Source organism: Delftia sp. ASV31 (assembly GCF_016428765.1).
Lineage (GTDB): Bacteria > Pseudomonadota > Gammaproteobacteria > Burkholderiales > Burkholderiaceae_C > Comamonas > Comamonas acidovorans.
The window spans coordinates 1-56,680 of sequence record NZ_JAELTK010000010.1; the positions used below are offsets into that span (position 1 = coordinate 1).

General features: G+C 69.2%; 47 protein-coding genes. 19 read left to right on the top strand and 28 right to left on the bottom strand.

Annotated elements, in window-relative coordinates; translation table 11 throughout:
* Positions 1–113 precede the first annotated feature (113 nt).
* The 12 genes from JHD82_RS05575 to JHD82_RS05630 form a co-directional block, all read right to left on the bottom strand.
* Positions 114–1,514, bottom strand: coding sequence for a formimidoylglutamate deiminase (locus JHD82_RS05575; protein WP_199135666.1), 1,401 nt, complete (start codon positions 1,512–1,514; stop codon positions 114–116).
* A complete protein-coding gene (locus tag JHD82_RS05580) occupies positions 1,511–2,656 on the bottom strand; it encodes a histidinol-phosphate transaminase (protein WP_199135667.1) in 1,146 nt (381 codons plus the stop codon). The genes JHD82_RS05575 and JHD82_RS05580 overlap by 4 nt, the downstream gene beginning before the upstream one ends.
* Entirely contained in the window at positions 2,653–4,041 is a 1,389-nt protein-coding gene (locus JHD82_RS05585) for an FAD-binding oxidoreductase (RefSeq protein ID WP_013800048.1), read from the bottom strand. The genes JHD82_RS05580 and JHD82_RS05585 overlap by 4 nt, the downstream gene beginning before the upstream one ends.
* A gap of 10 nt (positions 4,042–4,051) precedes the next feature.
* Positions 4,052–5,347 (bottom strand): imidazolonepropionase, encoded by a 1,296-nt coding sequence (gene hutI, locus JHD82_RS05590; RefSeq protein ID WP_199135668.1) that lies wholly within the window; start codon positions 5,345–5,347, stop codon positions 4,052–4,054.
* Positions 5,348–5,373: 26 nt separating this feature from the next.
* Positions 5,374–5,934 (bottom strand): HutD family protein, encoded by a 561-nt coding sequence (locus JHD82_RS05595; RefSeq protein ID WP_063328066.1) that lies wholly within the window; start codon positions 5,932–5,934, stop codon positions 5,374–5,376.
* A 23-nt stretch (positions 5,935–5,957) separates the two neighbouring features.
* Positions 5,958–7,682, bottom strand: a complete 1,725-nt coding sequence (gene hutU / locus JHD82_RS05600; protein WP_199135669.1) for a urocanate hydratase — start codon at positions 7,680–7,682, stop codon at positions 5,958–5,960.
* A gap of 39 nt (positions 7,683–7,721) precedes the next feature.
* The gene (hutH, locus tag JHD82_RS05605) at positions 7,722–9,293 is read right to left on the bottom strand and encodes a histidine ammonia-lyase (RefSeq protein WP_013800045.1); all 1,572 of its coding nucleotides are present in this window, start codon (positions 9,291–9,293) and stop codon (positions 7,722–7,724) included.
* Between the two features lie 113 nt (positions 9,294–9,406).
* The gene (gene hutC / locus JHD82_RS05610; RefSeq protein ID WP_049801468.1) at positions 9,407–10,177 is read right to left on the bottom strand and encodes a histidine utilization repressor; all 771 of its coding nucleotides are present in this window, start codon (positions 10,175–10,177) and stop codon (positions 9,407–9,409) included.
* A 27-nt stretch (positions 10,178–10,204) separates the two neighbouring features.
* Positions 10,205–10,984: an ABC transporter ATP-binding protein gene (locus tag JHD82_RS05615; protein WP_012202086.1), complete on the bottom strand. Its 780-nt coding sequence runs from the start codon at positions 10,982–10,984 to the stop codon at positions 10,205–10,207.
* Positions 10,985–11,133: 149 nt separating this feature from the next.
* Positions 11,134–12,018, bottom strand: a complete 885-nt coding sequence (locus JHD82_RS05620; RefSeq protein ID WP_016447378.1) for an ABC transporter permease — start codon at positions 12,016–12,018, stop codon at positions 11,134–11,136.
* Positions 12,019–12,036: 18 nt separating this feature from the next.
* Positions 12,037–13,011 (bottom strand): ABC transporter substrate-binding protein, encoded by a 975-nt coding sequence (locus JHD82_RS05625; protein WP_012202084.1) that lies wholly within the window; start codon positions 13,009–13,011, stop codon positions 12,037–12,039.
* A gap of 274 nt (positions 13,012–13,285) precedes the next feature.
* Entirely contained in the window at positions 13,286–14,176 is an 891-nt protein-coding gene (locus tag JHD82_RS05630) for a LysR substrate-binding domain-containing protein (protein WP_123694916.1), read from the bottom strand.
* A 94-nt stretch (positions 14,177–14,270) separates the two neighbouring features.
* Here JHD82_RS05630 and JHD82_RS05635 point away from each other — a divergent pair, with 94 nt between their 5' ends.
* From JHD82_RS05635 to JHD82_RS05645, 3 genes are all read left to right on the top strand, one after another.
* Entirely contained in the window at positions 14,271–15,512 is a 1,242-nt protein-coding gene (locus JHD82_RS05635; protein WP_199135670.1) for a CaiB/BaiF CoA-transferase family protein, read from the top strand.
* Between the two features lie 10 nt (positions 15,513–15,522).
* Positions 15,523–16,674, top strand: a complete 1,152-nt coding sequence (locus tag JHD82_RS05640) for an acyl-CoA dehydrogenase family protein (RefSeq protein WP_199135671.1) — start codon at positions 15,523–15,525, stop codon at positions 16,672–16,674.
* A 220-nt stretch (positions 16,675–16,894) separates the two neighbouring features.
* Positions 16,895–18,826, top strand: a complete 1,932-nt coding sequence (locus JHD82_RS05645; protein ID WP_043780224.1) for a RecQ family ATP-dependent DNA helicase — start codon at positions 16,895–16,897, stop codon at positions 18,824–18,826.
* A gap of 99 nt (positions 18,827–18,925) precedes the next feature.
* Here JHD82_RS05645 and JHD82_RS05650 read toward each other — a convergent pair whose 3' ends face one another.
* The 3 genes from JHD82_RS05650 to JHD82_RS05660 all read right to left on the bottom strand — a co-directional run bounded on the left by JHD82_RS05650 (position 18,926) and on the right by JHD82_RS05660 (position 22,841).
* On the bottom strand, positions 18,926–19,735 hold the full coding sequence (locus JHD82_RS05650; RefSeq protein WP_199135672.1) for a DUF4198 domain-containing protein: 810 nt from the start codon (positions 19,733–19,735) through the stop codon (positions 18,926–18,928).
* Between the two features lie 6 nt (positions 19,736–19,741).
* Positions 19,742–20,230 (bottom strand): hypothetical protein, encoded by a 489-nt coding sequence (locus JHD82_RS05655; protein WP_199135673.1) that lies wholly within the window; start codon positions 20,228–20,230, stop codon positions 19,742–19,744.
* 172 nt (positions 20,231–20,402) lie between these two features.
* On the bottom strand, positions 20,403–22,841 hold the full coding sequence (locus JHD82_RS05660) for a TonB-dependent hemoglobin/transferrin/lactoferrin family receptor (protein WP_199135674.1): 2,439 nt from the start codon (positions 22,839–22,841) through the stop codon (positions 20,403–20,405).
* 277 nt (positions 22,842–23,118) lie between these two features.
* Between JHD82_RS05660 and JHD82_RS05665 the strand changes: the two genes are divergently transcribed.
* From JHD82_RS05665 to JHD82_RS05680, 4 genes are all read left to right on the top strand, one after another.
* The gene (locus JHD82_RS05665) at positions 23,119–24,492 is read left to right on the top strand and encodes an aspartate aminotransferase family protein (protein ID WP_034397609.1); all 1,374 of its coding nucleotides are present in this window, start codon (positions 23,119–23,121) and stop codon (positions 24,490–24,492) included.
* A gap of 7 nt (positions 24,493–24,499) precedes the next feature.
* Positions 24,500–25,573 (top strand): GNAT family N-acetyltransferase, encoded by a 1,074-nt coding sequence (locus tag JHD82_RS05670; protein WP_199135675.1) that lies wholly within the window; start codon positions 24,500–24,502, stop codon positions 25,571–25,573.
* Positions 25,555–26,466 (top strand): hypothetical protein, encoded by a 912-nt coding sequence (locus JHD82_RS05675; protein ID WP_199135676.1) that lies wholly within the window; start codon positions 25,555–25,557, stop codon positions 26,464–26,466. Before JHD82_RS05670 ends, JHD82_RS05675 begins: the two co-directional genes overlap by 19 nt.
* A 69-nt stretch (positions 26,467–26,535) precedes the next feature.
* Complete coding sequence (locus tag JHD82_RS05680) at positions 26,536–27,858, top strand: cyclopropane-fatty-acyl-phospholipid synthase family protein (protein ID WP_199135677.1); 1,323 nt, start codon at positions 26,536–26,538, stop codon at positions 27,856–27,858.
* Here JHD82_RS05680 and JHD82_RS05685 read toward each other — a convergent pair.
* From JHD82_RS05685 to JHD82_RS05725, 9 genes are all read right to left on the bottom strand, one after another.
* A complete protein-coding gene (locus tag JHD82_RS05685) occupies positions 27,821–29,047 on the bottom strand; it encodes a DegT/DnrJ/EryC1/StrS family aminotransferase (protein ID WP_199135678.1) in 1,227 nt (408 codons plus the stop codon). The genes JHD82_RS05680 and JHD82_RS05685 overlap by 38 nt on opposite strands.
* The gene (locus tag JHD82_RS05690) at positions 29,040–29,534 is read right to left on the bottom strand and encodes a multidrug efflux SMR transporter (RefSeq protein ID WP_012202071.1); all 495 of its coding nucleotides are present in this window, start codon (positions 29,532–29,534) and stop codon (positions 29,040–29,042) included. Before JHD82_RS05690 ends, JHD82_RS05685 begins: the two co-directional genes overlap by 8 nt.
* A 164-nt stretch (positions 29,535–29,698) precedes the next feature.
* Positions 29,699–30,067: an EamA family transporter gene (locus tag JHD82_RS05695; protein WP_012202070.1), complete on the bottom strand. Its 369-nt coding sequence runs from the start codon at positions 30,065–30,067 to the stop codon at positions 29,699–29,701.
* Positions 30,057–30,998 (bottom strand): carboxylesterase, encoded by a 942-nt coding sequence (locus JHD82_RS05700; protein WP_199135679.1) that lies wholly within the window; start codon positions 30,996–30,998, stop codon positions 30,057–30,059. The genes JHD82_RS05695 and JHD82_RS05700 overlap by 11 nt, the downstream gene beginning before the upstream one ends.
* Entirely contained in the window at positions 30,995–31,699 is a 705-nt protein-coding gene (locus JHD82_RS05705; protein ID WP_199135680.1) for an MtnX-like HAD-IB family phosphatase, read from the bottom strand. The genes JHD82_RS05700 and JHD82_RS05705 overlap by 4 nt, the downstream gene beginning before the upstream one ends.
* Complete coding sequence (locus JHD82_RS05710) at positions 31,692–32,636, bottom strand: HlyD family secretion protein (protein WP_199135681.1); 945 nt, start codon at positions 32,634–32,636, stop codon at positions 31,692–31,694. The genes JHD82_RS05705 and JHD82_RS05710 overlap by 8 nt, the downstream gene beginning before the upstream one ends.
* Positions 32,633–33,391, bottom strand: coding sequence for an ABC transporter ATP-binding protein (locus JHD82_RS05715; protein WP_199135682.1), 759 nt, complete (start codon positions 33,389–33,391; stop codon positions 32,633–32,635). Before JHD82_RS05715 ends, JHD82_RS05710 begins: the two co-directional genes overlap by 4 nt.
* Positions 33,392–33,406: 15 nt before the next feature.
* On the bottom strand, positions 33,407–34,561 hold the full coding sequence (locus JHD82_RS05720) for an ABC transporter permease (RefSeq protein ID WP_199135683.1): 1,155 nt from the start codon (positions 34,559–34,561) through the stop codon (positions 33,407–33,409).
* Positions 34,558–36,030 carry an efflux transporter outer membrane subunit gene (locus JHD82_RS05725; RefSeq protein WP_199135684.1) on the bottom strand — a complete coding sequence of 491 codons (1,473 nt, stop codon included), beginning with the start codon at positions 36,028–36,030 and terminating at the stop codon, positions 34,558–34,560. Before JHD82_RS05725 ends, JHD82_RS05720 begins: the two co-directional genes overlap by 4 nt.
* A gap of 344 nt (positions 36,031–36,374) precedes the next feature.
* On the opposite strand from JHD82_RS05725, the gene JHD82_RS05730 reads away from it, so the two are divergent.
* From JHD82_RS05730 to JHD82_RS05740, 3 genes are all read left to right on the top strand, one after another.
* Positions 36,375–37,379, top strand: a complete 1,005-nt coding sequence (locus JHD82_RS05730; RefSeq protein ID WP_199135685.1) for a fimbrial protein — start codon at positions 36,375–36,377, stop codon at positions 37,377–37,379.
* 133 nt (positions 37,380–37,512) lie between these two features.
* Positions 37,513–38,238 (top strand): response regulator, encoded by a 726-nt coding sequence (locus JHD82_RS05735; protein ID WP_012202062.1) that lies wholly within the window; start codon positions 37,513–37,515, stop codon positions 38,236–38,238.
* Complete coding sequence (locus tag JHD82_RS05740) at positions 38,223–39,401, top strand: cell wall metabolism sensor histidine kinase WalK (protein ID WP_199135686.1); 1,179 nt, start codon at positions 38,223–38,225, stop codon at positions 39,399–39,401. The genes JHD82_RS05735 and JHD82_RS05740 overlap by 16 nt, the downstream gene beginning before the upstream one ends.
* 42 nt (positions 39,402–39,443) lie before the next feature.
* Here the strand turns inward: JHD82_RS05740 and JHD82_RS05745 are convergent, their stop codons facing one another.
* A complete protein-coding gene (locus JHD82_RS05745; protein ID WP_043780208.1) occupies positions 39,444–40,103 on the bottom strand; it encodes a TetR/AcrR family transcriptional regulator in 660 nt (219 codons plus the stop codon).
* Positions 40,104–40,148: 45 nt separating this feature from the next.
* Here JHD82_RS05745 and JHD82_RS05750 point away from each other — a divergent pair, with 45 nt between their 5' ends.
* Both JHD82_RS05750 and JHD82_RS05755 read left to right on the top strand, forming a co-directional pair.
* The gene (locus JHD82_RS05750) at positions 40,149–41,843 is read left to right on the top strand and encodes an acyl-CoA dehydrogenase family protein (protein ID WP_199135687.1); all 1,695 of its coding nucleotides are present in this window, start codon (positions 40,149–40,151) and stop codon (positions 41,841–41,843) included.
* A gap of 45 nt (positions 41,844–41,888) precedes the next feature.
* Positions 41,889–43,409, top strand: coding sequence for a class I adenylate-forming enzyme family protein (locus JHD82_RS05755; protein WP_199135688.1), 1,521 nt, complete (start codon positions 41,889–41,891; stop codon positions 43,407–43,409).
* A 41-nt stretch (positions 43,410–43,450) separates the two neighbouring features.
* Here JHD82_RS05755 and JHD82_RS05760 read toward each other — a convergent pair whose 3' ends face one another.
* Together JHD82_RS05760 and JHD82_RS05765 are read right to left on the bottom strand one after the other, a co-directional pair.
* Positions 43,451–44,566 (bottom strand): siderophore-interacting protein, encoded by a 1,116-nt coding sequence (locus tag JHD82_RS05760; protein WP_199135689.1) that lies wholly within the window; start codon positions 44,564–44,566, stop codon positions 43,451–43,453.
* A gap of 138 nt (positions 44,567–44,704) precedes the next feature.
* Positions 44,705–45,733 carry an AraC family transcriptional regulator gene (locus JHD82_RS05765; RefSeq protein ID WP_199135690.1) on the bottom strand — a complete coding sequence of 343 codons (1,029 nt, stop codon included), beginning with the start codon at positions 45,731–45,733 and terminating at the stop codon, positions 44,705–44,707.
* Positions 45,734–45,868: 135 nt separating this feature from the next.
* Here JHD82_RS05765 and JHD82_RS05770 point away from each other — a divergent pair, with 135 nt between their 5' ends.
* From JHD82_RS05770 to JHD82_RS05780, 3 genes are all read left to right on the top strand, one after another.
* Positions 45,869–47,068 carry a threonine ammonia-lyase gene (locus tag JHD82_RS05770; protein ID WP_043780198.1) on the top strand — a complete coding sequence of 400 codons (1,200 nt, stop codon included), beginning with the start codon at positions 45,869–45,871 and terminating at the stop codon, positions 47,066–47,068.
* Positions 47,069–47,158: 90 nt separating this feature from the next.
* Positions 47,159–47,311 carry a hypothetical protein gene (locus JHD82_RS05775; protein WP_012202054.1) on the top strand — a complete coding sequence of 51 codons (153 nt, stop codon included), beginning with the start codon at positions 47,159–47,161 and terminating at the stop codon, positions 47,309–47,311.
* 325 nt (positions 47,312–47,636) lie between these two features.
* Entirely contained in the window at positions 47,637–49,502 is a 1,866-nt protein-coding gene (locus JHD82_RS05780) for a phosphoenolpyruvate carboxykinase (GTP) (RefSeq protein WP_063327825.1), read from the top strand.
* A 294-nt stretch (positions 49,503–49,796) separates the two neighbouring features.
* Here the strand turns inward: JHD82_RS05780 and JHD82_RS05785 are convergent, their stop codons facing one another.
* A complete protein-coding gene (locus JHD82_RS05785; protein WP_012202052.1) occupies positions 49,797–50,216 on the bottom strand; it encodes a hypothetical protein in 420 nt (139 codons plus the stop codon).
* Positions 50,217–50,357: 141 nt separating this feature from the next.
* Between JHD82_RS05785 and JHD82_RS05790 the strand changes: the two genes are divergently transcribed.
* The 4 genes from JHD82_RS05790 (at position 50,358) to JHD82_RS05805 (ending at position 56,632) form a co-directional block, all read left to right on the top strand.
* Positions 50,358–51,317 (top strand): LysR family transcriptional regulator, encoded by a 960-nt coding sequence (locus JHD82_RS05790; RefSeq protein WP_013800015.1) that lies wholly within the window; start codon positions 50,358–50,360, stop codon positions 51,315–51,317.
* A 48-nt stretch (positions 51,318–51,365) separates the two neighbouring features.
* Positions 51,366–52,265: a metallophosphoesterase gene (locus JHD82_RS05795; protein WP_199135691.1), complete on the top strand. Its 900-nt coding sequence runs from the start codon at positions 51,366–51,368 to the stop codon at positions 52,263–52,265.
* 63 nt (positions 52,266–52,328) lie between these two features.
* Positions 52,329–52,751 carry a universal stress protein gene (locus JHD82_RS05800; protein WP_012202049.1) on the top strand — a complete coding sequence of 141 codons (423 nt, stop codon included), beginning with the start codon at positions 52,329–52,331 and terminating at the stop codon, positions 52,749–52,751.
* 209 nt (positions 52,752–52,960) lie between these two features.
* The gene (locus tag JHD82_RS05805) at positions 52,961–56,632 is read left to right on the top strand and encodes a fibronectin type III domain-containing protein (protein WP_233174636.1); all 3,672 of its coding nucleotides are present in this window, start codon (positions 52,961–52,963) and stop codon (positions 56,630–56,632) included.
* Positions 56,633–56,680 lie beyond the last annotated feature (48 nt).

The following is a 56,680-nucleotide window of genomic DNA, read 5'->3' on the forward strand; positions in this document are numbered from 1 at the left end:
CAGCAGCGGCGCCGTGCCCTGGTGGAAGACGAAGGGAGGGGGAGCGGTATCGGTCATGGTGTGATTCTGGAACGTTTCTGGCGGATTTTGCGGGCCCATGGCATGCGGGTGCCTCAGGATTGCAGGGTGGCCGCGCGCGCCGCGACAAAGCCGCGGGCTGCCGCTTCGTGCAGCGCATGCCGTCCCGCCTGCACGCGGCGCTCGCCGCCCACCCACAGGCTGAGCAGGGCGCTGCTGCGGTGGCTGCCGAAGACATGGGCCGAGACCATGGCCTGCACCGGCAGGCCGGCCAGCGCCACATGGTCTGCGTCCAGCGCCAGGAAGTCGGCCTGCTGGCCCACGGCCAGCCCGGCCACGGGGCGGCCTGCGGCCTGGGCACCGCCCTGCACGGCGGCGGTCCACAGCGCTGTGCCCACCTGCGGGTCGGGGCCTGCCAGCACGTTGCGCTGGCGCAGCGACAGGCGCTGGCTGTATTCGAGCATCAGCAGTTCCTCGGCCGCGTTGACGCAGGCATGGCTGTCCGAGCCCACGCCCCAGGCGCCGCCGTGGCCCAGCCATTGCGGCATGTCGAAGATGCCATCGCCCAGGTTGGCCTCGGTGGTGGGGCAGATGCCGGCCACGGCGCCGCTGCGCGCGGCGCCCGCGTATTCGCCGGGCGTCATGTGGGTGGCGTGGACCAGGCACCAGCGTGCGTCCACGGGGGCATGCTCCAGCAGCCATTGCACGGGGCGCTGGCCGCTCCAGGCCAGGCAGTCGTCCACCTCCTGTGTCTGCTCGGCAATGTGGATGTGGATGGGCGCGCGCGCGTCCAGCGCCGTCAGGCCCTCCACGGCTACGCGCAGGCTGTCGGGCGGCACGGCGCGCAGCGAGTGCGGCGCCAGGCCCAGGGCCGCGCCCTGGGCACGGGCCTCGGGCAGCAGGCGCTGCAGCAGGGCCAGCATGTTGTCGGTGCTGCGGATGAAGCGCGCCTGGTCGGCGCGCGGCGGCTTGCCGCCGAAGCCGCTGGTCTGGTAGAGCACGGGCAGCAGGGTGATGCCCATGCCGGCCTTGCGCGCGGCGCGCAGCAGGGCCAGGGACAGCGTGGCGTCGTCGGCATAGGGCCGGCCATCCCGGTCGTGGTGCACGTAGTGGAATTCGCAGACCGAGGTGTAGCCGGCCTCCAGCATCTCCACGTACAGCCAGGTGGCGATGGCCTCCAGCGACTCGGGCGTGATGCGCGCGGCAAAGCGGTACATGAGGTCGCGCCAGCTCCAGAAGCTGTCCTGGGCCTCGGCGCGGTATTCGGTCAGGCCCGCAAAGGCGCGCTGGAAGGCATGCGAGTGCAGGTTGGGCATGCCGGGCAGCACGGGGCCGGGCGCGCGCGGCGCGCTGCCGGGTGGGGCGTCGGCCTGTACGGCCAGCAGGCGCCCTGCGCCATCCCAGCGCAGCAGCACATTGCGCGCCCAGCCCGTGGGCAGCAGCGCGTGCTCGGCGAACAGCGTGCGGCTGTCGGGTGTCGGGTCGATGCCGCTCATTGCACGGCCTCCAGGATGTCGGCCAGCGCGCGGACGAAGCGCGCGTTGTCGGCCTCCGTGCCCACGGAGACGCGGATGAAGTGCTCGAAGCCCGGCTCCTTCCAGGGCTTGACGATCAGGCCCCGGGCCAGCAGCGCCTCGTTCACGGGGCCGTTGGGACGGCCGATGTCGATGAACAGGAAGTTGGCGGCCGAAGGCGCCATCCGAAGCGCGGGCAGTGCAGGCAGGGCGGCCAGCCGCTGCGCCAGCACATCGCGCAGGCGCACGGTCTCGGCCACGCCGCGCTGCATGAAGCCCTCATCGCCCCAGGCCGCCAGCGCCGCCGCCTGGGCGGCCTGGTTGACGTTGAAGGGCGTGCGCACGCGGTCCAGCAGTTGCACCAGGGCCGCGTCGCTGGCCAGGCCGTAGCCCACGCGCAGGCCCGCCAGTCCCCAGGCCTTGGAGAAGGTGCGCAGCACGATCCAGGGCATGGCGCGGCCGCGCAGCAGGGCCAGCACGTCGGGATAGCCGTCTGCGTGCAGGGCGTACTCGTAGTAGGCCTCGTCCACCACCAGCAGGGTCTGCGGTGGCGTGGCGTCCAGCAGGCGCGCGAAATCGCCGGCACCGAACATGCAGCCCACGGGATTGGAGGGATTGGCCAGCATGGCGATCTTGGGGCCGCGCGCCAGCGCCTGGCACCAGGCATCGACGTCGAAGCCCAGCGCGGGCGTCAGCTCCAGCAGCTCGACACGGGCGCCCATCATGCGCGGGTAGATCTCGTGCAGGCCGAAGGCCGGGCGCTGGGTGAGCACGCGGTCGCCGGGCGAGAGAAACGCCTGGCACAGCATCTGCAGGATGTCCTCGGAGCCATTGCCCACGGCAATGGCCTCGGCCGGCACGCCGGTGCGCGCCGCGATGGCCGCGCGCAGCGCCGTGCATTGCGCATCGGGATAGGTGCCCACATGCAGGGCCAGGTCGGCCAGGGCGCGGGCCACGGCAGGGCTGGCGCCAAAGGGGTTCTCGTTGCTCGCCAGCCGCGCGATCTCGGTGACGCCGTAGCGCGCCCGCACGGCCTCGGAGGACAGGCCTGCGTTGTACGGCGGCAGCGGCGGCACTTCGGGGCGTGCCAGGGTGTGGATCGCGTGGAGGGCGGGAGCGTTCATAGGTCGAATACCTTGCCGGGGTTGAACAGATGCAGGGGGTCCAGCGCCTGCTTGATGGCGCGCATCACGGCCAGTTCGGCCGGCGTGCGGCTGGCGCCGAGATAGGGCTTCTTGTGCAGGCCGATGCCGTGCTCGGCCGAGACGCTGCCGCCGAACTCGCCGACCAGGTGGTACAGCGCGGCCTCGACGCCTTCGCAGTCGCCGTTGGCGGTGGCACCGTCCACCGAGACATGCAGGTTGCCGTCGCCCACATGGCCGAAGAACAGCGAGTGGTGGCCGGGCCAGCGCGCGTCGAACGCGGCGCGGCAGGCATCGGCGAAGCGGCCGATGTCGGCCTGGGGCAGGCTGACGTCGAAGTTGACGGGCGGATGCATGTTCGTGTTGAGCTCGGCCGGCGCCTCGCGCAGCTTCCACAGCTGGCGCGCCTGTGCCACGGACTGGGCGATGACGGCATCGGCCACCTCGCCGGCCTCCATGGCCTCGCCCAGGGCCTCTTCCACGTCGGCGCGCAGCGTGGCCTCGTCCTTGCCGTCCACATCGATCAGGGCCAGCAGCGCATGCGCCTGGCCAAAGGGCGGCTGCAGCTTCTGCCAGCGGATGGAGGCCTGGATGAAGCTGTCCCACATCAGCTCGAACGCCGCCACGCCGTTGCCGAAGCGCGACTGCATGCGCGAGAGCACGGACAGCGCCGCATCGAAGTCCGGCACGGCCACCAGGGCCGTGGCGCGGGCCTGGGGCGCGGGGCGCAGGCGCAACAGCACGCGCGTGACGATGCCCAGCGTGCCCTCCGAGCCGATGAAGAACTGCTTGAGGTCGTAGCCCGTGTTGTTCTTGAGCATGGGGCGCAGCATGGGCAGCACCGTGCCGTCGGCCAGCACCACCTCCAGGCCCAGCACCTGCTCGCGCATCATGCCGTGCTGCAGCACGCCGTTGCCGCCCGCATTGGTGGCCACGTTGCCGCCGATCTGGCAGCTGCCGCGCGCGCCCAGGTCCACGCCGAAGACCATGCCTGCGGCCACGGCCGCCTCCTGCACGGCCTGCAGCGTGGCGCCGGCCTGCACGGTCATCAGCGCGGTGCGCGCGTTCACGTCCTCGATGGCGTTCATGCGCTCCATGGAGACGGCCACGGCGCCCGCCACGGGCACGGCCGCCCCGGCCAGGCCCGTGAGCCCGCCCTGGGGCACGACAGGCACGCGGTGGGCCGTGCACAGGCGCATGAGCGCGCTGACCTCGTCGGTGCTGCGCGGGCGCACCAGGGCCAGCGGGCGCTGGGGCGGCGTGCCGCTCCAGTCGGTGTGGTAGCGCGCGGGCACATCGTCGCCGCGCTGCGCCACTTCGGCGCCCAGGGTGGAAATCAATTCATCGAGAAACAGTGCATGGGACATGAGCAGGCTTTCAGTGGCTCCCCTGCCTGCGGGTCCGCACGATGCGGCCCTGGCGCACGATGGTGCAGTCCGGCTTGCTGCCGAACCAGTAGGCCAGCTCGGCCGCATGGCGCACGGGCCAGAGCACGAAGTGGGCAGGACGGCCGGCCGCGATCAGGCCATGCTCGTCCTGCAGGCCCAGGGCGCGCGCGGCATGGCGGGTGATGCCCGCCAGCGCCTCGGGCACGGTGAGCCGGAACAGGGTGCAGGCCATGTTGGCCATGAGCAAAAGGCTCAGGCAGGGGGAGGTGCCCGGATTGTGATCGGTAGAGACGGCCATGGGAACGCCCGCGGCGCGCAGGCCCGCGATGGGCGGCATGTGGGTGTCACGCAGCGTGTAGTAGGCGCCGGGCAGCAGCACGGCCACGGAACCCGCGTCGCGCATGGCGGCAATGCCGGATTCGGACAGGTGCTCGATGTGGTCGCACGACAGCGCGCCATAGCGGGCCGCGAGGGCCGCCCCCTCCATGTTCGACAGCTGCTCGGCATGCAGCTTGACGGGCAGGCCCAGGCGGCGTGCGGCCTGGAAGACCTGCTCGGTCTCGGCCAGCGAGAAGGCGATGCGCTCGCAGAACACATCGACCGCATCGACCAGGCCCTCGGCCGCCAGCGCGGGCAGCATGGTGCCGGCGACCAGGTCGATGTAGTCCTGGCTGCGCCCTGCGTACTCGGGCGGCAGCGCATGCGCGCCCAGGAAGGTGGTGCGTACGGTCACGCCCAGGGCCTGGCCCAGGCGCCGCGCCACGCGCAGCTGCTTGCGCTCGTGCTCCAGGGCCAGGCCGTAGCCCGACTTGATCTCGATGGCGCAGACGCCTTCGTCCAGCAGCTGCTGCAGGCGCGGCAGGGCCTGGGCGAACAGCTCGTCCTCGCTGGCCTCGCGCGTGGCACGCACGCTGGAGACGATGCCGCCGCCGGCGCGTGCCACTTCCTCGTAGCTGGCGCCGTCCAGGCGCATGGCGAATTCGTTGGCGCGCTCGCCGCCATAGACCAGGTGGGTGTGGCAATCGACCAGGCCCGGCGTGGCCAGCATGCCCTGGCCGTCATGGCGCGGCAGGGCCGCATATGCGGGCGGCAGGGCCTGCTGCGGCCCCACCCAGGCCACGCGGCCCTGCTGCACCACGATGCAGGCATCCTCCCCGTCACCCACGGCCTGGCCGGCCTCGAACATGTCAGGCGCCAGGCGCAGGTTCTGCCAGCAGCCGTCGGCCGAAGAGGATGGAGCGAGTGCGCAAGCGGATGCAGAAGCGGGTGCGTGGGGCTCGGTCATGGAGGTGATTCCTTGGATGTCGTGGGTCAGCAGGCTTGCAGCAGCACCTGCACCAGCCGCGCGTCGTCGGTCTGCGGCACCAGATGCTGCGGGTCGGGCTGCTGCGCGCTCCACCACAGGCCCTGGCCGGGGATGAGCGCAGCGCCATCCGCCTGCCAGTTGCCCTGCAGCACCATGCACAGGCCGGCGTCGGCGCGGCCGGCGTCGGCAGCGCTGTCCAGCACCTGGACCTGCGCCCGCCACCGGCCGCGCCGCGCCATCACGTTGAAGTCGGTGGAAGTGCCGCCCAGCAGCGAGCAGCCCAGCGCCACATCGCCGGAGAAGGCAAACGGCTGCCAGCGCGCGTCCAGCACATGGTCGATGCCTTCGCCGCGCAGGTGCACGCCGTCGCCATCGAGCAGCATGATCTGCCGGTCCACGCCCGCAAAGGCCGAGAACGGGCCGGGCTGGTCAATGGTGGCCACGCTGATGCGCCAGCCGAAAGCCTCCATGCCCGCCCCGGGCGGCCAGCAGGCGATCTCGCGCGTGCTGCCGCCCCCGTTCTTCCAGGGGCTGGCGGCGATCTGGTTCAGGTCGAAACGCTGCATGGCCGTGGTGTCCTGCAAGCGGCTCACTTGACCATGGGCAGGTTCAGCTGATGGCGCTTGGCCGCAGCCACGGCAATGTCGTAGCCCGCATCCGCATGGCGCATCACGCCGGTGGCCGGATCGTTCCAGAGCACGCGGCCCAGGCGGGCGGCGGCCTCGTCCGTGCCGTCGGCCACGATGACCACGCCCGCATGCTGGGAGTAGCCCATGCCCACGCCGCCGCCGTGGTGCAGGCTGACCCAGGTGGCGCCGCCTGCGGTGTTGAGCAGGGCATTGAGCAGCGGCCAGTCGCTGACGGCGTCCGTGCCGTCCTTCATGGATTCGGTCTCGCGGTTGGGGCTGGCCACCGAGCCGCAGTCCAGGTGGTCGCGGCCGATCACGATGGGGGCCTTGAGTTCGCCGTTCTTCACCATCTCGTTGAAGGCCAGGGCCGCCTTGTGGCGCTCGCCCAGTCCCAACCAGCAGATGCGCGCGGGCAGGCCCTGGAAGCTGATGCGCTCGCGCGCCATGTCCAGCCAGCGGTGGGTGTGCTTGTTGTCGGGGAACAGTTCCTTGATCTTGGCGTCGGTCTTGTAGATGTCCTCGGGGTCGCCGGACAGGGCCACCCAGCGGAACGGGCCCTTGCCTTCGCAAAACAGCGGGCGGATGTAGGCGGGCACGAAGCCGGGGAAGTCGAAGGCGTTCTTCACGCCCTGGTCCAGGGCCACCTGGCGGATGTTGTTGCCGTAGTCCACCGTGGGAATGCCCATGGCCTGGAAGTCCAGCATGGCCTGCACGTGCTGGGCGCAGCCCTGGGCGGCGGCGGCCTTGAGCTGGGCATGGCGCGACGGGTCGGCGGCGGCGGCACGCCACTCGTCCACGGTCCAGCCCACGGGCAGGTAGCCGTTGATCAGGTCATGGGCCGAGGTCTGGTCGGTCACGATGTCGGGGCGGGCGCCGCCGGCCTTTGCGCGGCGCACCAGCTCGGGCAGGATTTCGGCGGCATTGCCCAGCAGGCCGATGGAGATGGCTTCGCCCGCGGCCGTGTGCTGGGCGATGAGCTCCAGCGCGTGGTCGATGTCGCGCGCCTGCTTGTCCAGGTAGCGCGTGCGCAGGCGGAAGTCGATGCTGCTTTGCTGGCATTCGATGGCCAGCACGCAGGCGCCGGCCAGCACGCCGGCCAGGGGCTGGGCACCGCCCATGCCGCCCAGGCCCGCCGTGAGGATCCACTTGCCCGTGAGGTCGTTGTTGTAGTGCTGGCGGCCGGCCTCGACGAAGGTCTCGAACGTGCCCTGCACGATGCCCTGGGCGCCGATGTAGATCCAGCTGCCGGCCGTCATCTGGCCGTACATGAACAGGCCCTTCTGGTCGAGCTCGTTGAAGTGCTCCCAGTTGGCCCACTGGGGCACGAGGTTGGAGTTGGCCAGCAGCACGCGCGGTGCGTTCTCGTGCGTCTTGAACACGCCCACGGGCTTGCCCGACTGGATCAGCAGGGACTCGTCGGCCTCCAGCTTTTTCAGCGACTCCAGGATCTGGTCATAGCACTCCCAGTTGCGCGCCGCGCGGCCGATGCCGCCGTAGACCACCAGGGCCTTGGGGTTCTCGGCCACGTCGGGGTCCAGGTTGTTCTGCAGCATGCGGTAGGCGGCCTCGGCCAGCCAGTTCTTGCAGTGCAGTTCGCTGCCGCGCGGGGCGCGGATGACGCGGCTGGCGTCATAGCGGGGATTGGTGGCAGCGTTGGCGTTGAGGATGGCGTCGTTGGCGTTCATGGCGATCTCCTGGATGCGGGGGGTGAGCGGTTGCGGGGTTCAGGCAGCCTGGTGGCTGGGCAGGTGGCGGACGATGGCCTGGGGCCAGTCCGTGGCAAGCGCCCACTGGCGCATGGTTTCGATGTCGGGTGCCAGGTAGCGGTCACGGTCCAGGTGCGGAACCTGGCTGCGGATCAGCGCGTACTGCGCCTCGATCAGCTCGGAGCTGTTCAGGCTGCGGTCGAAGTCCATGCCCTGGGCGGCGGCCATGGCCTCCACGCCCACGATGACGGCGGTGTTGCGCGCCATCTCGCCCAGGCGCCGCGCGCCGTAGGTGGCCATGGAGACATGGTCTTCCTGGTTGGCCGAGGTGGGCAGGCTGGTGACGCTGCTGGGATGGGCCAGGCACTGGTTCTCGGCAGCCAGGGCGGCGGCCGTGACCTGGGCGATCATGAAGCCCGAGTTCACGCCGCTGTCGGCGATCAGGAAGGCCGGCAGGCCCGACAGGCCGGTGTCCAGCAGCAGGGCCATGCGGCGCTCGGAGATGGCGCCGATCTCGGCCAGGGCCAGGGCGATGATGTCGGCCGCGAAGGCCACGGGCTCGGCGTGGAAGTTGCCGCCCGAGATCACGTCGCCGTTGTCGAAGACAAGCGGGTTGTCCGAGGCGGCGTTGGCCTCGATCACCAGCACGCGGGCCGCATGGCTGAGGTTGTCCAGGCAGGCGCCCATGACCTGGGGCACGCAGCGGATGGAGTACGGGTCCTGCACGCGGCCGCAGTGGGGGTGGGAGGTGTCGATGGCGCTGCCGTCCAGCAGCTCGCGCACGGCGGCGGCCACGGCGATCTGGCCGAGCTGGCCGCGCGCCTCGTGGATGCGCGCGTCGAACGGCTTGACCGAGCCCTTGATGGCCTCCAGCGTCAGGCAGCCTGCCACCAGGCCGGCGGCGAACACGCTCTCGCCCTGGAAAAGGCCCACCAGGGCCAGCGCCGTGGATACCTGGGTGCCGTTGAGCAGGGCCAGCCCTTCCTTGGGGCCGAGCACGAAGGGCTCCAGGCCCACGTGGCGCATGGCCTCGGTGCCGGACACCACCTGTCCATCGATCTTGGCCTGGCCTTCGCCGATCAGCACGCAGGCCAGGTGCGACAGCGGCGCCAGGTCGCCCGAGGCACCCACCGAGCCCTTGGCGGGAATCACGGGCAGCACGTCGGCGTTGGCCAGGGCCAGCAGCGCATCGACCAGCTCGGGGCGCACGCCCGAGTGGCCGCGCGCCAGGCTCACGGCCTTGGTGGCCAGCACCAGGCGCACCACGGCGTCGGGCAGTGGATCGCCCGTGCCCACGCTGTGCGACAGCACCAGGTTGCGCTGCAGTTCTGCCAGGCGGTCATGGGCGATCTTGGTGGAGGCCAGCTTGCCGAAGCCGGTGTTGATGCCATAGACGACCTGGTCCTCATCCACGATGTGCTGCACATGGGCCTGGGCGGCGCGCATGCGCTCGTAGGCGGACGCCGCCATGGACAGGCGCACGCCGCCCTGCTGGATGGCCCGCAGCTGGGCCAGGCTGACCTGGCCGGGCTGCAGCGTCAGCGCGGTGCCGGGACGGGAGGTGAGGCCGGGAGTCGTGATGGTGTTCATGGTGATGCCCTGTCGGTGTCTGGGAGGGTGTGCCGGGATGGATGTCTATGCCTGTCTATACAATATCAATCGAAGCGGAACAGCGCAAGAGCGGGAACCCCGCCTTTCAGGCCTCAGCCGTCGTGCGATCCGCCGTCGGTGCGAAAGCGGCTGCCCAGCCGGTAGCGCATGCCCGGATGCACGCAGTGCACCCAGGTCACGGGCGTGCCCAGGTACCAGGTGCGGCGCGTCAGCGTCAGGCAGGGCTGGTCGGCGTCCATCTGCAGCCAGCGCGCCTGCTCGGGCGTGGGCAGCATGGCGTCCACCACATGCTCGATCTGGTCGAAGGGCACGTTGCGCACCAGATACACCGAAGGCTGGATCAGCGAGAAGTCCTGCTCCATGAAGTCCGGCGCCATGCGCGGGTTCACATGGCGGTCTTCCAGCTGCACGGGCACGTCGTTCTCGAAATGCACGCCCTGCAGGTGGAACACCGAGCTGCCCGCAGACAGCTGCAGCGAAGCGGCCGCCTCGGGCGAGGCCGACTCGCGGCGCACGCTGATCAGCTCGAAGCGGTGGTCATGCCCGCGCTGGCGGATCTCTTCGGCAATGTTGGCGATGCGCAGCAGCGTGGACTGCGGCTTTTCCTCGGCCACGAAGGAGCCCACGCCGGCCACGCGCACGATCACGCCCTGCTCGGCCAGCTCGCGCAGCGCGCGGTTGGCCGTCATGCGGGCCACGCCGAACTCCTGCACCAGCTCCTGCTCGGACGGCACGCGCTCGCCGGCCGACAGCGAGCCATCGGCGATCTTGCGCAGCACATGGTCCTTGACCTGCTGGTACAGGGCCATGGGCACCTCCGCCGTCGTTGCGGAAAGTCGGGAAGCCGTGGAACGCGAAGACATGGTGTGGGCAGTGGTCATGGAAAAGCGTCAGTGTGCAGCAGCGGCCAGCGACTCTGCGCGAATCTCTTCGGTCAGCCGGGCTTTCAGCTCCATGAACTCGGGCGATGTCTTGACCGTGTAGTGGCGCGGATGCGGCAGGTTCACGGGAATATCGGCCTTGATGCGGCCCGGGCGCGCGCTGAACACGGCCACGCGGTTGGCCATGAAGATGGCCTCGTCGATGTCGTGGGTGACGAACATCACGGTCTTGCGCTCGGCCTCCCAGATGCCCAGCAGCAGCTCCTGCATGAGCACGCGGGTCTGGTTGTCGAGGGCGCCGAAGGGCTCGTCCATGAGCAGGATCTTGGGATCGTTGGCCAGCGCGCGCGCAATGGCCGTGCGCTGCTGCATGCCGCCCGACAGCTGCTTGGGAAAGTGGTTCTCGAAGCCGCGCAGCCCCACCTTGGCGATGAAGTAGTCGCTGCGCTCCTTTTGCAGCGCCTCGCTCACGCCCTTCTCGCGCAGGCCGAAGCGGATGTTCTGGGCCACCGTCAGCCACGGAAACAGCGTGTAGCTCTGGAACACCATGCCCCGGTCGGCGCCCGGCCCGTCCACGGCGCGGCCGTCCAGCAGCACCTGGCCCGTGGTCGGGAAATCCAGCCCTGCCGCAATGCGCAGCATGGTGGACTTGCCGCAGCCCGAAGGGCCGAGGATGGTGACGAAGTCGTTCTCGCGGACCTCGAAATCCACAGGCAGCAAGGCCTGCGTGCTCGTGCCCTTGTGGCTGGTGAAGGTGCGCGAAACACCTTGAATAGACAAAAGATTCATCACGATTCTCCAGGGCGCTTGTCAATATTCACGGCGGCTGCAACCGGCGCGACTCACCTCAGAGACACCGAGGAAGGGCCGCCCCGCACCGAGGGTGTCGTCCCCCTTCAAGGGGGAAGCGGCGCAGCCGCTCAGGGGGTAGATCCTTTTCACAGGGTGCTCCACTCGAACATGCGACGGTTCAGAGATTTGAAGATGAAATCGGACACCAGGCCGATGAGGCCGATCACGATGATGCCGAAGATGATCTGGCCCGTGTTCAGCAGCGCCTGGCTGTCGGTGATCATGTGGCCGATGCCCGAGGACGAGCCGATCAGCTCGGCCACGATCACATAGGTCCAGGCCCAGCCCAGCACCAGGCGCAGCGTCTCGGCAATGCCGGGCGCGGCGCCCGGAATCAGCACGCGGCGCACCACGCCGGTGTTGGAGGCGCCCAGCGTATAGGCGGCCTCCACCAGGTCCTTGCGCGCGCCGCCCACGGTGACGGCCACCATCAGCGTGATCTGGAACACCGAGCCGATGAAGATGACCAGCAGCTTCTGCGTCTCGCCCACGCCGGCCCACAGGATCAGCAGCGGGATGAAGGCCGAGGCCGGCAGGTAGCGGCAGAACGAGACAAAGGGCTCGAAGAAGGCCTCGACCGGCTTCCAGGCGCCCATGGCGATGCCCAGCGGCACGGCCACGACCGAGGCCAGGATGAAGCCGCCCATCACGCGCCATACCGTCATGCCGATGTCGTGCAGGAAGCCGTACTCGGTGAACAGCAGCACGCCCTCGCGCGCCATGGTCATGGGGCTGGCCAGGAAGGTCGGGGAGACGAAGCCGCCCAGCGTCACAGCCGCCCAGACGAGAAAGAACAGCACGAAGAAGGCCACACCCAGCACCCACTTGGCCGTGGGGCTGACGGGCTCCAGCGGCGCCATGCGGCGGCGGCGGACGGGGGCTGGCGCCGCGGCGGGCGCGGGAGCGTGCGGTGTGGCGTGGGTCATGGGCTTGTTAGCCGGCTGGACTGCGGAAGTGGATGCGGCTTGCATGGTCATCCCCTGGCGGGCTTACTGGATGAAGCTGGCGTCGTACATCACGCCATAGTTCTCGGGGATGGAGCGGATGATGCCGGCCTCCTTGAGGATCACGGCCGACTCCTTCATGAAGGGCACCAGCTCGTTGGCGAAGAATTTCTGGTTGGCTTCCTTGTCGGACCACTTCAGGTAGGAGGCCGACTTGCCGAACTGCTCGCCACCCTGCTTGACGGCCGCGCCCATGATCTCGAAGGACTTGGTCTTGTCGGCCTCGATCATGGCCACCGCATCGAAATACGACTGGGCCAGGGCCTTGGCGGCGGCCGCGTTGGCCTTGAGCCACTTGGGATCGCAGCCCACGGTGTCCATGACCATGGGGTAGTCGATGGTGGTGGCCAGGATCTTGCCCGCCGCCGGGTTGGCGCGGATGGTGGACAGGTAGGGCTCGTAGCTCATGGCCGCATCGTTCTGGCCGGCCACGAAGGCCTGGGCCGCGGGCTGGGGCTCCAGCGAGACGGTCTTCACATCCTTCATGGTCATGCCGTTCTTGTGCAGCATCCAGGCCAGGCCGAAGTACGGCGCCGTGCCCGGCGCGCTCACGGCCACCGTCTTGCCCTTGAGGTCGGCAAAGCCCTTGACGTCATTGCGCACGGCGATGCCGTCGGCGCCATAGGACTTGTCCATCTGGAAGATCTGCACGATGGGCACGCCGTTCGTGTTCCAGGCCACATGCGTCTCGATGGTGGTGGCCGCGCACTGGATGGCGCCCGAGGCCAGGGCCAGGTGGCGGTCCTTCTGCGGAATCATCTTCAGGTCCACCGCCAGGCCGTTCTTCTTGAAGATGCCGGCCTTGTCGGCCAGGGTCAGCGGCGCGAAGCCGGTCCAGCCCGACATGCCCAGGGTGATCTTGGTCTCCTGCGCGGCAGCGGGCTGCAGTGCGGCGGCAAGGCAGAGGGCGGCGGCCAGCGGCCCCAGGGGCAGGCGGCGGAACGTGGGGATCGAACTCATGTGGCACTCCTCGGTCGGGAAAGCAAGTTGGCGATGGCAGTTTCGGGGTCCGCAGGCAGACCTGTGCGGGAGCCCGAAGTGTGTTTTTGCCGACCGGACATGTATATACAGGATTACCCGGCAAACCGGTGATGGAGCGAGCATCCTGCATCTACCTGCGATCAACACGGAGAGCAACAGCAAATGCCGTGCCAACCAAGCTTGTCCATACAACCTGGGGAAAATCCCGGGTAGCACCTCACCACCGTGGTGCATGCCACGGGCCTGCGCGCCGCTACGGTGCAATCACGGCACGCGCCACCTTCAAGAACGGTGCAATCAGCGGCGAGGCATTGCCCGCCGGCACGGCCAGCACCACGCCCTGGGGGGCCACGCGGCCCCGGATGCGGCGGCAGGCCAGGCGCTGGCCATCGTGGGCGCGGTCCACCACCGGCCGCGTGGTCAGCACGCTCAGGCCGTGGCCGTTGGCCACCATGGAGCGCAGCATCTCGATGGAGGCGAACTCATGGGCCACCAGCGGCGTCACGCCGGCCTCGCGGAACAGCGACAGGAAATACTCGCGGCTGTGCGGCAGGTTGATCAGGACCAGCGGGTAGCGGGCCACCTCGGCCAGCCCCACGCTGGTCCTGGCCGCCAGCGCATGGCGCTGCGGCAGCAGCACATAGGGCGGCAGCGCCGCCACGGGCAGCAGCTCCATGCGGGGACGCGCCAGGCCCGTGTCGTACTGCAGGGCCGCATCGAGCTCGCCGCGCTCCACCTGCTGCGTGAGCGAGGCGATGTCGCCCTCCACCAGCTCCAGCGCAATGCCGGGGTGCAGGCGCTGCATCTGCGCCAGCAGGGCCGGCACCCAGCGCGCGCCCAGCGTGCTCAGAAAACCCAGGCGCAGCACGCCCGCCATCGCCACCGTGCGCGGCCCCTGCAGGCTGCGTGCGCCGTCCAGCAGCGCCTGGGCCTCGCGGCTGCGCACCGCGCCGGCCGCCGTGAGATCCAGCCCCCTGGCATGGCGGCGCACGAACAGCGCCTCGCCCCACAGCGCCTCCAGGTCGGCAATCGCCTTGGAGATGGACGGCTGGGACACGCCGATGGCCTCGGCCGCGCGCGCCGTGCTGCCATGGCGTGCGGCGGCCACGAAATACTCCAGCTGGCGCAGGCTGATCTGGATCATCTTTTTGAATGCAGTGAATCAAGAATGAATATTTTCCATTGATTCAATCACGCGCCAGCATGCAGCCATAGACCACCCGTCCAAGGCTGCCCCCATGACCGAGTCCACCCCCCTCACTGCCCGCCCGCTGGACGGCGTGCGCATTCTCGACTTCACGCGCGTGCTGGCCGGGCCGCTGTCCACGGCCCTGCTGGCCGACCTGGGCGCCGAGGTCGTCAAGATCGAGCCGCCGCAGGGCGACGACTACCGCGCCATCGGCCCCATGAACAACGGAGAAAGCGCGCTGTTCACGGTGATGAACCGCAACAAGCAAAGCCTGGTGCTGGACCTCAAGCATCCCGAGGCCGTGGCCCTGGTCCACGAGATGGCCGCCCAGGCCGACGTGGTGGTGGAGAACTTCCGGCCCGGCGTGGCCGAGCGCCTGGGCATAGGCCCCGCGCAGCTGCGCGCACTCAATCCGCGCCTGGTCTACGTCAGCGTCTCGGGCTTCGGCCAGACCGGGCCGCTGGCCCACCGGCCGGCCTACGACATCATCGTGCAGGCCATGAGCGGCCTCATGGAGGCCACGGGCGAGCCCGATGGCGCGCCCACCGTGGTGGGCGAGGCCGTCAGCGACGTGGTGGCCGGCCTGTTCGCCTCCTGGGCCACGCTGGCCGCGCTGCTGCAGGCGCGCGCCACGGGACAGGGCCAGCAGGTGGACGTGGCCATGTTCGACACCACGCTGAGCTTTCTGGCCACCTCGGTGGCGCGCTACCTGTTCACGGGCCGGCCCGCGCGCCGCGTGGGCAACCGCCATCCGCTGTCGGCCCCCTTCGGCGTGTACCGCGCAGGCGACGGCCACTTCGCGCTGGCCGTGCTCAACAACAAGCTGTTCGCCGCCGCCCTGCAGGCCATGGAGCTGGGCGGGCTGGCCGGCGACCCGCGCTTTGCCAGCGACGAATCACGCTCGGCCCACGAACCCGCGCTGCGCGAGGCCATCGAGACCTGGGCCGGCAGGCATGAAGTGGCGCAGGTGGTGGCCGCGCTGGATGCGGCCGGCGTGCCCGCCGCCCCCATCTGGAACATTGCCCAGGCGCTGGAGTCGCCCCAGAGCCAGGCACGCGGCCTGCTCGGCGCGGTGCAGGACCCTCGCCTGCCCGGCCTGCGCCTGCCCACCCAGCCCGTGCATTTCAGCGGCGCCGCACCCAACCGCGCCGAGCGCGCACCGGCCCTGGGCGAGCACACCGACGCCCTGCTCTCGCAGTGGCTGGGCCGGGGCGCCGAAGCCATAGCCGCGCTGCGCGCATCCGGTGCCCTGGGCACTGCAGGCGCGGCCCCCTCTTCCCCATCACATTGAGCGAACCTCCATGAACTTCCAACGACTGGGCACCACCGCCGACGACCACGCCATTGCCGATGCCGTGGCCCGATTTGCCGACGACGCGCTGGCGCCCTTGGCGCAGCGCATGGACGAGGAAGCGCTGTCCGCCACCTGCCATGTGCCGGGCCTGTCGGCCCTGGGCGTGATGGGCATGAACCTGCCCGAGGCCCTGGGCGGCCCGGGCGTCACGCCCACGGCCATGCTGCTGTCCCTGGTGGCCATCTCGCGCGCCTGCGCGGCCACCTCGTCCATGATCGGCGCCCACTACCTGGGCACGGACGCCGTGCTCATCGGCGGCGACGATGCCCAGCGCCAGCAGTGGCTGCCGCGCTGCGCCAGCGGCCAATGGCTGGCCGCCTTTGCGCTGACCGAGCCGCGCGGCGGCTCCCACCCGGCCGACATGCGCACGCGCGCCGTGCGCGATGGGGACGACTATCTGATCACGGGCGTCAAGCACTTCATCTCCAACGCCGCCGAGGCACGCTTCATGGTGGTCTTCGCCAAGACCGACATGGAGGCCGGCGCGCGCGGCGTCAGCGCCTTCATCGTGCCGCATGACCTGCCCGGCATCCAGGTCTCGGCCCCAGAAAAACTCATGGGCATCCGCGGCGGCCATGCCTTCGAGGTCTCGCTGGACGGCGTGCGCGTGCCTGCCAGCCACCGGCTGGGCGCCGAGGGCACAGGCTTCAAGACAGCCATGAAGGTGCTGGACAACAGCCGCCTGGACGTGGCGGCCACCGCCCTGGGCGTGGCCGAGGCCGCCCTGGCCGCCGCAGCGCAATGGGCCAATCAGCGCCTGGTCGGCGGCGAGCCGCTGGCCACGAAACAGGGCATCCAGTGGAAGCTGGCAGACATGAAGCTGCGCCTGGAGGCATCGTGGGCACTGACCATGCAGGCCCTGGCCTTGCGCCAGGCCGGCCAGCCCTTCACCCAGCACTCGGCCATGGCCAAGCTGCATGCGTCCGAAATGGTGGGCTTCGTCACCGACGAAGCCCTGCAGATCCACGGCGGCTACGGCTACACGCGCGAAATGCCGCTGGAGCGCCTGGTGCGCGATGCGCGCATTTTGCGCATCTACGAAGGTTCGTCCGAAGTGCAGCGCAGCATCATTGCGCGTGGGGTGCTGGGCGGCAGCTGAATGCAGCAGCGGGTGGCTAGGAGAAATCTGAAAATGGCACCCTCGCGCCCGCAAAAGGCCGTTGATGCAGAGCGGTTCAAACCCCAGGTCTTCCCTGGACCTTGCGAGGGGGCGCAAAATGGCGGCTGTTGCGGCCTTCGGGCCGCAGCGCATTTTTTGCGGGAAGCGCCCGCATCCCGCTCCCTCCCGCGCCAGCCGCCTCTGCCGAAAGAAGTCTCCGTTGTCCGCCGCGCATTCCGTCCTGCAAGCCGTGTTCGGCTACGAACAATTCCGCGGTCCGCAGGAAGCCATCGTCTCGCACGTGGTCGCCGGCGGCGATGCGCTGGTGCTCATGCCCACGGGTGGCGGCAAGAGCCTGTGCTACCAGGTGCCGGCCATCGTGCGCCAGCAGCAGGGCCACGGCGTGGCGGTGGTGGTGTCGCCGCTGATCGCGCTCATGCACGACCAGGTGGGCGCGCTGCACGAGGCAGGCGTGAGCGCCGCCTACCTGAACTCCACGCTGTCCTATGACGAGACGCAGGAAGTCGAATGGCGCCTGCAAAGCGGCGACATCACCCTGCTGTATGCCGCGCCCGAGCGCCTGAACACGCCGCGCTTCCTGGGCCTGCTCGACGACCTGCATGCCCAGGGCAAGCTGTCGCTGTTCGCCATCGACGAGGCCCACTGCGTGAGCCAGTGGGGCCATGACTTCCGCCCCGAGTACCGCGCGCTGAGCGTGCTGCACGAGCGCTATGCGGGCGTGCCGCGCATTGCGCTCACGGCCACGGCCGATGCGCTGACGCGCGCCGACATCGTCGAGCGGCTGCAGCTGGAGAGCGCACGGCACTTCGTCAGCAGCTTCGACCGCCCCAACATCCGCTACCGCATCGCCGAGAAGAAGGACGTCAGCAACCAGCTGCTGCGCTTCATCGAGCGCGAGCACGAGGGCGAGGCCGGCGTGGTCTATTGCCAGTCGCGCAAGCGCGTGGAGGAGCTGGCCCAGACGCTGAGCCAGGCCGGCGTGCCCGCCCTGCCCTACCACGCGGGCCTGCCCTTCGAGACGCGCCAGCTGCACCAGGACCGCTTTCTGCGCGAGGACGGCATCGTCATCGTCGCCACCATCGCCTTCGGCATGGGCATCAACAAGCCCGATGTGCGCTTCGTGGCCCATGTGGACATGCCCAAGAACATCGAGGGCTACTACCAGGAAACCGGCCGCGCAGGCCGCGACGGGCTGCCCGCCGATGCCTGGATGGCCTACGGCCTGTCCGACGTGGTCAACCAGCGCCGCATGATCGACGAAAGCCCTGCCGAGGACACCTTCAAGCAGGTCATGCGCGGCAAGCTCGATGCCCTGCTGGGCCTGGCCGAGGCCACGGACTGCCGCCGCGTGCGGCTGCTGGCCTACTTCGGCGAGCAGTACGGCCTGGGCGCACCGGGAGAAGACGCAGAGACGGACCTTGAAGGCCGGCCGCTGCAGCGCGTGGCAAAGACCGCCTGCGGCAACTGCGACAACTGCATGGAGCCCCCGGCCCTGTGGGATGGCACGGACGCCGCGCGCAAGCTGCTGTCCACCATCTACCGCGTGCACGAGGCCAGCCAGCTGACCTTTGGCGCGGGCCACATCATGGACGTGCTGCGCGGCAAGGACACCGAGAAGGTGCGCCAGTATGGGCACGACAAGATCTCCACCTTCGGCCTGGGCAAGGACTACAGCGAGCCACAGCTGCGCGGCGTGATGCGCCAGCTGCTGGCCACGGGCGCCCTGGGCCTGCACAAGATCACCAGCGAGAACAGCGGCCACAGCTTCGACACGCTGTGCCTGGCCGATGGCTCGCGCGACGTGCTGCGCGGCAATGTCCCCGTGCAGCTGCGCGAGGCCGTGGCCGCGCCGCGCACGCGCACCTCCAAGCGCGCCACCCAGCCCAACGCGGCCGCCGCCAGCCTGGGCCCCGACGCCCAGGTGCGCTTCATCAATCTCAAGGCCTGGCGCGCCGAGGTCGCGCGCGAACACAACCTGCCGGCCTATGTGATCTTCCACGACGCCACGCTGGCCGCCATTGCCGAACGCAACCCGGCTTCGCTGGACGACCTGCAGGGCATCAGCGGCATGGGCGCCAAGAAGCTCGACGCCTATGGCGCCGAGGTGCTGCGGGTGGTGGCCACGGGTTGAGGCGCATAGCCCTCATGCACATCGCTTGGGGCTGGCTCCACCATGAGAAAAGGCCTGCACCTCCATGGCGTCAGGCCTTTTTCGTGAAACCGGAACCCCTTACTGCGCCAGCACCCTGAAGGTCAGCGTGTAGTTGTTGCCGTACTGCGGCGCGGCGGCGCCGGCGGGGGCGTCGGCGCGGTAGCGCACCAGGGCCAGGTAGATGCCGGACTTGGGCAGGGCGTAGGAGATGCGGCCCTCGCCATCGGTGGTCAGTACATCCACGCTGTGCTGGCTGGCCAGGTCCATGGCCGAGCGGAAGATTTCCACCTTCTGCGCGGCCAGCGGCTTGCCGTCGTATTGCACGGTGAAGTCGAACTTCTCGCCCGCGAACAGGTCGGCGGGATGCGTGACGGGCACGATCTCCAGGCCCTTGCCTGAGGGCGCGAGCGCGGCCCGGCTGGGCTTGCCCACCGTGATGTAGGTCTCGGAGACCGACAGCGACTGGTAGTGGCTCAGCAGCCTGGCATCGGCCGGCGTGGGCGTGGCGGGATCACGCGCGGTCTCCACCTTGCCGTTGCGCTCCCACGAACGGAAGACGGCGCCCAGGCGCGGGCCGGTGCTCACGCGGTAGGTGCCCTTCTCGTCGGGCAGTTGGTGCTCGGCGACGGTGCGGGTCTTGAACTGGCGCACATCGGCCATGGGCGTGACCGAGCCGTCGGGCGCCGTCACGGTGAAGCGCGTTTCGCCAAAAGCCACTTCGGGGATGAAGAACTTGTCGGCAAAGCTGGCGTCCACGCTGATGACGGCCCGGGGCGAAGCCTCGAAGCTGGTGGGCAGCAGGTAGGGCGTATGGGCCTGGGCGGCGATGCACACGGCCGACAGCAGCGGCAGCCACCAGGCCAATCGCTTGGATAGGGTTTTGGCCATGTCCGCTCAGGGCTTCTTGACGTCGTTCTTGTCCACGACGCCATCGGCATTGACGTCGGCTTCCTTGAAGCTGCGTTCGGCGATGGCCATGTCTTCTTCCACGGTGTATTTGCCGTCGCGGTTCCTGTCCACGATGCCGAAGCGCACATGGGCCTGCTTCATGGACTGGGCATAGCGCTCGTCGGGCTGGCGGCCCGCGTATTGCTGCTTGAGGCGGGCCTCGAACTCGTCCACGTACTCCTTCTCGCTGAGCCAGCCGTCGCCATTGGTGTCGCCGGCCAGGAAGCGCTGCTTGCGCACGGTGTCGTACTCCTGGCGCGTGACCACGCCATCACGGTTGGCGTCGTAGCTGCCCATGAAGGCAGACTGGCCATGCCCGCCCGCAGGCTGGGCCGGGCCGCTGGCGGACGGTGCCGTGGTCGATGCGCAGGCGGTGAGCAGGGCCGCCAGGCCGGCAGCGGCCAGCATGCGGTGGGACAGAGAGAACTCGATCATGAAACGACTCCTGAAGTAGGCAGATACAGCGGCGGCTGCGATGGTGGTGGAGGCTTTCCGGCCGACACCGCCGCTGTAGGGAAGGCCGGCCGGCCCCTGGAGAAACTCCTCGGATCCGCGCCACGCGGCAAGTGAAGGTGGCGTGGATGCAATGGCATGGTGCGCAGGGTGCTCAGAACGCAACGTTCATGGACACGGCGAAGGTGCGGCCCGGGTTGCTCAGCAGCTCGATGTCGCGGCGGTCGCGCGCCACGCCGGGCTGCAGGCTGCGGGTGCTGGAATAGTCCCAGTAGCGCTTGTCGCCCAGGTTGTAGATGCCGGCGTTCAGGCGCACGTTCTTTGCGACCTGCCAGTAGCCGGCCAGGTCGAAGATGGCATAGCCGGGCACGCGGAACAGCTCGGTGGTCGAGTCGGTCAGGCCGGTGCCCGCGTTCAGGTAGCTGTCGCGGTTGGTGGCCACGGCCTGCTTGCCCGCGACGAAGGTGCCGGTCAGGTTCAGGCCCCATTGCCGGGCCGGTGCGTCATAGCCCACGCCGACGATGGCCTTGCGCGGCAGCACGCTGTCCAGCGGCACATCCTTGTCGCCTGCGTAGTAGGACTTGGAGGTGCCGCGGCTGATGCCCAGCGCCCAGGTGGAGTACAGGCCCCTGGCGGCGGGCATCCACTGGCCGTGGTCCAGGCGCGCGCTGGCCTCGAAGCCGTAGATCTTTGCGCTGTCGCGGTTCTCGGCCTGGTAGATGGTGCCGATGTGGGCGGGCACGTTGACGAACAGGTCGGGACGGCCCGCGCGCAGGTAGCGCGTGTAGGCGATGAAGTCGGAGTACCTGGTATAGAAGACCGAGCTGTTGAAGGTCACGCCCGGCGTGGGCGACCCCTTGAGGCCGAAGTCGAAGGCATTGCTGCTTTCCTCCTTCAGTTTGGGGTTGCCCACCAGGGCGTACTGGCCTGCCGCGTTGTAGTTGCTGGCCATGTTCCACGAGCCGAAGATCTCGCCGGCCGAGGGCGCTCGCCCGCTGCGCTTGAACTGGGCATAGGCGCTGAACGTGGGCGTGAGGTCATAGACCAGGGCCAGGCTGGGGCTGAGGATGGTGTTGCCGCGCGTGCCACCGTAAATCTTTTCCACATCGGCGGCCGTGAGCACGCCCGAGACGAAGTTGTCCAGGTCGCGTGTCTTGATCTCCACGCGGTCCACGCGCAGCGCGGGAATCAGCGCCAGGCGGCGGCCGCCGGCCTGGAAGCTGATCTCGTCCTGCAGGAAGGCGCCGTAGCGGCGGGTGGTGGTGTCGGGCTGGGGCTTCATAACGGGCGTGCCGGTAGCGAAAACGTTCCACGGACGCTCCGTGTCCTGTGTCGATGCATTCACGCCAAAGCTCAGGCGGTGGCGGTCGATGCGCTTGTCGCCCGTGCTCGAGAAACCCCAGGTGCGCGTCTCGTTGCCCGAGATGTTGTGCACCTTGGCGCCCGTGGCCAGCGTGGTGGTGTCGGTGACGTCGTTGGTGTCCGTGTTCTGGAAGTACAGCCGCGTGTCCAGCTGGTCCACCCAGGCGCCGGCCGGTGTCCACAGGTGCTGCAGCTGCAGCGTGTTGCGACGGGTGTCGCTGTTCTGGCGCGAGCTTTCGGTGATGCTGGTGTTGGTGGTGTCCCAGCCGTGGAAGGAGGTGTCGTTCTTGCGGCGGTACAGGTCGGCCGACAGCACCAGGCGGTGGGCCGGGGCTATGCGCAGGCCGCCCTTGAGCAGCAGCGCGTTGGAGTTCCAGTCGTCGGGATAGCTGTTGACGATGGCGCTGTGGTTGCGCGTCTCGTGGCCGTCGCGGCGCGAATAGGCGATCAGGCCGTCGAGGTCGCCCGAGCGGCCAGCGGCCGTGAAGCTCTCGTTCCAGGAGCGGTCGGCCGTGTCGTGGCCGATCTTGCCGCCCAGGTAGGAGGTCTTGCCGCCCACCAGGTAGTCCTCGGCGGACTTGGTGCGAAAGCCCACCGATCCGCCGATGCCACCGGCCGCGCGCCGCGCCGTGGTGGTGCCGGAGAGGATGTCCACGGCCGAGAACATCTCGGGGTCGATGAAGTCACGGCCCACGCCGAAGGTGTTGGCGCCGACACGGCTCACATAGGGGCGCGTGGTGGCGTCGGGCATCTCGACGCCGTCCACATCCATGCCGATGCGGTTGCCCTCGATGCCGCGGATGTTGTAGCCCGTGGTGCCCGAGCGGTCGAAGCTGCTGCGGTTGCGGCTGGTGCCCGAGGCCGTGCCGGGCGCTGAGACCAGCGGCTGGTAGCGCACCACATCGGCCATGCTGCCGGCCTGCTCCAGCGCCGGGCCGCTGACGGTGGTGGAGGCGCCCGGCGTGCGCTGCACGGGCTCGGCTGCATCGACCACATCGACCTGGGCCAGCGCCTTGGTGGGAGCCTGCGCCATCAGCCGGGCCTCATCGTCCGCAGTCTGCACATGCGTCTGCGTCTGCGTCTGCGTCTGCGTCTGCGCCCAGGCGCCGGGCGAGGCCAGACCGATCACGGCGGCCTGCACGGCCACGGCCAGCAGGCTGTGCCGCAATGCCGGCGTGCGCGAGGGGTTGCAGGAGAGGGAGAGGAAAGACGAACGCGAAGACACAGCCATGGCGGGAATCGGGGAAAGAGGGTTGCTGGCTAGCTGCCGACCTGTCCGCGGAGTGCTCTTGCGAGACCATTGCTCCCCCCGTGTGTGATTGTTCCTGCTGGCTTTCCGCGATTCTCCCATCAATTGATAATGATTATCATTTGTTTTGTCTCATTTACGTCACAGGGGCCGATCCAGGCTTCGCGCGGCCTCCTCCACAAACCCCACACAAAGACTCGACAGCGCAGCAAGATTGCCCGCTCACACTGCGGCGGCTGAATATCTGGAGCCCTTTGCTGTGATCAATAACGCCCAACTTCTGGCCGACGAAGCCAAGTACTGCTCGTTCGGGGATACCGTCCACTACGTCAACCCGCCCAAGATCTTCTCGGGCTGCGAAGGCAGCTACATGTACGACGAGGCCGGCACGCCCTACCTTGATCTGCAGATGTGGTATTCGGCCGTGAACTTCGGCTACAAGAACAAGCGCCTCGAGCAGAAGATGATCGAGCAGCTGCAGACCCTGCCCCAGGTCGCCAGCCAGTACCTGCACCCCACCAAGATCGAACTGGCCAAGTTCATTGCCCAGGATGCGGAGCGCAAGTGGGGCCATGCCGGCCGCGTGCACTTCAACGTGGGCGGCGCCCAGGCCATCGAGGACTCGCTCAAGGTCGTGCGCAATGCCAGCGGCGGCAAGAGCCTGATGTTCGCCTTCGAGGGCGGCTACCACGGCCGTACGCTGGGCGCCTCCAGCATCACCTCCAGCTACCGCTACCGCCGCCGCTACGGCCACTTCGGCGACCGCGCGCAGTTCATCCCCTTCCCCTACCCGTTCCGCCGCCCCAAGGGCATGACGTCCGAGGAATACGCGGACTCCATCGTCCGGGAATTCGCGCGCAAGTTCGAGAACGAGTACCACGCCATCTGGGACCCCAAGACCAACCAGTGCGAGTACGCGGCCTTCTACGTGGAGCCCATCCAGGGCACGGGCGGCTACGTCGTGCCGCCACCCAATTTCTTCAAGGGCCTCAAGAAGGTGCTGGACGACCACGGCGTGCTGATGGTGGTCGATGAAATCCAGATGGGCTTCTGGCGCACGGGCACGCTGTGGTCGGTGGAGAACTTCGGCGTCAAGCCCGACGTGCTGGTCTTCGCCAAGGCGCTGACCAACGGCCTCAACGCCCTGTCGGGCCTGTGGGCGCGCGAGGAGCTGATCAACCCCACCATCTTCCCGCCGGGATCGACGCACTCCACCTTCGCCTCCAACCCGCTGGGCACGGCCCTGGGCCTGGAAGTCATGAAGATGACCCACGAGATGGACTTCGGCCGCCAGGTGCGCGAATCGGGCGCCTACTTCCTCGAAGGCCTCAAGGAACTGCAAAAGCGCCACAAGGAAATCGGCGATGTGGACGGCCTGGGCCTGGCGCTGCGCGCCGAGATCTGCACCGAAGACGGCTTCACGCCCAACAAGGCGCTGCTGGACAAGATGGTGGACATCGGCCTCGAAGGCGGCCTGGAATACCAGGGCCAGAAACGCGGCCTGGTGCTGGACGTGGGCGGCTACTACAAGAACGTGATCACCTTCGCGCCCTCGCTGATGATCTCGCGCCCCGAGATCGACGAAGCCATGGTCCTGCTGGACCAGTTGCTCACGAAAGCCAAGGCGGCCTGAAGGCGCGATGCCCGCAGAGCGCCTGCACAACCAGCTCGAACCCCCAGGCCTGCTCGCGCAGTTCGCGGCCCATCCTCCCGAGGGCTTCGCACTGCTGCAGGACTGGCCGGCGCCGGCCTTCACGGCGCCCTTCGATCTTCTGACCACGGCGGACGACGCGCTCAAGGCGCGTCTTTTGTCGTTGCCCGGTGGCGGCTGGCTGTCGCGCCGGCTGCGCCTGTCCACCGACTTCGTGGGCACCACAGTCAGCGAGTACGCCGTGCTGCCCATGGGCACCCCTGCCGCCCGGCAGGCTGCCGCGCTGCGCGCGCGCGCAGGCCGGCGCATGCTGACCATCGTCAAGGACCTGCCCCAGGATTCACCGCTGCTGCCGGACGCCGACAACGCCCACGCACGGGCGCTGGCGCAGGCGCTGGCCGATGCGGGCTTCATCCTGGTCGAAGGCCAGGCCCTGGCCCATGTGCCCATCGACTTCTCCAGCCTGGACGAATACCTTGCACGCCTGTCCAGGAGCCGCCGCCAGAACCTGCGCCGCAAGCTCAGGAGCCGCGCGCAGCTGCAGGTGCAGCGCATTCCCACGGGCGCGGCCTTTGCCGATGACGCCTGCGTCGATGCCTACTACGCGCTGTTCGATGCGGTGTATGCGCAAAGCGAGATCCACTTCGACAGGCTCACGCGCGATTTCTTCGCGGCCCTGCTGCGCGATGCAGGCAACGGAGGCACCGTGTTCGAGTACCGCGCGCTGCAGGACGACGGCACGCCCGGCGCGCTGCTGGGCTGGAACCTGTGCTTCGAGCACGGCGGCAAGCTGATCGACAAGTACATCGGCCTGTCCTACCCGGCCGCGCGCGAGGCCAATCTCTACTTCGTGAGCTGGATGGTCAACCTTGAATACGCCATCGAACGCGGCCTGAGCCACTACGTGGCCGGCTGGACCGACCCCGAGGTCAAGGCCCAGCTGGGCGCCAGCTTCACCTTCACGCAGCATGCGGTCTTCATCCGCAATCCGCTGCTGCGCGCACTGGGCCGGCGCTTTGCCGGCCACTTCGAAAGCGATCGCCAATGGAGCGAACAGAACTGAATGCCCAGCCCGTGGTGCTGGATGTGGATGGCTCGGTGGGGACCTTGCCCGGCGAGCTGCGCCTGCCGCTGCAGGACTGGCAGGAGCAGGTGCGCTTTGGCTGCGGCCTGCGCCGGTTTGCGCAGTTCCGCGCGGCGCTCGACGCGCAACTGCCCGCCGCGCATGGCACGGCCCTCATGGGCAGTGGCGACTTCCACCACCTGAGCTGGCCGCTGATCGAGCGCTGCATCACCGCCCAGGCCCTGTCCGCGGGCCGGCCGCTGCGCGTGGTCGTGCTGGACAACCACCCCGACAACATGCGCTTTCCCTGGGGCGTGCACTGCGGCTCCTGGGTGCGGCGCGTGGCCCTGCATCCGGCCGTCTCGCATGTGCATGTGGCCGGCATCACCTCCGGCGACATCGGCCGCGCGCACGCCTGGGAGAACTACCTCACGCCACTGCGCGCCGGCCGCCTGAGCTACTGGAGCGCGGGCGTGGACACGGGCTGGGCGCGCCGCCTGGGCGTGGATGCCGCCTTTCGCGGCTTTGCCAGCGTGGCCGACCTGTCGCGCACGCTGGCGCGCATGCTGCGCGAGCAGGCCCAGCCCACCTACCTGAGCATCGACAAGGACGTGTTCGCGCCCGATGTGGTGCGCACCAATTGGGACCAGGGCCGCATGCAGGAAGGCGAGGCCCTGGACATCATCGGCGCGCTGGCCGGCCAGATCGTGGGCAGCGACATCACGGGCGATGTGTCCTCCTGGCGCTACACGACATGGTGGAAGCGCTGGATGAGCGCCGGAGACGGCCAGGACACGCAGATCGACGCGCAGACGCTGGCCACCTGGCAGCTGGGCCAGCATGCCTTCAACGAACGGCTGGTCGAATACATCCAGACCTGCACCAGCCCCTAGGATCCGTTCACACCCCGCATCCCCCCACGTCCGCGCACCGCGGCCGACCGCAAGACAGGAGGCAACCCCATGATCGACCGGCTGACCGAAAGACTGCTGCAGCGCAGTTTCACACCCCTGGTGCGCGAGGGACTGCTCGAAATCTGCCTGCCCTGGGGGCGCATGCTGGCCTTCGGCGACGGCGGCCAGCCGCAGGCACGCATCCGCTTCACGGACAGGCGCGCACTGTGGGCCCTGATGCGCGACCCGGACCTGAACCTTGGCGAGATGTTCATGCAGCAGCGCCTGGCGGTGGAGCGGGGCAGCATCTACGACGTGCTGGAGCTCGTGCTGCGCAACGCGCGCAACCTGCCCGTGCCGGCCAGCGTTCGGCTGCTCGATGCCTGGCGCATGCGGCTGCGCCCGCTGCTGCAGCACAACCGCCGCGGCAAGGCGCGCGCCAACGTGGCGCACCACTATGACCTCGACGACCGGCTCTATCGGCTCTTTCTGGATGGCGAGCGCCAGTACTCCTGCGCCTACTTCGAGCATGGCGACGAAAGCCTGGAGCAGGCCCAGCGGGCCAAGATGCGCCACATCGCCGCCAAGCTGCTCGTGGAGCCCGGCCACCGCGTGCTGGACATAGGCTGCGGCTGGGGCGGACTGTCGCGCTACCTGGCCGAGGTGGCTGGCGCGGGCCATGTGACGGGCGTGACGCTGTCCGGCGAGCAGCTGGCGGACGCCCGCCAGCGTGCCGGCCAGTCCCCGTGCGCGGACCGCCTCAGCTACCGCCTGGAAGACTACCGCGACACGCGCGGCACCTTCGACCGCATCGTCTCGGTGGGCATGTTCGAGCATGTGGGCACGCGTTTTCACGACGCCTTCTTCCGCCAGTGCCGGCAGCTGCTGTCCGACGATGGCGTGATGCTGCTGCACTTCATCGGCAACAGCGATGTGCCCGACTTCAACAATCCATGGATAGAGCGCTACATCTTCCCGGGCGGCCACATCCCGTCCCTGTCGGAGTTCACGCCGGCCATCGAACGCAGCGGCCTGGTGGTCACCGATATCGAAGTGCTGCGCCTGCACTATGCGCGCACGCTGCGGCTGTGGCGCGAGCGCTTCATGGCGCGCCGCGACGAGGCCGCCGCGCTCTACGACGAGCGCTTTTGCCGCATGTGGGAGTTCTATCTTTCCATGTCGGAAGCCGCCTTCCGCTACCAGGACATCGCCATTTTCCAGGTGCAGCTGGCACGCCGCCAGGAAGCGGTTCCGCTCACGCGCGACTATGTCGCCGAACGTAGCCAGGCCCTGCGCGGGCGCGAGTCACCGCCCGGCGCCACGACACTACCTGGCGCCACGCAGGTCGCAGCCGTCAGCCAGGCGCGGCGTGCGGCCCCTCCAGCAGACTGAGCAAGGCCTCGAAGCGCGCGTCGTCGAACCACAGGCTGTTGCCCACGGCCACCAGGCGCCGTGCCCAGTCGCGCCCCTGGTCCACCACGTCCTGGCGCGCCAGGCCCAGCACATGGTCGTAGCGGCCATAGTCGGGCAGCACATGGACGAAGGGCAGCGACAAACCCCAGCCCCGCCCCCATTGCGCGCGCAGCAGCGCATCGCGCGTGGCGGCATCGCGCAGGCGCAGCAGCAACACGGGCCAGACGCCTTGCGCACCCGGCACGGTGTCACCCACCACCTCGATCCCATCGAAGGCCGACAGCCAGGCGCCGCGCTCACGGGCCTGGCGCTGCAGTTGCTGCTGGAAATCCGCCAGCCGCGCCAGCGCGCGCCGGCCCACGCGGCGGCGCCAGGCGCCCAGTTCATGGCGGGGAATGGCGTCGTCGAAATCATCGCCGGCGGCCTGCACCCAGTCGCTGCGCGACAGCGCAGCGCGCAGGGGGCGGCCATAGGCCAGGTCCAGCCCGGCGGGGCGGTACAGCGCCGCATAGCCCAGCAGCTCCAGGCTGCGGCGCAACTCCCAGCCCCGGTCCTGGCGCACGCTGGCCGCATGTGTCTCGCGCAGTGCCTCGCGCAGCGCAGGGTCGCGCGCCAGCAGCACGCCGCCCTCGAAGGTGGTCAGGCCCTTGCCCACGGCCAGGCTGTAGAAGCCCACATCGCCTTGCCAGCCCACGGGCTCGCCGCGCAGGCGCGCGCCCAGGGCCTGGGCCGCGTCCTCCACCACCCAGGCGCCCACGGCGCGCGCGCAGTCCACGGCCGTGGCCACGTCGGCCACGCGGCCGCACAGATGCGTGGGCAGCACGGCCAGGGTGCGTTCGCTGCACAGGGCGCGCAGGCGCGCGGGGTCCATGTCCAGCGTGTCGGCATGCAGATCGCACAGGCGCAGTTGCAGGCCGCAGTGCGCCACGGCCAGGGCCACCAGCGGGCAGGTATAGGCGGGGGCGATGACTTCGCTGCGGCCCGGCGCCAGGCGGCGCAGGGTCTGCAGCGCCACCATCAGCGCCGAGGTGCCCGAGCATTCAAGCTGCACGGCGGGCACGCCCAGCCATTGCGCCAGCGCCGTCGCCAGGTCCGCATCGCCCCAGGGCAGCAGGTCGGCCGCGCGCAGCGGCAGGCCCGCCGTGGGCGGCAGCACGCGTTCAGCCACGGTGCGTGCCGTGCTCGGCCGAGGCCGCCAGATGCGCGGCGCCCGCGCTGGCCGAACCCGCGCCCGGGTTGCCGCCCGCATGGCCCGGCGTGTCATCGTCTGCGCCGGGCCCCTCGGCCTCCTGCGTCTCGCTGACGGCCAGGCAGGCGATGCCGGCCACGATGAACAGGCAGCCGATGATCTGGGGCATGCCTATGCGCTCGTCGAACAGCCAGTACGACAGCGCCAGCACGGAAAGAATCTCCAGGTGCGATGCCGCAAAGGCCGGGCCGATGGGCGCGCGCTTGAGCAAGGTCATCCACGAGAAAAAGGCGCCGATGTAGCCCACGAAGGCGCCATAGATCCAGGGCTGGCCGAACACGCGCGCCAGCCAGGCCGTGGAGAACTCCAGCGGCAGCGCCGCATTGCCGGCCTGCTTGAAGCTCAGCTGGGCCAGCGTGTCGAAGGCCATGAGCACCAGAAAGCCAATGAAATAGAAACGTTTCATCTCAGTTATTCACGGGGCTGCGCGCCGCCCGCATCGTATGAAACTGGCGAGCCCCAAAGCCTGGGACACCGAGGAAGGGCCGCCCCGCCCCGAGGGTGTCGTCCCCCTCCCGCGAAGCGAGAGAGGGGGAAGGCGCGAAGCGACTCAGGGGGTGCTGTTTCATCTCAATGCAGGCCCACGATGGCGACGCCTATGGACACGAGGACAATTCCGGCGACCCGCATGGGTGCCAGCTTCTCGGCAAACAGCAGCCGGCCCGCGATCATGATGGCCACGATGTTGATGGAGCCCAGCAGCACGCCTTCGGACAGCGGCACCAGCGAGAGAAAGGCCAGCCACAGCACAAACTCGGCCACGTAGCAGCCCACGCCCAGCCACAGCCAGGGCCTGGAGGCCATGAAGCGCCAGCGTGCCAGGCCGTCGAGGTCACCGGGCTGGCTGGCGGCGGCCTTGAAGGCCAGCTGGCCCCCGCTGTCCACCAGCACGTTCAGCACCCACAGCGTGATGACCAGCGGCGAGAGATCACTGCCCATGCCGTGCGGCCTCCGCAGCCCGCACCTCGCGGGGGGCGGCACCGCTGGCGATGCGCGCCACGAATTCGGTGGTGCGCGCGATCACGGTGCGGCGGTCGCGGTCGATGGTGACCATGTGGTAGCTGTTGTCCAGCAGCACCAGCTCGACATGGGCCTGGCTGGCGCCATGCACGATGTCATGGGCGTTGGCCACCGAGGAGATGTCGTCGTTGCGCGCATGGATGACCAGGCAGGGCGAGCGCAGCTGGGGCAGTCGCGCCAGCACATGCGCCGAGAGGCGGCGCAGCTCGATGATGGACCACCAGGGATTGCCCGGCAGGCCGGCCGCCGCGCTGTCGCCCGAATGCATTTGCTCGACCACGCGCGCGCGCAGGGCCTCGTCCTTGATGCCGTAGGGCGGCTGCTCCATGAACACGCTGTGGCGGCCAATGCCCAGTGCGCGGAACAGCGGCAGCAAAAAGGCCAGGCGCGTGTAGAAGGGAATGCTCCAGCCGTCGTAGCGGAAGGTGGTGGACAGGGCGCAGACGCCGTCCACCTTGTCGGGGTGGCGCTGGGCCACGGCCAGGGAGAGCACGGCGCCCATGGACAGGCCGCCGACCACCACATGGTCCATGTGCTGCGACAGTCGCTGCAGCCCGGCCTCCACGCTGGCCAGCCAGTCGGTCCAGCGCGTGTCCACGAGATCTTCCATGCTGCCGCAATGGCCGGCCAGCTGGACCGCATAGACGGTGAAGCCCTGCTTGTTCAGCCCCTTGGCCAGCAGGCGCATCTCGGCCGGCGTGCCCGTAAGCCCGTGCACCAGCAGCACCCCGGTGCGCGCGGCCGCGCCCGTGCCGGGCATGACGAATTCATGCTCGGTCACGCAGACGCTGTCCAGCCCCGTGGCAGGCTCGCTGCGCTGAACGGCGTCGAATCCATCGGCCATGTTCATGCCAGCGCCTCCAGGCCCAGGACGACCTTGTCGAGGAGGGACGTGGCCTGCTCGAAATGCTCGAAGGGCGCATGGGCGATGCCCCGGCTTTCGCAGTGGGCGATGAGCTTGTACTTGGCCAGTACGAAGTCGGCCCGGCCCGAGACGCAGAAGTCCGAGGTGCTGTCGCCCACGTAGAGCACGCGGCCGTGCAGGGCCTGCTGCTCGGCCAGGCGCTCGCACTTGCAGTTGCCGCTGGCGCGCGCGCACTGCGCGCTGGCCCAGGGGGAGTCCAGGCGCCAACTGCGCTCGCCGGTCTGCACCAGGCGGTTGGCGATGACCTGCAGATGGCCCAGGCCATGGCGCTCCAGCACATGGCGTATGGCGTAGTCGATGCCGTCGCTGACCACCTGCACCACCATGCCGTGGGCCTGGGCGGCAGCAACGAAGCCGGCAAAGCCGGGGTCGATCTCGATGGTGTCCAGGTGGGCGCGCAGCTCGGCCTCGTCCATGTCCAGCAGCGCGACCTGGCCCTTCATGCATTCGCGCGAGCCGATCTCGCCGCGCTCCCAGGCGTCTTCCAGTTCCTGCCAGCCGGGCTTGCCGAAGCGGTTGAGCAGGGTGTCGGTCACGTCCAGCAGGCTGATCGTGCCGTCGAAGTCGCTTTGCACCATCCAGCCGGGGGCGGCGCTGTCCAGATACAGGGGAATGCGCTTATTCATGAAACTGCACCCTTACGTTTTGACCCACGCGCACGGCGGCGGCGGGAGCTTGCTCGAAGACCAGCACGCACTCGATGACACGCACCGGCCCGCGCTGCTGGTCGTCCTGCAGCCGCGCCGTGCCATAGACGGGGCTGATGCGCAGCACGCGTGCCGAAGGCAGCTGCTGCTGTGCGGCGCCATCGGCGTCCAGCGTCACCGTGGCCTGCATGCCTTCGCGCACGGCGGCGGCGAAGCTTTCGTTGATTTCGGCGCGCACCTGCAGCGGGCGCTGCGGCAGCAGCACCACGGCCGGCGTGCCGGGCACGGCCTGGCTGCCCGCATGGGTGGCCAGGCGCACCACGGTGCCGGCCTCGGGCGCGCGCAGTTCCTGGCGCTTGTGCTGGGCGCGCAATTGTTCGAGCTTGCGCTGTGCCACCTGGGCCTCGGCCGCGGCCACGTCGATCTCGGCCTGGGCATCGCGCAGCGCCTGCGCGGCCTCGTCCACGTTCTGCGCATCGGCGGCGCCTTCGCGCGCTGCGGCCTGCCAGCGCGACAGGGTCTGCTTGAGCTGGGGCAGGCGCGCGGCGCGTGCCTTCTGGCGGGCCTTGGCCAGCTGGGCCTCGGACTCGGCCACCGCCAGGTCGGCCTGGCCCGTGTCGTCGGCCAGCCTCAGCAGCAACTGGCCGCGCTGCACGGACTGGCCTTCCTTGACGGACAGCTGCTGCACCACGCCGGCCACGGCGGGCGACAGGTCCAGCAGGCCGCCTTCCACCTCGATCTTGCCGCGCGCCACGGCCACGGACGCCGGGCCGTTTTGCTGCGCCTTGGCGCTGGCCTGGCCGGCATTGGCAGGCGCATCGTGCGAAGGACCGCAGCCCGCCAGCAGCGCGGCGGCGGCCAGCGCCGCAGCCAGGCCCGCAGTGGAAGCGGAAAGGCCGCTCAGTGGGTGCTTCATTCTTTTTCCTTGATGGGGCAGGACTGGCGCCAGTCGCTGCGGATGGCGCCGTCCTCCATGCCGAGCACGCGGTCGGCATGGCGCACCAGGCGCGGGTCATGGCTCACGCACAGCACGGTCGTGCCATGGTTGCGCGCCGCGCGGTGCAGGATGTCGATGACGCGCTGGCCGCTTTCGGCATCCAGCGCACTCGTGGGTTCGTCGGCAAACAGCAGCTGCGGCGCCTTGGCCATGGCGCGGGCGATGGCCACGCGCTGCTTTTCGCCGCCCGACAGTTCGGCCGGGCGCATGTGGGCGCGGTGGGACAGGCCGACCTCGTCCAGCGCCTGCTGCGCGCGGCGCAGGGCCTCGTCGCTGCGCAGGCCCATGTAGCCCAGGGGCAGCTGTACCTGCTCGATGGCCGTCAGCGCCGGGAACAGGTTGAAGCCCTGGAAGACGAAGCCCGTGTGGCGCAGGCGGAATTTCTCCAGCGCCCGCGTGCCCAGCTTGCCCAGGTCCTCGCCCAGCGCCATGGCGTGGCCGCTGTCGGGCGCCTGCAGGCCCGACATCAGCGACAGCAGCGTGCTCTTGCCGCAGCCCGAGGGCCCGGAGATGAGGCTCAGCTCGCCCGGGTACAGCGACACGGACAGGCCTTGCAGCACCTGCACGCTGACCATGCCCGACAGAAAGGACTTGCACAGGCGCACGGCCTCCAGGCTGGGTGCCGTGCGGGGCGCCGCCGTGGGCGCGGGGGAGTGGGCATTCATCACGTTCATGGGGTCTGGCCGTCTTCAGCGCAGCAGCGTGGCCGGGTCGGCACGCAGCAGGCTGCGCATGGCGCCCAGGCCCGACAGCAGGGACAGCACGGCCACCAGCACGGCGCAGGCCAGCACGGCCGATGCGTTCAGCGCCACGGGCACGCGGTAGGCCATGGCCAGGGCCAGCAATACGGCGCTGGCCAGCGCGGCCATCACAAAGCCCAGACCGCCGATCCAGCAGGCCTGCTCGACCACCACGCGGCCCAGTGCCGCGCGGCTCACGCCCAGCGCGTTGAGCACGGCGTACTCGCGCGAGGAAGCGGCCACCACGGCCTTGAGCGACTGGCTGGTGACCACCGAACCCACCAGGCAGACGATGACGGCCATGAACAGCACGCCCGCGCCGGCGCCCGTGTCGAACATCCAGTAGCGCTGCGAGCGCCGCGCGAATTCCCTGGCCGTCCAGGCCTCGTAGGGGCCGAAGCTGGGCGTGGGCTGGTTCAGGCGCTGCTTCACGGCCTTGGCCGAGGCGCCCGGGCGCACGCGCGCCACGAAATAGGTGCTGCCCTGGCCGGGGTCGCCCGCAATCTCGCGGGCCGTGGCCAGCGAGGCCAATACGTTCACGCCGCCCAGGCCACGCAGGCCGTCCACGGCCGCCACCACCTGCACGCGGTGGTTGTTGACCCAGGCCACGCCGCCCTCGCTGGTGCCCAGGGTCTGCAGGTCGGCCCGGTCCACGATCACGGCGCCGGTCTCGCGCAGGCGCTGGCGCTGCCAGGGCTGGAGCACGTGGGAAAACAGCATGGAGGCGTCATCGGTGGCAATGCCCGACAGGTAGACCGACACGCCGCCGCCGTGATCGCTCGCCGCGCCGCCGGCGGCCGAATCCGAACGCCAGTCGCCGTCCACCCAGACATAGGGCTCGACCGCCGCGACATCGGGGTCCATGCGCAGGCGCATGTCCACGTCCCGGCCGATGGTGCGGCCGAAGTTCACGCTCTGCGTGCCCGGGTAGCCGACCCACAGGTCGGCCGAGGAAGCCGTCACATACAGCGCGGCCGATCCGAAGATGCCCAGCACCAGCGCGGCCTGCATGGCCAGCAGCACGCCGGAGAAGCCCACGGCGAAGACGGAGGGAATGAAGCGGCGCCACTCGTGCACCAGCGTCTTGCGTGCCAGGGCGATCATGAGGGCGCCCCTTCTGCCCGTGGAGCCGGCCGCGCCATGCCGCTGTCGGCGTCGTCCTTGTCCTCGGCCGGCAGCGGCGCGCCGCCCAGGGCCTTGTACAGCGCCACATAGGCCAGCGCATGGGCGGCCAGGGCCGTGGTCTGCTCGCTGCGCGCCTGCAGCGCGGCGCGACGGGGCGCCAGGCCGCCGAATTCGCTGTCCAGGCCCAGCTTCAGGCGCTGGTCCTGCACGCGCTCGCGCTCGGCCAGCACCTGCTGGGTGGACTGCAGCGAGGCGATGCGCTCGCGCTGGGCGTCCAGCGCGGCCAGTGCGGACTCGACCTCGGCCACGCCGTCGAGCACGCTCTGGCGGTAGGCCTGGACGGCGGCCTGCAGCGCCAGCTCGCTGGCGTCGGCCTGCGAGCGGCGGCGGCCCCAGTCGAACAGGGGAATGTCGATCTGCGGCCCGAAGGTGGGTGCGTTGTCCTGCGTGGTGCGGTAGTTCTGGGTGATGTTGAACGAGTACAGCAGCGAGCCGCCGAGCACGAAGCGCGGGTACAGCGCGGCATGCGCAATGCCCTGCTCGGCCGCCGCGCGTTCCACGGCGGCCTGCGCCACCTGGATGTCGGGGCGCGTGCGCAGCAGGTCGGCCGGCAGGGCGGCCACGCCCAGTGCCTGGGCACCGGGCAGCGGGGCCTTCGCATCGGCCTGCAGCCACTGGGCATCGGGCCGCGTGCGGCCCAGCAAGGCGGCCAGCATGTGGGCGCTGCGGGCCTGGGTTTCGCGCAGGCTGGCACGCAAGGCGGCGCTCTGGCCGGCCTGCAGTTGCAGCTGGTGCACGGCCTCTGCCGTGCCCAGGCGCTGCTGCTGGCGCACCTGTGCCAGTTGCAGGGCACGCGCATCCAGCAGTGCCTGTTCGTCGATCAGGGCGCGCTGGCGCTGGGCCATGCGGATGTCCAGATAGCGGTGGACCACATCGGCCACCAGGGCCACGCGGGCCGCCTGCAGTCGGCCCCGTGCGTCAAGCACGGAGGCGGCGGCATTGCGCTCGCCGGCCTCGCGGGCGCCGAACAGGCCCAGGTCCCAGCTCACGTCGATGCTGGCGTGGAAATACGAGTCGATGGCCGCAATGTCCTGCAGCGTGCGCGCACCGGCCGTGAACACGGGCCGGAAGGCCGAGCCGGCCGTGCCGGCCAGCAGCCGTTGCTGGCGCAGGCGCGACTGGGCCTGGGACAGGTCGAGGTTGGCGGCCAGCGCCTCCTCGACCAGGGTGTTCAGGGATTCGTCGCCCCAGGCCTTCCACCAGCCCTGCAGGTCGGGCGCCGCGGCCGAGCCAGGTGCACCCGGCGCGGCGGCGGGCAAGGGCTGCGTCCACTGCGTGGGCACCGAGCCGTCAAGCTGCGCCGGAGGCGGCGAGGAGCAACCGGCCAGCGCCAGGGCGGCGCCCAGGCACAGGCTGGAGAGGCGATGCGTCGCGGCGGCGTGGTTCACGGGATGGACAGGCGGGAGGGGATGATCGAGGGGAGGGCCGGGAAAACGAGGCCAGGGAACCATGTCCCCGGATAGCCATTGGACGCGGCCAAGCTTGCGCGAGGTTGCAGGCTTTATGGAGGAAACATGGAGAACGCGACGCCTTGCGGGAGCCTCTCTGCCCCAACCCGGGCGAGAGCCAGTTGCGGACGCCCCGATCACAGCGGACTCGGATGATTCCGAGTTTATTTTCAGAACGCTCCAATTCCAAGGCCGCATGCAGGTCAGTACATTGGCCGGTTATCGCGCCCTATGCCACCTGTCCCAAGGCATTGATCCATATCTTCCAGGCTGGAGTTCACAGCATGTCTTTCACAGCCATCTTGCGCCATGCATTGGCCACGCCTCTCCTCTTGATTTTCTGTATGGCCCCTATTTCATCCTGGGCCCGTTGTTCCTCCCAGGGTTGGAATGCCCAGTTTCCGGGTTCAGCCAACACCCCCACCATCGTCAATGAAAATTATCCGATTGGCAGCGTTGTCTATTCCAGGACAATGGCTTTGCAAAATACCGGGGCCGGCAGCTACCACATTTCTTGCGACAATGATTTCTATTATCTGGAAGGCATTGGAACGGAAAGCGGTGGAATATATTCCACCGCCATCCCCAACCTGGGCATGAAAATCACATGGGAAAGAGCCGCGCCTTATTCAGGGTCCATGCTGAAACAGGGCATATTCCATTCACTGCCAAGCAACAACATGACCCTCGAGCTCGTGAAAACCGGAGAACTCACATCTGGCGGTTCCCTGAATGGCAGCTTCGCACGAATCTACTCAGGGACCAGCAATGCCCGTGACTTGCTGGCCACGGTATTCTTTTCAAGTGGCATCACCGTCAACGTCAGCAGCCGCCCCAGGCCACCGACCTGCCGAGTGTCCACGGGCAAGATCGACGTGACCATGGCCCCCGCCCCGTTCGCCGATTTCAAGGGAATCGGGTCCGTCACGGCAGCCAAGGACTTCAGCATCGAGTTGACCTGCGCGGGAGGCGAAGCCAATACACGCCTGACCGCCTTCATCACGCTGACGGATGCCACCCAGGCCACCAATCGATCGAGCACGCTGACGCTGGCCCAAAATTCCAAGGCCCGGGGTGTCGGCATACAGGTACTGAGAAACAACGTGCCCGTGAGCTTCGGCCCCGACTCCGGCGGCCTGGGCAATGCCAACCAATGGAATGCGGGCCAGGTCGCACAGGGGCAGAACAGCCTGAAGATTCCGCTGAGCGCGCGCCTAGTGCAGACGGCCGGCAGCGTGACACCTGGCATGGCCTATGGCAGGGCAACCTTCACGATGAGCTACCAATAGCCGCTGATGGGCCCGCAGGAAATGAACAGCGCCAGCCTTGCGCGCGATTGCAGACTTCGTGGAGCCAATATGGAGGGGCGGCGGCACGCAGGGTATCGCACCATAATGTGTGCCTGGCCCTGCCAGCTTTCCCATGAACTCCACAGCACAGCCAACGGCAACCACCCCCCTCGTGCTCGTCGTCGAAGACGAGCCCGCCATCGCCAGCATCCTGACGGCCTATCTCGAGCGGGACGGGCTGCGTTCGCGCATGGCCTCGGACGGACAGGAGGCGCTGCAGCTGTTCCGCCTGCTGCGGCCCGACCTGGTGCTGCTGGACATCCACCTTCCCGGCATGGACGGCATCGACGTGCTACGCGCCATCCGCGATGACAGCCAGACGCCCGTGATCATGGTCACGGCCCTGGCCGACGATGTGGACAAGCTGCTGGCCCTGCGCCTGGGCGCCGACGACTACGTGGTCAAGCCCTTCAATCCGCCCGAGGTCGTAGCCCGCGTGCGCGCCGTGCTGCGCCGCACCCAGGCACGCAAGAACCCGGCGCCCGCGCCCATCCGCGTGGGCCCCATCGAGATCGACGCCGAGGCACACAGCGCCGTGGTCTACGACAACGAGGGCCGCGCCCTGCCGCTGCCCCTGACGCTGACCGAATTCCGCCTGCTGGCCTGCCTGGCGGCCCAGCCCCGGCGCTGCTTCTCGCGCTCCCACCTGATCGAGCACTGCCTGCCCGAGAGCGATGCGCTGGAGCGCGTCATCGACTCCCATCTGTCCAAGCTGCGCCGCAAGCTGCAGCTGGCCGGCCAGGAAGGCCTGATCGAGACCGTGCGCGGCATTGGCTACCGGCTATGGCCCTGGGACTGAGGCCCAACCGCATCTGGGTGCGCTTCGGCCTGTGGATCACGGCCACCGTGCTCAGCACCATCGCCCTGCTGGCCATCGGCGTGCTGGTGTTCTCCGAGATTCAGTACCGCGACTTCTACAGCAGCCTGCCGCCGGCCGTGCAGATCGAGCTGGACGAACTCAACGCGCAGTCGCTGGAAGACAGCCCGCGCGCCATGCAGATCTACGGCCAGTACTGGACGGGCGATCTGCTGTTCGGCGAGAAATGGTCCCTGGTCATCGGCCTGCTGGTGTGCCTGCCCTTCGGGCTGGCCGTGGGCTTCTGGGTGTCTCGCCTGGTGACGCGGCCCCTGGCGTCCATGGTCGAGGTGGCCAAGCGCGTGGAGCTGGGCGACTTCAGCGCGCGCGCCCTGCCCGGCAAGGCCCATGGCGAGATGGCCGAGATGGTGGTGGCCTTCAACCGCATGATCGATTCGCTGGAGACGCTGGAGGCCGAGCGCCGCGCCACGGCGGCCTCGATCTCGCACGAGCTGCGCACGCCGCTGACCGTGCTGCAGGCGCGCCTGCATGCCATCTGCGACGGCGTCATCGCCGCAGACGACACCGAGCTGAACACGCTGCTGTTCCAGGTCGAGCACCTGGGCCGGCTGGTCGGCGACCTGCACACGCTGTCCATGGCCGATGCCGGCCAGCTGTCGCTGCAAAAGCAGCGCCTGGACCTGGCAGAACTCGTGGCCGAGACGCTGGACCACCTGCACCCCCAGCTCCTGCAGCATGGCATGCAGCTGGAGATGCACCTGCCCGCGCCCAGTGACATCGGCATGGCCGACATCCGTGCCGACGCCGACCGCATGCGCCAGATCCTCTCCAACCTCGTCAGCAACGCCATCCGCCATGCGGCCAGCGGCGCATGGCTGGGCGTGGCGCTGACGGTGGAATCCGATATCGAAGGCCGTGCCTGGGTCGTGCTGCGCATCAGCGATGCCGGTCCCGGCCTGCCCAGCGAGCTGCGCGCACACCCCTTCCAGCGCTTTGCCCAGGTGCCCGGCAAGCGCCGCCGCGAGGGCTCGGGCCTGGGCCTGTCCATCGTCAAGGCACTGACCGTCTCCCAGGGCGGCAGCGTGGAGGCCGACGACTCCGAGCAGGGCGGTGCCCGCTTCACGCTGCGCTTTCCGCGCGTCTGATCCTGCGCCACTGAAGGCCGCCGGGGTCCGCTGCGGGGTCCGCTACGCGGACGGGGCCTGCGCCTCGCGCAGCAGCGCATGGATGGCCCAGCCCAGCGGCGCGCGCAGCTGCTGCAGCGTCTGCTGCGGCCCCAGCGCCAGCAGCGACTGCGACACCCAGCCATAGGTCAGCGTGTGCAGCAGCCGTGCCAGGGGCTGGGCCGGCGCGGGCAGCGGCGGATCGCAGTCCTGCAATGCCGTGCCCCACAGCTGTACATAGGCCTGGTAGTGGCGGCGGAAGGGCTCGGGCGCGGACACCTTGCGCTCCAGCATGAACAGCGCGGCCCACATCGGCGCCTCGCGCGCAATGCCGTCGACCAGGGTGTCCAGCAGGCGGTCCACGCGCGTGGCCAGCGGCATGCCGGCACTGTCCTGCAGCGTCTGCAGCCCCTGGGCGTGCAGGGCCTGCACCTGGCGGTGGATGCACATGGCCGCCAGCGTGTCCATGTTGCCGAAGTATTCATAGAAGGTGCCCAGGCCCACGCCGGCCACGGCGGCCACCTCGCGCACCGTGGTGCGCTCGTAGCCCTGCTCGATCACAAGCCGAACAAAGGCGTCCTGCAGCGCCTGCGATGTGGCCTGCGCGCGCGATTGCAGGGGGCGGCGCCGCACTTTGGGCGGCTGCGGCTGCTGCCGTGAAACCCGAACACCTTTGCTGGGCATTTTTCCTAGACTTTTGCGTTGAGACCAACGATCACGGAGACACGCATGAGCACCGGCCAGACATTGCAGACAGGGCACACCTGGAACACGCACGACGTCCTGAACCAGGTCGACGAACTCACCGACTTCAACCTGCTGGAGGCCGACCCTGCCCTGGCCGAGGCCCTTCAGCGCAACGGCGCCGCGCGCCACATTCCGTCGCTGTCGCGCTATGCGCAGCAGCTGGGCGAACGCGCCACCTGGGAATTGGCCGAGCATGCCAACCGCCACACGCCCGAGCTGCACCGCTTTGACGCGCGCGGCCGCATCATCGACGCCGTGGAGTTCCACCCGAGCTGGCACACGCTGCTGGGACTATACCGGCAGCAGGGGCTGATCTCCCTGCCCTTCGAGGACAGCAGCGCGGGCCGCTGGAGCGCCTGGGCCGCAGGTTTTTACCTGCACGGCCAGGTCGAACAGGGCACGCTGTGCCCGGCCACCATGACCACGGCCGCCATCCCGCTGCTGCAAAAGGAACCGGCGCTGTGGCAGCAGCTGCAGGGCAAGCTGTTCAGCCACGAATACGATCCGCGTGACCTGCCCGTGGGCGACAAGGCATCGATGTGGCTGGGCATGGGCATGACCGAGAAGCAGGGCGGCTCCGACGTGCGCGCCAACACGACGGTGGCCATGCCGGTGCACGCCGGCGGGCGCGGCGGCGAGTACCTGCTGCGCGGCCACAAGTGGTTCTTCTCGGCACCCATGTGCGATGCCCACCTGGTGGTGGCGCGCATGGGGGAAGGCGGGGGGCAGGCCTGCTTCTACGTACCGCGCTGGCGCCCGGACGGCAGCAGGAATGCCGTGCGCGTGCAGCGCCTGAAGGACAAGGTGGGCAACCGCAGCAACTCCAGCAGCGAAGTGGAGTTCGAGGACGCCTGGGGCATCCTGATGGGCGAGGAAGGCCGGGGCATTCCCACCATTATCGAGATGGCCACCTACACCCGCCTGAACTGCGTGCTGGGCAGCGCCGCCATCCTGCGCTCGGCCACGGTGCAGGCCCTGGCCTATGCGCGCCGGCGCAGCGTCTTCGGCAAGCAGCTGGCCGAGCAGCCGCTGATGCGCACCGTGCTGGCCGATCTGGCGCTGGAAAGCGAGGCCGCGCTGCAGATCGCCATGCGCCTGGCCCAGGCCTATGAGCGTGGAGGCGACGAGGGCGATCCGCTGGAGCGGGCCTGGAAACGCATCATGACGCCAGCGGCCAAGTTCTGGGTCTGCAAGCGCGGCGTGGAGCTGACGGGCGAGGCCATGGAGGTGCTGGGCGGCAACGGCTACGTGGACACGGGCGTGATGGCGCGCCTGTTCCGCGAGGCGCCCGTGAACTCGATCTGGGAAGGCTCGGGCAACGTCATGTGCCTGGACGTGCTGCGTGCCATCTCGCGCGAGCCCGACGGCGCGCAGCTGCTGCTGCAGGACCTGATCGACACGGCAGCGGGCGAGCCCGCGTTGCTGCAGCAGGCGCAATCGCTGGCACGGCGCCTGTCCGGCCCGCCTGACCAGCTCGAGGCCCAGGCACGCCGCCTGGTGCAGGACCTGGTGCTGCTGGCCCAGGCCTGCCTGCTGCGCCGCCATGCGCCGCCCGCCATGGCCGACGGCTTCATCGCCACGCGCCTGGGGGCGCAGCAGGGCGCCATGGTGGCGGGCGCCTTCGACCCGGCAGGCCTGGACATCGCCGCCATCGTGCAGCGCGCGCTGCCCGCCTGAAGCGGCCGCCGGCCCACCACACAACAAAGCACAAGGAGACAAGACATGAACCTGCTCGACGCCTTCGACAGCGCCGTGCGCAAGACGCCCGCCAAGGCCTTTCTGCGCGACCGCGGCGCCTCCATCAGCTATGCCGACATGCAGCGGCGCTCGCAGCGCGCGGCCGCCGTGCTCCAGGCCCAGGGCGTGGGCCGAGGCGATACCGTGGCCCTGATGTGCCTGAACACGCCGGGCTTTGTCGAAGCCCTGTTCGGCGCCTGGCGCCTGGGCGCCGCGCTGGTGCCCGTCAACCACAAGCTGCAGGCGCCCGAGCTGCAGTACATCCTCGACCACGCGCAGTGCAAGGCCCTGGTGTTTGACGCCGCACTCGCACCCGTGGTCGCGGCCGCGCCACACCCCTGCGCCCGCCTTGTGACCGAGGCGCAAGAGGCCGTCCCGGGTGTCCAGGACTGGGACACGCTGGTGGCGGCCGCCAGGCCCATGGAAGGCACGCGGCCCGCCGATGGCGACATCGCCCAGGTGCTCTACACCTCGGGCACCACGGGCCGACCCAAGGGCTGCCTGCTGAGCCATCGTGCCGTCACGCTGGCGGCGATCACGGCCGCGCTGGGCCTGTCCATCACGCGCGAGGAACGCACGCTGATGGCCATGCCCATCTGGCATTCCTCGCCGCTCAACAACTGGTTTGGCGGCACGCTGTACATGGGCGGCACCGTGGTGCTGCTGCGCGAGTACCACCCGCAGCATTTCCTGCAGGCCGTGCAGGACGAGGGCGTGACGCTGTACTTCGGCGCCCCCGTCTCCTACTTTGCGCCGCTGCAGATGCTGCCCGACTTTGCCCGCTACGACCTGAGCAGCGTGCGCGCCTGGGTCTACGGCGGCGGCCCCATCGGCGCCGACATGGCGCGCAAGCTGGCCACGGCCTACCGCAGCGACCGCTTCTACCAGGTCTACGGCATGACCGAGACCGGCCCCACGGGCACCACGCTCTACCCCGAGGAGCAGGTGGAGCGGGCCGGCTCCATCGGCCGCGTGGCCCTGCCCGGCGTGGACATGCGCGTGGTGCGCGACGACGGCGAGGATGCCGGCCCGGGCGACACCGGCGAGATCTGGCTGCGCACCGGCAGCGTGATGGACGGCTACCTGCACGACGCCCAGGCCACGGCTGCCGCCTTCGCACCGGGCGGCTGGTACCGCACGGGCGATCTTGCGCGCCTGGACGACGCGGGCTATCTCTTCATCGTGGACCGGACCAAGGACATGGTCATCACGGGGGGCGAGAACGTTTATTCCAAGGAGGTGGAGGACGCGATCTCGGCCCATCCCCAGGTCGCCGACGTCGCCGTCGTGGGCAGGCCCCACGCCGAATGGGGCGAGACCGTCGTCGCCCACGTGGTGACGCGCGGCGAGGCCGCGCCCGATACCGAGGCACTGCAGCAGTTCCTGGCCGACAGGCTGGCGCGCTACAAGATCCCGCGTGAATTCGTCTTTGCGGCCAGCCTGCCGCGCACGCCCACAGGCAAGCTGCAGAAATTCCTGCTGCGTCAGGAGCGCAGCGCCACCTGAGGTGCCGGCCTCCTGCGTGGCTGCGTGGCCTACTCCGCGGCCTACTTCGCGGCCTTGAAATCCGACTCGCTCATGCCGCGCCGCCAATAGGCCACGACCAGCTGCTCGTGCTTTTCCAGACCGCGCTCCTCGCGCGCCCACTGGCGCACGGCCTGGGCGGTGTCGAATTCGCCAGCGGCCCAGACGAAGCGGCTGGAGGGGGAGGCCCCGGGCGAAGGCACGGGCCATTCCACGGCGCGCAGCGCGTCGATCAGCAGCGTGGTGGTGCCGGCCTCGGCAGCGCCACGGTGCAGCCAGTGCCATTGCAGGCCTTCGGGCACCTGCACGGGCTGCTCGTCCTGCGGACTCTGGACTTCGGCAAACACATGGCCGCGCGTGTGCGCCGGCAGGGAGGCCGCAATGCGCAGCATGGCCGGCAGGCCGGTGTCGTCGCCGGCCAGCAGCATCCAGTCGGCCGGGGTGGCCGTGCGCCCGCCGGGGCCGGTCATGCCGATGCGCTGGCCCGGCTGGGCGCGCGCGGCCCAGGCGGACCCGGGGCCTGCGTCCTCGTGCAGCACGAAGTCCACGTCGATCCATCCGTTGGCGCCGTCTTGGGCCATTCCCATCGCACGCATGGTGTACGTGCGCATGTCCAGGCGCATGTCACCCTCGGGCAGGCGCAGCAGGCCGCTGGCCGACAGCGTGGGCCATTCGGGCTCGGCCACGCCCGGCTGGGGGAACAGCAGCTTGACGTGGATGTTGGTGTCCTGCGCATAGCGCGCCATGTCGTCACAGGCAAAGCGCACGCGGCGCATGTGCGGCGTGAGATCGCGCACGGCCAGCACCCGCAGCTCGCGGAAGGCCGGCGGGCGCTGCAGCGCGGCGCCGTCACCCTCCCAGGCCAGGGAGCCGTCGGCGGCGCCCGTGGCCTCCAGCAGCAGGTGGGCCAGCATGAGCTTCATGTCCTGCAGCAGCTCCACGCCGGGCGCCGCCACCTCGGCATGGACCTGCCGGCCCTCCAGCCACAGCTGGCCCTGGCCGCCTTCGTAGTCGGCCACCCAGCGCGAGCCTTCGCGGCGCACGGTGATGTCGTGCTCCTGCATGTGCCCGACGATGGCGGCGATGGCCTCCTCGGCCCTGTCCATGCGCACCGAAGTGCGTGCCTGCAGCTGTGTCATTGACGGATGTCCTTTCGTTCGGTGATTGCAGCATCGCCCGGCGCCCGTGGGGTTTGCGCCAGCCCCGCCGACGTTTGCGCAGCGCGCCCATAAGCCCATAAGCCCATAGGCCCATAGCCCATACAGCGACCCTGGCCCTCAGAGCCTGGCGCGCACCAGCTTGGGAGAGATGCCAAAGCGGCGCTTGAAGGCCGTGGAGAAATTGGCGGCGCTGGAATAGCCGGCCGCATGCGCGACCTCGGAGACGCTGCAGCCCGTCTGCTCCAGCGCGGCCCAGGCGCGTTCCAGCCGCTGCTCGCGCCGGTACCCGTCGATGCTCGATCCGTAGGCCAGGCGGAACTGGCGCTGCAGGGCGCTGGCGCTCAGGCCGACCTCGCGCGCGATTTCGGCCAGCGGGCGGCAGCCGTCGCCGCCACTGTCCAGCAAGGCCTTGAGGCGTGCCATGCGCCGGTGTTCGCGCACGCCCAGCACGCCCGGCACGGTCTGCGCCGGGTCGGGCTCGGGCGCGTCGAGCGCCTGCACGCCCTCGTGCACCAGCTCCAGCGTGCGGCTGGCCAGCAGCAAGGGGGCAGAGCCTTCGCGCGCCAGCTGGATGATCTGCTCGGCCACCGCCACGGCGCGCGGCGATGGCTGCCAGGGTCGTATGGCCAGCAACTGCTGCTCCATCCAGTGCCGCAGCAGCGGTGGCGCGACCATGGGCAGGGCCTGGGCGGCAAACCATTGCGGCTGCACGGTGATGCTGAGCTTGCGCTCGAACTTGCCGCGCCGCCAATGCCGCATGAACATGTCGCCGGGCCGTGAATGGATGACGGCGCCGCAGGCCTGCACATGGGCACCGGCCGGGCTGGCGGGCGCCACCTGCATCTGCAGACCCTGGCTGCCGAAGGCCACGTCCACGCAGCCCTCCAGCAGCACGACCAGGTGCAGCCCCGGCACGGCCGGCGAACGCGTGCTCATGGTGCGCAGGTCGCGCGCCTCCACGCCATGCAGCCACAGGCCGGGCTGGACCTGCCAGGACTGCAGGTGCCCGGCCAGCAGCGCGTCCTCGGCCGTGACCTCGGCGTCGAGGATGCGGTAGTCGGGACCGCTGAAGTCGCAGGCACGCAGCGTGCCCCGCCCCAGCCAGCGTGGAGGGCGTGCAGGTGTTTGGACAGAGGAAAGAGCCATGGCCAGCCGGAGCGGTGCGCGCCCCAAAGACAAGAATGATTCTCATTTTAAAGATCGCGCCGGTGCGGCGCTTTCTGCGGGGAATCCATGGCGTGCCCTGCCGCGCGCCCGGGCCGCCGTGCGCCACAATGCGTAATGCTCAGCCTCCAAGACATCCAGAACGCCGCCGACCGCCTGCGCGGCGCCGTGCTCGATACGCCCTGCGTGGAATCGCGCACGCTGTCCCAGATCACGGGAGCGCAGGTCTATCTCAAGTTCGAGAACCTGCAGTTCACCGCCTCGTTCAAGGAACGCGGCGCCCTCAACAAGCTGGCCCAGCTCTCGCCCGAGGAGCGCGCACGCGGCGTGGTCGCCATGAGCGCCGGCAACCATGCCCAGGGCGTGGCCTACCACGCGCAGCGCCTGGGCGTGCGTGCCGTCATCGTCATGCCGCGCTTCACGCCGGGCGTGAAGGTGGAGCGCACGCGCGGCTTCGGCGCGGAGATCGTGCTGCACGGCGACTCCCTGGCCGAGGCGCGCCAGCATGCCTACACGCTGGCCGAGCAGCAGGGCCTGTGCTTCGTCCACCCCTATGACGACGAGCAGATCGCGGCGGGCCAGGGCACGCTGGCGCTGGAGATGCTGGCCGAGCAGCCCGACCTGGACCAGCTCATCGTGGCCATCGGCGGCGGCGGCCTGATCGCGGGCGTGGCCACGGCCGCCAAGGGACTGAACCCGGGCATCGAGATCATCGGCGTGCAGACCCAGCGCTTTCCGTCCATGTTCAATGCCGTGCGCCAGGCCGGGCTGCCCATGGGCACCTCGACCATCGCCGAGGGCATTGCCGTCACCCAGCCCGGCGCGATCACGCAGGAAGTCGTATCGCGCCTGGTGGACGACATGCTGCTGGTCGATGAAGGCGACATCGAGCAGGCCGTGCTCATGCTGCTGGAGATCGAGAAGACCCTGGTCGAGGGTGCGGGCGCCGCGGGCCTGGCCGCGCTGCTGCGCCATCCGCAGCACTTCGCGGGCAAGAAGGTGGGGCTGATCCTGTCGGGCGGCAACATCGACCCGCTGCTGCTGGCGGCCATCATCGGGCGCGGCATGGTGCGCTCCGGGCGGCTGGCGCGCATCAAGGTCAGCGCACGCGACGTGCCCGGCGTGCTGGCGCGCATCACGGCCACGGTGGCGGCGGCGGGGGCCAATATCGAGGAGGTCCACCACCAGCGCGCCTTCACCATGCTGGCCGCGCAGAGCGTGGAGATCGAGCTGGTGCTGCAGACCCGCAACAAGGCCCACATCGAAGAGGTCATCGCTGCCCTGCAGGCGGAAGGCATGCAGGTCAATGCGGCGTGATACCGCGCGCGTCATGGCTTTCCCCAGACGCGCGTGCCGCCGACACTGCCTAGAATGGTCCGAACCCCACTGCAGCCAGGAGCGCACCGCATGTCGCATGATCCCGCCGCGAACCACGCCACCGAAGCCACGGCCACCGACGACGCCACGGAGGCCGTCGTGCCCTACATCCCCGTCATCCTGCCGCTGGCCGGTGCCGTGATGATGTTCCTGCTGGCCTTCATTGCGGTGAACATGGCCTGACCAAGCCTTGCCTTCCCCCGTCAAAAGCCCCGCCCTGCGGGGCTTTTTGCTTGCCTGTTCGGCAGGCAAATCAAACATCCATATTGCATACTTTGATGCATAGAATGCATAGTTTTTGCCATTCGTTTGCTGACAAATTCGTGACCGCTCCCTAGAATCGAATCCCCAGCCGGTGCGCCGCCAGCTTCCGCCAGCGCCGCCTCGCCGCCCCGAGAAGAGCTTCCTTCGCGCGCCGACTGAACGAGAGCCCGTTTCTCAAAGTTGGCGCGGCAACAGGCGCGTCCCCTTTGAAAAACTGGTTTTTTCAATTGAAGGAAGCTCCGCGATGAACGCACCCGTCATGCAAGGCCTGAACATCCAGGCCCCTGCCTACGTCAAGAACAGCCGCCTGATCGCCTGGGTGGCCGAGATGGCCGCACTGTGCAAGCCCGCCCGGATCCACTGGTGCGACGGCTCCCAGGAAGAGTACGAGCAGCTGTGCCAGCAGCTCGTCGATGCCGGCACCTTCAAGAAGCTCGATCCCGTCAAGCGCCCCGGCAGCTACCTGGCCTGGTCCGACCCGTCCGACGTGGCACGCGTCGAGGACCGCACCTACATCTGCTCGGCCAACAAGGAAGATGCGGGCCCGACCAACAACTGGATGGCCCCGAACGAGATGCGCGCCACGCTGCAGCCGCTGTTCGACGGCTGCATGGCCGGCCGCACCATGTATGTGGTGCCCTTCTCCATGGGCCCGCTGGGCTCGCCCATCGCCCACGTGGGCGTGGAGCTGTCCGACAGCGCCTATGTAGCCGTCAACATGAAGATCATGACCCGCATGGGCCGTGCCGTGTATGACGTGATCGGCGTGGAAGGCGAGTTCGTTCCCTGCGTGCACACCGTGGGCGCGCCCCTGGCCGAAGGCGAGAAGGACCAGACCAGCTGGCCCTGCAACAAGACCAAGTACATCGTCCACTACCCCGAGACGCGCGAAATCTGGAGCTATGGCTCGGGCTACGGCGGCAACGCCCTGCTGGGCAAGAAGTGCTTTGCGCTGCGCATCGCCTCCACCATGGGCCGCGACCAGGGCTGGCTGGCCGAGCACATGCTCATCCTGGGCGTGACCAACCCCCAGGGCAAGAAGTACCACGTGGCTGCGGCCTTCCCCAGCGCCTGCGGCAAGACCAATTTCTCGATGCTGGTGCCGCCCAAGGTCTTCGAAGGCTGGAAGGTCACCACCATCGGCGACGACATCGCCTGGATCAAGCCCCAGGCCGACGGCTCGCTGCGCGCCATCAACCCCGAAGCCGGCTACTTCGGCGTGGCCCCGGGCACGAACTACCACACCAACCCCAACTGCATGGCCAGCCTCGACAAGAACGTGATCTTCACGAACGTCGCGCTGACCGATGACAACGACGTGTGGTGGGAAGGCATGGACAAGGACACCGGCAAGCAGCCCGACCACCTGATCGACTGGCAAGGCAAGGACTGGACGCCCCAGATCGCCCGCGAGACCGGCGCCAAGGCCGCCCACCCCAACGCCCGCTTCACCGTGGCCGCGACCAACAACCCCGCGCTGGACGAAGCCTGGGACGATCCCAAGGGCGTGAAGATCGACGCCATCATCTTCGGCGGCCGCCGCTCCACCACCGTGCCGCTGGTGACCGAGGCCCGCAACTGGACCGAAGGCGTCTACATGGCCGCCACCATGGGTTCGGAAACCACGGCCGCCGCCTTCGGCGCCCAGGGCGTGGTGCGCCGCGACCCCTTCGCCATGCTGCCGTTTGCCGGCTACAACATGAGCGACTACTTCCAGCACTGGCTCACGCTGGGCGCCAAGATCGAAGGCCAGGGCGCCGTCCTGCCCAAGATCTTCACCACCAACTGGTTCCGCAAGAACGCCGACGGCAAGTTCGTCTGGCCCGGCTACGGCGAGAACATGCGCGTGCTGAAGTGGATGATCGACCGCCTCGAAGGCCAGGCACAGGGCGAGCAGACAGCCTTCGGCATTGCGCCCCAGTACGCCGAGATCAACTGGACCGGCCTGGACTTCTCCGCAGACCAGTTCGCCAGCGTGACCAGCATTGACAAGGCCGCCTGGGCCGAGGAAATGCAGCTGCACACCGAGCACTTCGACAAGCTGGCCCACAAGCTGCCCCAGGAGCTGCTGGTGACCAAGGCCGAACTGGAAAAGCGCCTGGGGACATAAAGCTCCCCCTGAGCGGCTACGCCGCTTCCCCCTCTCGCTTCGCGGGGGGGACGGCACCCTCGGTGCGGGGCGACCCTTCCTCGGTGCCCCTTGCTTTGGGCAGCGCCAGTTTCATGGACTGTGGAAGATGCACAGAACAATGAGTCCCTGAGTAGCTCTCGACCCATGGAAAAAGCCTCGCAGTGCGAGGCTTTTTTTGTGGCGTTTCAACGACGCCCCCAGACAACAAAAAAGCCGCGCCTTGTGGGCAGCGGCTTTTTTTGGAGGAGCGCCGCAAGGCGCCCCAGGCAGAGATCAGTTGCCTTGCCTATCCATGGCGCGGGCCAGGTCGGCCATCAGGCGGGCGTCCTGCAGGGCGGCATTCCAGATGCGCTCGTCGGCGGCAGCCTGCTGGCGGCTCTCGGTCCAGGCGCGGTAGCCGGCGCGGGCCGTCATGGCAGCGCGGCGGGCGGGAGCGGAGAACAGGGCCAGGCCCATGAAGGCGGCAACCCACAGCACCACCCAGGCGCCCAGCATGTGGCCGTCGGTCCAGTTGTGGGCGACCTCGTTGACCACCACCATCAGCGCGGCCACCAGGGCAGCGAGCAGCAGGGCGCTGGCGCCACGCTTGCCGGAGAAACGCTTGGCAGCGCTCTTGCGGTCATCGGCGGCTTGATAGACATGCACCACACCAGGGTGCTCGACACAGTAGGAGTTGTAAATGAAGTTGCTCATGGCAGATAAACCCAGTTAAATAGCCGCTTTTGACGGCGTGGCGGGCGACTAGGTGTAACTATAGGGTTTACCCTAGAGCTCTTCAAATTTATATCTTGAATCTGTAGCATTCACGCCAGTGATGACTCAGCGCCCGCCGCCATGTCTGCCCTGAACTTCCGCACACTGGATCTGAACCTGCTGCGCGTCTTCGACGAGGTGATGGCAGAGCGCAGCCTGACGCGGGCGGCCCACAAGCTGGCCATCACCCAGCCGGCCGTGAGCAACGCCCTGCGACGCCTGCGCGAGGCCCTGGGCGACGAGCTCCTGGTGCGCCAGGGCCAGGGCGTGGAGCCCACGCCGCGTGCGCTGGCGCTGTGGCCCGTGATCCGGGAGGCGCTGCAGCAGCTGCAGGACACGCTGACGCCGGGCGAATTCCATCCTTCCACCGCCACCGCCACTTTTGTGCTGGCCATGGCCGACGCCACGGCCGCCACGCTGATCCCGCCCATGTTCAGCCTGCTGGAGCGCGAGGCGCCCGGCGTGGGCATCCGCGTGCTGCCGCTGACCACGCGCGACCCGCGCGGCCTGCTGGAGGCCGGCGAGGCCGACATGGCCGTGGGCTACTTCCCCGCCGCGCTGGCCGACCTGACGGCGCGCGCGCAGTCGGGCGCCCTGGTGGCCTTCGACAGCCGGCGCCTGTATGAAGGCGAGTACCTGTGCGTGATGCGCCAGGGCCATCCGCTGGCCGATGTGCCGCTGACGCTGGACAACTACTGCGCGGCGCGCCACATGCTGGTGAGCTTCTCGGGCCGCTCCTTCGGCTTCATCGACGAGGCCCTGGCCTCGCTGGGCCGCACGCGCCAGGTGGTGCTCACCGTCAACCAGTTCTTCACGGCCGGGCGCGTGGTCATGAACTCCAACCTGCTGACCATCCTGCCGCGCCACTTCGTGCCCGTGACCGGCATGGCCGACAAGCTGGTGCTGCGCGAGCTGCCCTTCGACGTGCAGCCCGTGCATGTGGACGCGCTGTGGCGCCGGCGCGGCCAGCACCCGCAGGCCTATGAATGGCTGCTGCGCACGCTCACGCGCTCGGCCGAAGCCACCTTCCCGCACACCTGAGAGCGTGTTGCGGGGGCGCGCGCCAGCGCAGGTTCTACACTTGGCCGCATGAAGATCCAGCTGCTGTCCGACCTGCACCTCGAGGCCCATCCGCATTTCATCGCCGAGCCCGCACCCGATGCCGACGTGCTGGTGCTGGCCGGCGACATAGGCTCCTACCAAAGCGGCAGCCTGCTGCAAGGCGAGCACTTCGGGCTGGAGCGTTTCTCTCCCCTGCCCCAGTACGCGGGCTGGCCCTGCCCCGTGATCTTCGTGCCGGGCAACCATGAGTACGACATGCAGGACTTCGACGCCGCCCATGCCCGCCTGCGCGCCGCCTGCGAGCGCATGGGCATGGTCTGGCTGGAGCGCGAGACCGCCGTGCTGGACGGCGTGCGCTTCGTGGGCACCACGCTGTGGAGCGACTACGACGCCATGTCCATGCACGAAGGCGTAACCGATCTGGCCCGGCTGCTCAAGCTGCGCGAGAAGGCCTTCCGCGCCGCCAACTTCTACCTGCACAAGACCGGCGGCACGCGCGGCGGCGAGCCCTTCCTGGCCGAGCCCATGCGCGAGCAGTCGCTGGTCTGCCAGCAATGGCTGCGCCAGGCGCTGGCCCGGCCTTTCGATGGTCCCACGGTGGCCGTCACGCACTTCGCGCCCAGCCTGCGCAGCGCCGATCCGCGCTATGGCTTGGTGCCCGGCACGGCCGGCTTTTGCAATGTGCTCGACGACCTGCTGCCCTTTGCCGATCTGTGGCTGCACGGCCACCTGCATTCGCCCAGCGACTATGTGGCCGAGGGCCTGCGCGACGATGGCAGCGCCTGGCGCTGCCGCGTGGTGGCCAACCCGCTGGGCTATGCACGCAAGGGCGAGCAGGAGGGCTTTTTCCCGCGCTCTACCATCGAGTTGCCGGTGCACGTGACCGCAGGGGCGGCAGAGGTGGCAGATGCGCCGGTCCGCGCTTGACCTGGATCAAGCACTCCATCCCGGCTTGGGCTTAGTCTTGGGCCATACCAAAGGAGGACTTTCATGAACATCCTGCTCGCAGTCGATGGCAGCCCCTACACCCAGAAGATGCTGGCCTACCTGACCTCGCACCCCGAGATCCTGGGCTCCGCCCACAGCTACAGCGCCATCACCGTCCAGCCCCAGCTGCCGGCCCGCGCGCGTGCCGCCCTGGGCAAGGAGGTGGTGGACGAGTACTACGCCGAGGAATCGACCAAGGTGCTGGACCCCGTGTGCAGCTACCTGGCCGAACACGGCGTGCAGGCCACGCGCCTGAGCAAGGTGGGCCCGGTCGCCGACTCCATCATCAAGGCCGCCGAGGAAGGCAAGTTCGACCTGCTGGTCATGGGCACGCATGGCCATGGCGCGCTGGGCCGCCTGGTCATGGGCTCGGTCAGCACCCAGGTGCTGGCCGGCAGCCAGGTGCCAGTGCTGCTGATCCGCTGATCCGCTGCACCGTGGACATGCGGCGCCCATAACCAGAAAAAGCAAAGCGCAGGCTTCACGGCGCAATGAACCAAAGACGGCTCCCGCGCGGGAGCCGTCTTTTTTGCATGGCAGCTTGCCGCCGTCGTGCATGGCCTGCCGTCACCGGGCTGTCACAGCCGCCTTTTACAGTCGCGCGATTTGTCACACAGGGGATGGTGAGCATGCGCATGGATACTTTGGATTGGCGGCACAAGGCGATTGCAACGGCCTGCCTGGCCCTGTGTGGCGCTGCATGGTCCGCGCCCTTCACCCCGGGCAACCTGGTGGCCTACCGCGTGGGCACAGGCACGGGCGCCCTGCCTGTGTACCTGGACGAGTACCGCGTGGACGGCACCCTGGTCCAATCGCTGCCGCTGTCAGGCGGTGCAACGCCGCTGACGGCCAGCAGCAAGGGCTCGGAAGGCCTGCTCAACCGCTCGGACAATGGCCTGTGTCTGGTGGTTCCCGGCTATGCCGTGGCCACCGGCGGCACCGAGCCCAACGGCGTCACGGCAGCGGCGGCCCAGCGCGCCGTGGCCGTGGTGGGGTTCGACTCCGACGTGAAAAGCCTGCGCCCGCTTGGCACCACGGCTTTCAGCAAGGACACCATCCGCGGTGCAGCCAGCAGCGACTGCGGCGCCGTCTGGGCCAGCGGCAAGGGCACGGCCACGGCCAACAATGGCGTCTGGCACGTGGCTGCCGACGGCACGGGCATCTCCCAACTGAACAGCAGCAATGTCCAGGGCCTGGCGGTCGCCGGCGGCCAGTTGATCGCCGCCATCAACGGCGGCTCGCTCAACCAGATCGGCACGAATTTGCCGACCACGGGCATCCAGACGGCCCTGCCCCTGGCGGGCCTGACGCCCTCCACCTACCGCGGCATCGCCTTCCTGCAACTCGATGGCGGCCCCGCCCTGGCGAACACCGTCTACGTGGCGGACAACGATACCGGCGCCATCCGGAAATTCCGCCTCTCGATGGACGGCACCAGCTGGCAGCCCGCTGGCTCCATTGCCGGCCTGTCCAAGGTCCACGGCCTGGCCGCCTTCGATACCGGCGGCGGCAATGTGATGCTGATGGCCACCGACACCACGGGCCGCCTGTACCGCGCCTTCGATCACGGCGGCTACGCCGGCACGCTGTCGGGCACGGCCGAGTCCATCGCCGCGCCGCAGGACGGCGTGTTCTATGGCGTGGCCTGGGCTCCGCTGGAGACCGTGCCGGCGACCGTGCCCGCCGCTCCCTCCAACCTGGCGGCCACCCCGGCCGGCAACCGCGTGACGGCCGCCTGGGACGCCGTGCCGGGCGCAGCCTACTACGTGGTGGAGCTGTCGCAGGACAGCTTTGCATCGGTAGCCTCCACGGCCGTGGCCCTGGGCAACAGCCAGGCGCTGGAAGGCCTGCAGCCCGGCAGCTATACGCTGCGCGTGCGCGCCGTCAACGGCCTCGGCGGGAGCACGGCTGCAGTGAGCGTGCCTTTCATGGCCTCGGCCCCGCCGACGGCCTCGCTGCCCGAACTGACCGCGTTTTCCGGCGTGGTCGGCGACGCCAACGACCCGCTGGCCTCGGCAGGCATCGGCTTCACGGTGCAGGATGCGGGGGGCGCTGGCGGCGTACAGGTCACTGCGCGTTCGAGCAACCAGGCCGTGGTGGCCGACGCCGGCCTGGCCGCGTCCAACCAGGCCGGCAACGCCGTGCTCAGGATCACTCCCACCGGCGTGGGCTATGCCGACATCACCGTCACGCTGACCAACGCGGGCGGCGCCTCCGTCAGCCGCACCATCAAGTACGCGGCCTCGGCCAACACCGCCGCCAACACCAGCCCGCGCTGGCTGGCCGGGCGCTCGGACGCATCGACGGCCATCGTCATCGATGCCGCCACCATGCTGGTGGGCGACGACGAGGCGCCTGTCCAGGATGCCTCGGGCAATGCGCTGCCGGCCGGCAACTCCTTCTCGGCCTATGGCCCCGCCGGCGGGCTGCCCATCAAGCCGCTGATGCTGGACAGGACCGCCCTGGGCCTAGCCGATGCCGCCGCCTGCACCGGCGCCGGCCTCACGGGCCTGGACAGTTGCAAGAGCGACGAGGAAATGGACATCGAGGCCAGCTTTGCCCTGGGCAGCCGCGTGTACGTGGCGGGCTCGCACTCCAACAACAAGAGCGGCAAGTCGCGCACCGACCGCTGGCGCCTGGCGGCGATGGATGTGACCGGCTCCGGCGCCTCCACGGCGCTGACCGCACGAGGCTACTACCGCTGGCTGCGCGAGGACCTGCGCAGCTGGGACGCGGCCGCGCATGACGGCCTTGCCGCCCACTACCTGGGCCTAGTGGCCAGCTCGGACGGCGGCGCCACCAAGGCGCCCGAGGCCGAGACAATGAGCGGCTTTTCCATCGAAGGCATGTCCACCAGCCCCGACGACGGCGCCGCCTGGCTGGGCTTTCGCGCGCCGCTGGTGCCGGCACCGGGCGCGCCGGCCGTCACGGCCGACCAAACCACGGGCCGCACGCATGCGCTGATCGTGCCCGTGACCAACTTCGCGGCCCTGCCTGCCGCCGATGGCGGCAGCAAGGGCAGCGCGACCATGGGCCAGCCGATCCGCCTGGACCTGGGCGGCCGCGGCATCCGCGAAATCCGCAAGAACGCGGCCGGCGAGTACCTGATCATTGCCGGCCCCTCGGCCAGCGCCACGGGTACCGCGCCGCGCAACTTCCAGCTCTATTCCTGGGATGGCCGCGTGAACGGCGCAGGCCTGGCCCTGAACCTGCGCCCGCGCGCTGCCGACCTGGCCGCCATCACCGTGCCCAATACCGCCTGCTCGGCCGAAGGCATAGGCGCCATGCCGGCCAGCCTGGACGCAGGCGGCAGCGTGGACATCATCAGCGACTGCGGCGATGCCGATTTCTACGGCGATGGCACCGTGGCCAAGGACCTGCCCTATGCCGCCTGGAAAAAGGCGCGCCTGGACAGCCTGGCGGTGCCCGCCCTGTCCACCGTGGCCCTGACCGCCCAGGCCGTGGACCAGACATCGGCCGTGGTCCAGGCCACCCCCAGCATGGGCGGCAGCCTGCGCGCCGTGGCCCTCCCAGCCAACGCACCAGTCCCCAGTTGGGAACAGGTCATGGCCGGACTGGATGCCGCCGGCCTGCCGGCCCCTGCCAGCAATACGGTCAGCACCGCAGCCGGCACGGCCGCCACGCTGTCCTTCACCGGACTGGACCCTGCCGTGAGCTACCGCGTGCATGCGGTCAACCTGCCGGCATCGGGCACGGCCAGCGCGCCGGCTGTGCTGGCGCTGAGCAAGCCCGTGCTCATCGGCACGCAGATCGGCACGGGCAGCAATACGGCGGGCGTGAGCAACGGCACCGGCAACGTGGGTGCAGACCAGTGGCAGTTCGCCTCGAACTCGGCAGGCTTTCAGCCTGCGCCCTCGCAAAGCCCGCTGCCGGGCAACCTGCGCATGCCCTACGGCAGCCTGAGCTTCGTGCTCATGGGCGGCACGCCGGGCTCCATGGCCACCATCCGCATGGACCTGCCTGAAGCCGCACCCGCCCAGGCCACGCTCTGGAAGTACGGCCCCACGGCCGCCACGCCCACGGCGCACTGGTATGAACTGGCCGCGTCGGCCTACCGCTTCGCACCCGACCGCCGCTCGGTGAGCTTCGACATCACCGACGGGCAGACGGGAGACAGCGACCTGGCCGTCAACGGCGTCATCGTGGACCCCGTGGCGGTGGCCGCGCCTGCGGCCCTGCCGCCCGGCGCCACGGCCACCCCCGTGCCCGGCCTGTCCACACTGGCCCAGGCGCTGCTGGCGCTGGCCTTGGGCGGCATGGCCGCACTGCGCCGCCGCCGCGGCTGACGCCAGCACCAGCAGCGCCCGGTACCCCCTTCAAGCCCCTGCACGGTT

What these genes read in the sequence shown, in the direction of transcription:
- JHD82_RS05575 (WP_199135666.1), bottom strand. Translation starts at nt 1,514, where the DNA reads ATGAGCGGCATCGACCCGACACCCGACAGCCGCACGCTGTTCGCCGAG.
- JHD82_RS05580 (WP_199135667.1), bottom strand. Translation starts at nt 2,656, where the DNA reads ATGAACGCTCCCGCCCTCCACGCGATCCACACCCTGGCACGCCCCGAA.
- JHD82_RS05585 (WP_013800048.1), bottom strand. Translation starts at nt 4,041, where the DNA reads ATGTCCCATGCACTGTTTCTCGATGAATTGATTTCCACCCTGGGCGCC.
- hutI (WP_199135668.1), bottom strand. Translation starts at nt 5,347, where the DNA reads ATGACCGAGCCCCACGCACCCGCTTCTGCATCCGCTTGCGCACTCGCT.
- JHD82_RS05595 (WP_063328066.1), bottom strand. Translation starts at nt 5,934, where the DNA reads ATGCAGCGTTTCGACCTGAACCAGATCGCCGCCAGCCCCTGGAAGAAC.
- hutU (WP_199135669.1), bottom strand. Translation starts at nt 7,682, where the DNA reads ATGAACGCCAACGACGCCATCCTCAACGCCAACGCTGCCACCAATCCC.
- hutH (WP_013800045.1), bottom strand. Translation starts at nt 9,293, where the DNA reads ATGAACACCATCACGACTCCCGGCCTCACCTCCCGTCCCGGCACCGCG.
- hutC (WP_049801468.1), bottom strand. Translation starts at nt 10,177, where the DNA reads ATGTCTTCGCGTTCCACGGCTTCCCGACTTTCCGCAACGACGGCGGAG.
- JHD82_RS05615 (WP_012202086.1), bottom strand. Translation starts at nt 10,984, where the DNA reads ATGAATCTTTTGTCTATTCAAGGTGTTTCGCGCACCTTCACCAGCCAC.
- JHD82_RS05620 (WP_016447378.1), bottom strand. Translation starts at nt 12,018, where the DNA reads ATGCAAGCCGCATCCACTTCCGCAGTCCAGCCGGCTAACAAGCCCATG.
- JHD82_RS05625 (WP_012202084.1), bottom strand. Translation starts at nt 13,011, where the DNA reads ATGAGTTCGATCCCCACGTTCCGCCGCCTGCCCCTGGGGCCGCTGGCC.
- JHD82_RS05630 (WP_123694916.1), bottom strand. Translation starts at nt 14,176, where the DNA reads ATGATCCAGATCAGCCTGCGCCAGCTGGAGTATTTCGTGGCCGCCGCA.
- JHD82_RS05635 (WP_199135670.1), top strand. Translation starts at nt 14,271, where the DNA reads ATGACCGAGTCCACCCCCCTCACTGCCCGCCCGCTGGACGGCGTGCGC.
- JHD82_RS05640 (WP_199135671.1), top strand. Translation starts at nt 15,523, where the DNA reads ATGAACTTCCAACGACTGGGCACCACCGCCGACGACCACGCCATTGCC.
- JHD82_RS05650 (WP_199135672.1), bottom strand. Translation starts at nt 19,735, where the DNA reads ATGGCCAAAACCCTATCCAAGCGATTGGCCTGGTGGCTGCCGCTGCTG.
- JHD82_RS05655 (WP_199135673.1), bottom strand. Translation starts at nt 20,230, where the DNA reads ATGATCGAGTTCTCTCTGTCCCACCGCATGCTGGCCGCTGCCGGCCTG.
- JHD82_RS05660 (WP_199135674.1), bottom strand. Translation starts at nt 22,841, where the DNA reads ATGGCTGTGTCTTCGCGTTCGTCTTTCCTCTCCCTCTCCTGCAACCCC.
- JHD82_RS05670 (WP_199135675.1), top strand. Translation starts at nt 24,500, where the DNA reads ATGCCCGCAGAGCGCCTGCACAACCAGCTCGAACCCCCAGGCCTGCTC.
- JHD82_RS05675 (WP_199135676.1), top strand. Translation starts at nt 25,555, where the DNA reads ATGGAGCGAACAGAACTGAATGCCCAGCCCGTGGTGCTGGATGTGGAT.
- JHD82_RS05680 (WP_199135677.1), top strand. Translation starts at nt 26,536, where the DNA reads ATGATCGACCGGCTGACCGAAAGACTGCTGCAGCGCAGTTTCACACCC.
- JHD82_RS05690 (WP_012202071.1), bottom strand. Translation starts at nt 29,534, where the DNA reads ATGAAACGTTTCTATTTCATTGGCTTTCTGGTGCTCATGGCCTTCGAC.
- JHD82_RS05695 (WP_012202070.1), bottom strand. Translation starts at nt 30,067, where the DNA reads ATGGGCAGTGATCTCTCGCCGCTGGTCATCACGCTGTGGGTGCTGAAC.
- JHD82_RS05700 (WP_199135679.1), bottom strand. Translation starts at nt 30,998, where the DNA reads ATGAACATGGCCGATGGATTCGACGCCGTTCAGCGCAGCGAGCCTGCC.
- JHD82_RS05705 (WP_199135680.1), bottom strand. Translation starts at nt 31,699, where the DNA reads ATGAATAAGCGCATTCCCCTGTATCTGGACAGCGCCGCCCCCGGCTGG.
- JHD82_RS05710 (WP_199135681.1), bottom strand. Translation starts at nt 32,636, where the DNA reads ATGAAGCACCCACTGAGCGGCCTTTCCGCTTCCACTGCGGGCCTGGCT.
- JHD82_RS05715 (WP_199135682.1), bottom strand. Translation starts at nt 33,391, where the DNA reads ATGAACGTGATGAATGCCCACTCCCCCGCGCCCACGGCGGCGCCCCGC.
- JHD82_RS05720 (WP_199135683.1), bottom strand. Translation starts at nt 34,561, where the DNA reads ATGATCGCCCTGGCACGCAAGACGCTGGTGCACGAGTGGCGCCGCTTC.
- JHD82_RS05730 (WP_199135685.1), top strand. Translation starts at nt 36,375, where the DNA reads ATGTCTTTCACAGCCATCTTGCGCCATGCATTGGCCACGCCTCTCCTC.
- JHD82_RS05735 (WP_012202062.1), top strand. Translation starts at nt 37,513, where the DNA reads ATGAACTCCACAGCACAGCCAACGGCAACCACCCCCCTCGTGCTCGTC.
- JHD82_RS05740 (WP_199135686.1), top strand. Translation starts at nt 38,223, where the DNA reads ATGGCCCTGGGACTGAGGCCCAACCGCATCTGGGTGCGCTTCGGCCTG.
- JHD82_RS05745 (WP_043780208.1), bottom strand. Translation starts at nt 40,103, where the DNA reads ATGCCCAGCAAAGGTGTTCGGGTTTCACGGCAGCAGCCGCAGCCGCCC.
- JHD82_RS05750 (WP_199135687.1), top strand. Translation starts at nt 40,149, where the DNA reads ATGAGCACCGGCCAGACATTGCAGACAGGGCACACCTGGAACACGCAC.
- JHD82_RS05755 (WP_199135688.1), top strand. Translation starts at nt 41,889, where the DNA reads ATGAACCTGCTCGACGCCTTCGACAGCGCCGTGCGCAAGACGCCCGCC.
- JHD82_RS05760 (WP_199135689.1), bottom strand. Translation starts at nt 44,566, where the DNA reads ATGACACAGCTGCAGGCACGCACTTCGGTGCGCATGGACAGGGCCGAG.
- JHD82_RS05765 (WP_199135690.1), bottom strand. Translation starts at nt 45,733, where the DNA reads ATGGCTCTTTCCTCTGTCCAAACACCTGCACGCCCTCCACGCTGGCTG.
- JHD82_RS05770 (WP_043780198.1), top strand. Translation starts at nt 45,869, where the DNA reads ATGCTCAGCCTCCAAGACATCCAGAACGCCGCCGACCGCCTGCGCGGC.
- JHD82_RS05775 (WP_012202054.1), top strand. Translation starts at nt 47,159, where the DNA reads ATGTCGCATGATCCCGCCGCGAACCACGCCACCGAAGCCACGGCCACC.
- JHD82_RS05780 (WP_063327825.1), top strand. Translation starts at nt 47,637, where the DNA reads ATGAACGCACCCGTCATGCAAGGCCTGAACATCCAGGCCCCTGCCTAC.
- JHD82_RS05785 (WP_012202052.1), bottom strand. Translation starts at nt 50,216, where the DNA reads ATGAGCAACTTCATTTACAACTCCTACTGTGTCGAGCACCCTGGTGTG.
- JHD82_RS05790 (WP_013800015.1), top strand. Translation starts at nt 50,358, where the DNA reads ATGTCTGCCCTGAACTTCCGCACACTGGATCTGAACCTGCTGCGCGTC.
- JHD82_RS05795 (WP_199135691.1), top strand. Translation starts at nt 51,366, where the DNA reads ATGAAGATCCAGCTGCTGTCCGACCTGCACCTCGAGGCCCATCCGCAT.
- JHD82_RS05800 (WP_012202049.1), top strand. Translation starts at nt 52,329, where the DNA reads ATGAACATCCTGCTCGCAGTCGATGGCAGCCCCTACACCCAGAAGATG.
- JHD82_RS05805 (WP_233174636.1), top strand. Translation starts at nt 52,961, where the DNA reads ATGGATACTTTGGATTGGCGGCACAAGGCGATTGCAACGGCCTGCCTG.